A 52,969-nucleotide genomic window follows, 5' to 3' on the forward strand; every position below is an offset into this window, starting at 1 on the left:
GGGTAGTCGTCTTTAGCTTCAATTAGCATACGGACGGCGCGCTCTTTCATTTCGGGGGTATAGTTTCGTGTTTTCATTGTCGTATTCTCTCAGATAAATGAGTCTCTGACAATCCCGGGGCGGTTCATTATCTTGAACATGTACAAATGCTATGTCAGAAATATAGAATCAACTCAAATCTATTGTTTGAGACGATTGCTCAATGTTACGCTTGTTTAGATGATGTGCTCTGTGAGTACTGCACAAGTGCTTGCCCGGTAGAGATGCCAGCAGATATCCTATATATGCGTGCTCAAGATAGTTGGTGTTGTATGGTTTGCAAAAACGCAGTATGGCAAAAGGCTTACGTTTGATTGCTGTCAAACCTATATAGTAGCTATTGCAAAATCTACAGTAGTGAATTAAATTTTATGATTTTTTATAAACAATCATATATGCCAATTATTCTGATTAAACTGGTTCACTATCTCTAGTAACCCATTTACCAAACTCAAAACTCTCGTTATATTTGATTTTGAAACTGTTGTTTACACGGTAAACACATTCTGTATTAAGAGTTGTATTCGAAGTATAGAATTTTTCTGTATTAAGACCTAAATGCTTTATAAAAAGCGGCTTAGTGAAAATTTTTTTTAAATAGGTACTATATTGACCATCTCTATCTATGACAAAACCACATTCAACACAAGTATTGACTATAAAAACTTTGTTGAGTATTTCACTACGCACCTTTTTTATGGGTGAAAAAACATAATGCTTAGAAAAATGTGTATTAATAATTCTAAGCTCTTTATCGCTACAATCTTTTATTTTCTTAGAACGTACTTTATAGTCTTCTTTATATCTCACCTCAGAAATTATCGGATTGGAGTAACCACATTTAGCGCAAGAGTCTTTACTCACCCCTAAAGTCATCTCAGTGATACCGTTGGATTTAAATCTAAACTTTGTAGAGGTGAATCGCTCATAAGGTATAAAAACTAGGCCTTGTGAAACCAATCTTTGTATAAAATTCTCTAATGGTAGCGTAATAGGCTTAAATGAACAGTGGTTGTATTGACTACTGTTGCTGTCTAGCTTATTCACGTTATAAATCATATAAGCTTGATTGTCCTGCGTCTTATTTTTATAAATAGAGAATACAGGTATGTCTTTCGTACTATAAGCATAATCGCCTGTAATTGCGTTGGTATCTTTAATTGAGCCACTTCTAAGCAACCACGCACACCTTACACCTGATTGAGCATATTTTTCTTGTCTGCGTTTTGTTTCTATAAAAGTTTGAGGGCTCCATTGCACTTCAATGGCAATCTTCGCTTTACCTTTTTCTGCGTAGATATCTGCTATCCATTCCTCACCACTAGGGGTAACCCCTCTTTTTTCGACTTCTACATTCCAACCATTTCTATCTAATTCTTTCATAACAAGATATTTGATATGCATGTGTTCGGCAGTTTCACCACCAGTCGAGCAGTCAGAGTCTTTAGGTTTTGCCTTATGAGCGAAGAACTGCGTACCTAGCTTACTTGTCTTTAGTATTGCCTGATTACCACAGCAAGCCATATTGAAACTGGACGCTTTATCTTCTTTTAAAGCTATCCAATCTTTTAAACTATATATAAAACTATAGATTTTTTCATCATTTTTTATGCAAATAAAAGCCATATTGATCCTTAATTATTTTGACTTTTAAGCTAGCATTACCTTTTTGTGTATTTTCATACTTTCTTAGTTAATCAAGCATAATTTAAAGCTTATCTTTATTAAGCACTCAATTTGTTATCCAATAAGAACCGCGTAAACTGCGCTAAGCGATTAGAATCAGACAACAACTGCTTAGTGATCTCCTGATACGCTTCTTGGCTATCAAAGATAGCGTCTAGCGTGGCATCTGGATAATCACCTAACATAATCTTATCCGCTGGATTATTAGCAATCTGCTGCATGACGATATCGTTCTCTTTAATCTTATCCCATATCGTTTGCGAATAGTTGAGCATATCGCTATCGGTTAGATTTTCCGTATCAAACATCTCATTAAGCCGCGCCACAATTTGCGATAACAAATCCTCTTCCTTGTCCCTCGCTCTACCGCCGCCGCCGCTGCCTGATTTTAGATCAATACTCTCTTCTTGCAGCTTTAAATCTTGTTGAAGAAGTTTAGATAAGCGGTAGTGACTCATAACAATATTACTAAGATCAACGTCGTCGTCATCATCTAGCTTTTCGCGTAGCATAGGTTGCAGGTGACGAGCATACAAACTCAGCTTCTCCAACGCTTTATCATCATAATCGACAATTTGCGACATGAACTCATACTGGCGCGTGAAAGTGGTCAGATCCTTCTTAAATAGCTCAAGTGCGTCTTGCTCCACCTTATAGCCTTTATAATCGGTCTCAGCGTTAGCAATCAGCACCTCATCTCCCGTAGCCTTGCTGCGTTCTAGTAGCATCTTGGCGTTGGCGGCCTGCTCGCGTGCATTCTTATAGCGCTTTTGCCAACGCTCAACGGCAGGCTTGCAGATATTGCTAACAGCGGCACCTGATTTATTTTTGGCATAAAAGGCGATAGCAAACTGCTCTACCTTCGACCACTCAAATATACCGCCAGCACATAGCTTCTCGTACAGATCAAACACACTGTCAGGATCAGACACGTCGTCTAAGGTAGCGTTTTTATAATATGGCTGAAATGCTTCCAATATATCTTCTGGATCGTTAAAGAAGTCGAGCACAAACGTACCACTCACTGACTTGCCAGCATATGTACGGTTTAAACGTGAGAGCGTCTGCACACAGTCTACGCCGCCAAGCTTTTTATCCACGTACATGGCGCATAATTTGGGCTGATCAAACCCTGTTTGAAATTTATTAGCCACTAGCATCACTTGATAATCATCACTATCAAAGGCTTTGCGCATGTCACGCCCTTTAAGATTAGGGTTCATATTATGCTCATTGAACTTTTGATCAATTAAGTCGCTACTATCAGGATCGTCAGTGTTAAAGCTAACCTCACCCGAAAACGCTACCATAGCGTTAATACCTTTATAGCCGTGATCAGCAATATAGCGATCAAAGGCAAGCTTGTACCGTACTGCCTCTTTACGTGAACCAGTCACGACCATTGCTTTGGCCTGTCCGCCGAGCAATCCTTTGACGTTTTCATTAAAATGCTCAATGATGACTTTGACCTTTTGCGCGATGTTATGATCATGCAAGCGTACCCAGTTATTAAGCTTGATAGTCGCGCGGCGGGTATCAACTTCTTTGTCTTCAGCAACAATCTTTTGGGTTAACTGATAGACCACTTTATAGTTGGTGTAGTTCTTCAATACGTCTAAGATAAAGCCTTCTTCTATCGCTTGACGCATCGAGTAGACATGATAAGACTCAGGTACATTCTGTTTTGACGGTGGTAACTCAGGATTAGGCACCCTTCCAAACAATTCTATCGTTTTTGGCTTAGGTGTAGCGGTAAAAGCGTAATAACTTAGATTAGGACTGTTACGACGCGCGGCAATGACGTTATCTAGCATATCTTCACTAGAGAGCATCTGATCGCTATCTGCATCATTACTGTCACTGTCATCCCCAGACACTAACACTTCTTTGAGCTTACGCGCAGTAGTACCTGTCTGTGAGGAATGCGCCTCATCAGCGATGATGGCATAACGGCGTGACTTTAAGACAGCGGAGTCTTCAATAGCTTTGAGCACAAACGGAAAGGTTTGGATAGTGACGATGATAATCGGTTGTGAGTTTACCAAGGCGCTGGCTAGCTTCTCAGACTTTGACCCTTCACCCTCTTTATTATTAATACGTCCAACCACGCCATCGGCATGTTCAAACTGATAGATCGTATCTTGTAGTTGTTGATCCAGTATCGTACGGTCAGTAATGACAATGACAGAATGAAACTGCTTATCGCCGTCGCTGTTGTATAAGGTGGAGAGCTGATGCGCTGTCCATGCGATAGAATTAGACTTACCCGAACCCGCACTATGCTGAATGAGATACTTTTGACCTGCGCCCTCAGTAATGGCGGCATCGACCAGCTTGGTCACCACGTCCCACTGATGATAGCGCGGAAACATCATGGTCTCTTTTTTGGACTTGCGCCCGATCGCGTCCTCTTCTTCCTCTATCTGCAAGTGCATAAAGTGCCCAAGGATAGCCAGCAAGTTATCAGGCGTCAGCACTTCATTCCATAGGTAATCGGTGGCATAACGACTGCTATCCGCTGGCACGTCATTACCCGCACCGCCATCACTAGTGCCTTTGTTAAAGGGTAAGAAGTAGGTACGGTTACCTGCCAGCCTTGTCGTCATATAGACTTCATACTGACTGACCGCGAAGTGAACCAATGCGCCACGTTTAAACGTTAGCAGAGGCTCAGGTTTCTTAGTATCAAGGTCTTTTGGCAGGCGGGTCTTCTTATACTGAGTAATGGCATTTTGTACCGCTTGCTTAAACTCTGACTTTAGCTCCATTGTAGTGACAGGCAAGCCATTGACGAATAGCACGATATCGATACGGTTGCGCTTAGCGACTTTGCCATCAGTGCTATCTTGAAGACTGCTTTTATTAGCAACAATGTGCGGGCTATACACTACCTCAGGGACGACACGGCAGATATTGGCTTCATAGCGCGCCATGGTCTCAGGATTGAGGTTGTGCTCAGGCTTGAACTGGCAAAGTGAGAAGCGCGCGTTACGAATCTTGAGTCCATGACGCAATACGCCTAATGTGCCATAAGTGCGCGAGGCTCTATCGGTAGCTTGCGCGTCCGCTTTGTTGAGCTGCTTGACTAAGGCGGCGATAAAGTGGCGCTCAGAGTCGATAGGAAAGGTGCGGCAAAACTTCTCCCATTCCTGCGGCTGGGTGGTCTGCACAAAGTCCAGCACGTCTTGCTCATACAGTGCGGTCTCTGCCTGATAGCCGCTAGGATTGCCCAGCTGCCAGCCGTGCGCTTGCATCTGAGTGACGATATCGGCTTGAAAGACAGATTCGTAGGTAGTGTCGGTCATAGTTTTTTCTTATTATAATCAGGAGAATTAAGTTATTACTCGATAATCAGCTTTATTCCAATTACTCATTCTGATACTTTATTTTCCAAGAAAATCCGAAATAATAGTATAGTTAATACCTTTACGTTCAAACTCTGACTGCATCCAACTAAGTAAGTTAAGAACTAGAACCATAAAAACTATAATTATCTTTTTATTTAAATCAGCATCTTCATATTTATAATTTCTTTCTATGTTTCTACCACTTGTTGTGTCAGTTCCTCCAATGTAAATAGAGAAGTCTTTACAAGGTAACAGCTTCTCAGATATATGTAAGTCATCTACCAATAAAATCAATGCATCTAGACGACTTTGTTCTAAAGTATATTTTCTATTATGCGAATAACTATTTCTGATCTTATTAAACCTATCTAATACTTCAAAAATCTTACTATCTAACCCTAGGTTCTGAGCTATAGACAACTTAGATCTAAAACCAATAAAAGGGCCTTTAAATAGATCTTCACTTCCTGATGTTTTGGAACACCAAATATTAAGAAAATCTTCTAAAATTAAATGTGCTCTTAAAACGACTCCAGCTGTGTCTGTTGAATTAATCAAAGCCAAATAGTCGTTATGATCTAATACATTAGCAAAATCACCACCGACGCCTATATATCTTGAGTCACTGCCATCTTCAAAACTAGTCATTTGAAAAACCTGTAATTTAATAAAAACATCCTAATAGAAGTATATCTTAAACTTTTCTTTACTTTATATTGGTATTAGATATTGTCAGGCACAACCCACCCCCTCACATCAATCTCACCCGTAACAGCAGCAGATATTAGAGCGGTGCGGCATACTTGCACGAGTTGGGCGGTTTATTCGGCTTCATTAAAAAACGTAATCCAAGTTTTACGGCTCATCGCACATCTGCTTAAAGCTTTTACCAAACAAGGTTTTATTGAGCTTTTGCTGATTACTAAACACTTCATCAGAGTCGGCATGATAGACCTGATCATTGACGCAATTACCAAAGCCAAAAGTCACTAAGTTTATCTTGGCGTACTTAGTAGGGTTGCTGGCTTTTTCTTCCTGATAGCGCTTGGTAGCCAAACTGCGGTAATACTTACCACCATCGTCTGTGATATCTGCTTGTTTTTGAATTTGCTCTTCAACAAACTGCTTCCATCTATTTTGCACAGCCGTTTCATTCTTTAATAACGGCTCAATATAAGTTTTACACATTTGCGGGCTTTGCTTGAGTGCCTCACTGGGATTCAGATATCCCAAAATCGTCAATTTATTTTGTTTATATTCGCCGTCAATAGATTTGACCAACTCTTGCTTATAACCTTTTGCTTCAGGCACCACATCAAGTCGTTCAATATTATTCTTAACTTTTATATATTCTTCAGTAAGCTTATCTAAGTCTTTCATCGATAACTTGTCTAGTGCATCAATATCCATCGGTGGAAAAAAGCTTTCTAGATTTGATCTGGTTAAGCTCTCTAGCACAAAATATGAGTTTTCGATTTGCTTAGCGGTATATTTTTTACTATCAAAGTCACCTTTCATACTGCAAAAATCATCTTCCCATTTATAGGTCTGTGCTTGGGCGATGGTGGTCACGGCCATTGATGCCAATAGAGCTGCTACGGTAACTGCTTTCATCATATAACTCCTTTTATTGATTTTCTTGTTTATCAAACGCAATATGCGCTTAATCTCTATTTACAGCTACTCAGGCGCTTGCCAGCCCCTCACATCAATCTTGCCTGTGACGGCGGCGGATATTAAGGCGGTGCGGCGTTCTTGCATGAGTTGGATGGCTTGCTGTGCACTTCTAGTTAACTCATCAAACTTACTCTTCATACCCTCGATATACTCAACTATTTTTTGCTGTTCATCAATAGTAGGCGTTGGTACTTTTACGTACCTAACTTCTCCACAATTTAAATGAGGATGCATACCACCTGTTCTTATCGAGTATAAAGCTGAATAGCCATAAGAGGATTGAAGAATTAAAGATAAATAACTACCTAAAATTAAATCAGTTTTTGGTTGCAAAATAATTAGTGCATGACAGTTATAATCTTCTTCCTTTTCTGTTACTAAACCTATATCCCCAGTACCTGCACCAGTTTGCACAACAAGAACATCCCCTTTTTTTAGTATTGATTTCGAATGTTTCTTACTCCAACTATCTGTCACAAAATATGCATCATCAAAATTTATATTGCCACGCTTTATATGAGTAGCTTGAACATAAGGAACACCTTGTTTTACAAGTATGTCCCTTGTAGGTCCTACATAACCATTAGTAATTTTTTGCGTTAATTTTGAAATAGCTAACACGTTCCAATGCTCAGGCACTTCCCCAAGCCATTCGACGCCTGAATCTTTCATCGGGGCATCAGAGTTTAAGCCTTTGGTCACGGCATGACTGATCACGGCTTGGCGCTTTTCTTTTAACAGTTGGATAAGGGTTTGCTGTTTTTCGATTAGGGTATCGATTTGGGCGGTCTCAAAGTCGAGGAAGTTGGCGATTTGAGTTTGTTCATTAATATCAGGAACAGCTATCGGATATGTATTAATGGTTTCAGCAGGAACACGCCGCAATCCTCCTGCACCTGTCATAGCAGCTGTAGCTACACTAATAAACATGGTTTCTAGTAAACGATAGAATAGGTAACGGTTATTAACCTTGTCATTAACTCGTAAAACGAATATTTCAGACGATCCAAAACCAACCCCATTGATAAGGTCTTGAGCTATAGTAGTATTATTATTTTCAAAGCACGGAGTCACTTTTGCAACTAGAATATCTTCATTTTCAAAATAGGTATAACCGTCATAAACGTCTTTGATGACTTTTTTTTCATCTAAAACAAGACTATTGAATTTAAGCTTTTCCATTGGTACAAAACTACATTCATCAGACATTAAATCTTGAGATAGTGCAGATTTTTTTGGATTAAGAATTGCTAGATGTTTTATAGGTACAACTTCCCAATGACTAGGAATCTCTCCCAACCACTCAACCCCAGAATCCTTATATTCTGCATACTGCTGATACTTCATTACCAATTCAGCCATTATGAATGTACCTCACCCAATAACTGCATAATCTCGCTACTGACTGCATCCAAATCCGCGTCTATATCGGCAAGCGGACGTGGCGGCTCATACACATAAAAATGACGGTTAAATGGTATCTCAAAGCCCACAATGCCAATCTCTTTATCGATTGCATCTGTCTTATCAGGATTGATCCACGCATCAGGCACATGCGGCTGTACTTCACGGGCGAAGTAACTTTCGATCAGCTCCGTGGTGGTCACCTCAGGATTAAGCGGTACGTTTTCATAATCACGTAGATCGCTATCTGTTTGGAACTCTACTATTTTGGTCTTGCTGGCATGGTCGGTGCTATGTTTGGAACGATAAGTAAACGCACCATAGAGCGGATTGGCAACCTTGACTGCTTTTTTGATGACGGGTTCTGCTTCAGGGTTTTTCCAAGTGATAGCATCCATCAGCTGCTTTTTCTCTTTGGTGTCTAAGCTAATCTCAGCGTCTTTTAACGCTTGCTTAAACACTTTTTCAAACTCATTAAAGTCATCGAATTGGTTTTCACCGATAGCCGCTTGCAAGGCTTTAGCTTTATTCATGATCTTAAGCTGATCTCGCCATACTTTAGAGTCAAGCACGTCTTTGATTTGCTTTTCTTTTAGCTCGCTAAAGTCCGCCTTAATCATTGCACGCGCCTCAGTCGTAACCGCTGATAAGTCACCGTAGCTGTTACTGTTGCTATCAGTTGTCCAGTTACCACCAAATGCTTCATACAGCGCTGGCATGACCATATCAAATGGTTTGGGCGCATAGCGTAGCGTTTCTATGGCGGCGTCAGAAAGCTGAGCCGATAGACGTAGCGGGCGCTCAATGGTAATACGGCGATAGCCAAACTCATGAGTGGCAAATATCTTACTGGCGAAGGTCTTGGCAGGTTCCGCTTTAGGATTGGCAGACTGACGGCCACGGTTAGACTTCACCTCTTCAGGCTTATCAAGCACGCGCGCATCGACTACCTCAAAGTCACCAAAGCTACGGATAATGGTCTTGATATCCTCATCGCTCATCTCATTACGCTTTGAGCCAAGTGATTTACGCATCTTGCTGTATAGGTTACTGCCGTCGATCAGTTGCACCTTGCCACGGCGCGCGGCTGCTTTTTTATTGCTTAATACCCAGACATAGGTCGCGATACCCGTGTTATAGAACATATCGGTTGGCAAGGCGATGATAGCTTCTAATAGATCGGCCTCAAGGATATAACGCCGAATCTCACTTTCGCCGCTCCCTGCGCCGCCCGTAAATAACGGTGAACCATTTAAGATGATACCAATGCGACTACCTTGGTGCTCATTGGCACGGCTCTGCTCACTGTTGGCAGTCGTGTTCTGCATCTTGCTCAGTAAGTGCATTAAGAATAATAGCGATCCATCAGACACGCGTGGCAAGCCCGCCCCAAAGCGACCATCAAAGCCTTTTTGCTCATGCTCATCATTGATCTCGCCAGCTATCTTTTTCCAGTCCACACCGAACGGTGGATTAGATAACATATAGTCGAACTGCTCAGTTGCTAGCTGATCATTGGATAAGGTATTGCCCAGCTTGATACGGCTAACGTCTTGTCCTTTAATGAGCATATCAGCTTTACAGATAGCATAGGATTCAGGATTTAGCTCTTGACCAAAGGCGCTCATACGCGCATCAGGGTTTAGCTCTAGCACGTATTCCATACCAGAAGACAGAAAGCCGCCCGTACCCGCTGTCGGATCGTAAATAGTACGAATAATACCGTCTTCGGTCAGCGCCGCGTCATCTTCCATAAAAACTAAAGAAGTCGTTAAGCGCACGATGTCACGAGGGGTAAAATGCTCCCCTGCGGTCTCGTTTGAGCTTTCGGCAAAGCGGCGGATCAGCTCTTCAAACACAAAGCCCATATCGTGGTTAGAAATCGCCTCAGGGCTTAGATCTGTATTGGCAAATTTTTGGACGACTTTATAAAGTAAGTTGGCGTCTGCTAGCTGACCGATAAACTCTTCAAACTTAAAATGCTCGAATATCTCACGCGCGTCTTTTGAGAATGACTGAATATAAGTGTTTAAATTATCCTTGATATCGCTTTGACCTAGCTTACTTAAATCCATAGGAGATATATTATAAAAAGCATGCTTACTGATACGGGTAAGCTGCTTTTCTATCATGTCCTCCTGCATACCTTGGTCTTTGATAGTGGCATACTTCTCGACGACCGCTTCTTTATGGTCAGCTAATACACACTCTAAGCGGCGCAGTAGCGTAAATGGCAAGATGATGCGGCCGTATTGCGATTGCTTAAAGTCACCTCTCAATAGATCAGCGACAGACCAGATGAAAGCGGCGGTTTGAGAGAAGTTTTGTGTTGTCATAGGAGGGTCTTATTATTGAATAGGGCTTACAGAATAAGTCTAAGATAAATAGAGGTTTACCAGAATTCTTGAGATTATAACGCACCCGACCCTCCATAGTAAAAATAGTTTATTAGGTGCTAACTCCTACACTAACTGGGTGCTGAGAATATTATTAAACATATCTGTATTAAACTGTGACTATATTTCATGAACAATAAAAAAGGAAGCTGACCCTATATAAAATATAGGGCTATCTTCCTTTTTCTATTTAGTATTTTACTTAGGTGACACACTAAATATCAGGGTTTGTCAAAACTACGGGAGTTTCTAAAGGAAGTATTTTGAAATGGTTGGCCGGTAAAGCCAAACCAAGTGGCGAATATCTACTCCGCCTTTCAGAAGTTCCAGGTGAATCAGAATATTGGTTATTGAATGGTGAATATCCTTATAGTTCTTATGAAGATATTGACGACGCTATGGACTATATGAACGCTTACGAAGAAAGTATGAGGGATCATTACATTACAGAGCTGGGTTTAGAACCTAGACTTCCATATAGTATTAGATTTTTAAAAGAAGAGTTTGAGAATAAGATTTTTAGTGAGCATGAAGAGTTTGAAAAACGATATGAGCCTTCTGCTGAACAAGAGCGTGAAATTGAAGAGTATGAAGAGTGGCTAGAATGGGAGAAAAGAGCGGATGATTTTATTCAAAATAGGTCGACCTTAGAACAGATAAAGAAATATCCCAATTTAAGTATTTTTATAGAAAATTTTAAATATGTAGAACAATCATTAAGGTCACAGTCTGAAACTGCTGAACAGACGAACACCAACTTAGGAAAGACTCTATTCTATAATCAAGAAGACGATAGTATGCATCCGATAATCACTATTGGTGCACAGTGTTCGATAGATTTAACTAAACGGACTATAAAAAATGGCAAATTTTATTTAATAAGAAGGGATAGCTTTTACGGGGTAAGAGCATTATTTAGTCAATCTGATGGTGGCCTGCTACTACAATGTAAGAACAAAGAATATCCAGATGAAAAAATATCAAGAACGAAAATAGATAGCTTAGAGGTCCTTGGTTATGTTTATGCGTGGAATAATATGGATCCATGGTAAAGGCGAACCTTCCTAGAGCTTGAACTGTCATGGGGTTGGCTCTTATATCATGATAAACTTTACCCCATGCCCTGAAGATAAAAGTATTCACAATATATGGATAAGCGAACTGTGCCGAAGAAACCGTAGACATTAACTTAGAAGATCATAATTTTAGAGAATTTTTATGAAGGGTTATTTTGAAATTAATATCGATAGCGAAGCATTATTCAATGCTAAAGTAGACCAAATATTAATCTAAACTATAACTTATTGGATGGTAAACACCCTAATATTGTGGTATCCGAAATATCATTAACCTCTCTATTACCATGTATTTATTTTAATTTGATGACTCGAAAAGACCCTAAATGCTATTGTTTATATAGTATAGAAGACTTAGGTATGAAACTTGCTTTTCTTAGGTGACGTTATTAATATCGGGGTTTGATAGCTATCGTGTATTGTTGTTGTAAAAACAAGGACTCATGAACGTTAAAGTCCATCCCGATATGATAAAGGGTTCGGTATTCACGCCAATAGGTCAGTGCTAGTAAAATCTGCGCCTTTAAGCTAAGATCACTTGGACGACCTGATTTGGTCTTGGAAGCTTCATGCTCTTGCATGGCTTCTAGTATTTGCTCAAAAGTGGCTTTGTGAATGCCGGTATAACGTTTAAAACCTGCATCATTCTGTTCAAGTAGTTTGGCTATGTTTGGCATATCTTTTAAGTATTTAGGGTTCAGTTGTATACTTTGAGATTTGAAGCTACTTTTGCAAGAGGTCTACTCTTTATCATATGACTATCCTAGATTATTTTACTTATCTAGGACAGCCCCTAAAATATGAATGGTTAATAGGGTCGTCGATTACAACTACGCAAGAATAGAAAATTGTAAAAGTTAAATAATTGTGTAAATGGTGATAATATAATGAAGAAAAAAAGCTCTCAAGACCGCCTACTTATACTTCTAGGCCTATTTGCTCATGAGGAAAAAAGTGCTTGGTCTGTCGAAGAAGCCGCAGAATATATGCAGCTATCAACTAGCCACACTTATCGATATTTTCGCTCGCTTTCTTCCGAAGGTTTCATAGTTGCTATTTCGTCAGGCAGGTATGTTTTAGGTCCAGCAATTATTGAGCTAGATCGCAGAATGCGAATGGATGATCCCATGATAGGCACCGCAAAGCAGGTTATGCAAACAATGCTCAAAAGTGCCCCATCTAAAAGTATGGCGATTCTCTGCCGCTATTTTCGTGGCCAAGTGATGTGTGTACACGAGGAGTTTATCACCCGCGCTGAGTATGAAATCAGCTATGAAAGAGGGCTTCCAAGACCGTTATATCAAGGTTCAGCTTCAAAAGTGGTACTTGCCCATCTTCCAATACGCCAAGTGAAAAGGTATTACAATAAATATTCTGAGCAATTCAAACAATTTGGTTTAGGCTCTGAATGGAATGAAGTAAAAAAACAACTACGCATTCTACGTAATAGTCGAGTGGTTTCAACCCAAGGCGAGTTAGGTGAATCAGCCTGTGGTATTTCTGCACCCATTTTCGATGACAAGCAAGTTATAGGTAGTATTAGCCTAGTCGTTCCCGTTAATCTAGCCTCTGCTGATGTTAAATCTAACTTGTTTCCAATTGTTCAAGCAGCAGGAGAACATCTAACCTTATCTATGCAATCCGAAGAAGTAAATTGATGAATGAAATTGGAACGATTTATACCTTATAATAAACAAGTTTAATGGAAGAAAGAAAATAACCCATGCTAAAATATCAGGTTATCATTCACTGGCAAATAGGATTAATACCACTTATTCAAACTGCCAAGGAATATTTACATAAATATAAGCTTTACAAGCAGATCTGTTTGTAGTGGCATAATAAAATTGGACAGCCTATAAGAGATACCATCTTAAAAAAGCCAAATCAAGCACTAATTAGCTCAACTTTTGCTTGGTAAGACTGCTGATGTTTAATCACACCGAAACAGATATGCACAAGCTTGCGCATCGCTGCACAGACAGCCTGCATTTTGCACTTACCATTAGCAAGCAGTCGCTCATACTGCGCCTTAATATCAGGATTATGCTTAATGGCGACTAGCGCTGGCATATACAGTTTGGCTCTGATATCACTTGAGCCATTCTTTGCTAAGCGAGACTTGCCTTTAAATAGCCCTGATTCACTATGTTTGGGAACTAAGCCTAAAAAGGCGGCCATTTGTGACGCTTGACTAAACTGCTTATTATGCATCAGCGACACCATCTGCTTTGAGACAACAGGGCCGACGCCTTTAATAGTTTGTAGTAGAGTCTGATCTTGCTTTAAATTGTGATGATGATCGATATGGTCATCAATATCACCATTGAGCTTAACAATAGCGGCTTGCAAAGAGGCTATCATATGCTCAATAGAAGCTTTAACGATAGGAGCGGTGTCTGTGGCCTGCGCTTTTTCCAATCGATTCAGCTCACGTTGTAAGTCTTCTTGTAGTGCGTCTAAGCGCGACAATAATGACTTGAGGTGACGCGCCTCTGCTGGCGGCGGTGTCCATAATTTAGGCTTAGCACTATAGGTGTAGCGGGCTAATAACATACTGTCTTTTTTATCCGTCTTGTTGCGACTTCCTAAACTAGCAGCATAGCTTTTGATATAAGCAGGATTGATAATACTGACGTTAAGACCTTTATCAAATAGGTAGTAGGCGATGTTCTCGTGATAGACTCCTGTGGCCTCGACCGTGATGTGAATATTACTTAAGTCGTCAGTGATGTTAGCAATGAGCCAGTTGATAAGAGCAGCGTAGTCACTGTAATCATTTTTAAAGACTTTGGTTTTAAATTTGAGATTATCAGTGGCTTTGAGCCAGGCGATATCTAGCTTGTTTTTACTGACGTCTATGCCGATATAGTGTGTCATCTTATTGTCTTCCCTTGTCTATGCAGTGTCACTCATGACACCTTGGTAGATGGCGAGGCACTTGGATACCATTCAGAATATGAAGATGATGGGATGAGCATTGGGCATAATCTCTTACACAGTGTCTAGGCACTAAGGTTATACTCATACTCTCAATGCTCATGAATAATTACTTTATTTTATCAACTTTCGTTGGCAGTATTAAGCGGTTATTCAAGATACAAGGTTATACTACCGCCGCGATGAGTCCTATAATATAAAATGGCAAGAGTATGCCATTTAGTTTGTCTAACCAATTTTGCACACCTCCCATAATCATAGGCACACTATAAGCCACGACTATTAAAGCTGCGATCCAGTAAGGGACAGATGGATACGTTTGACTAAAGGTAACAGCAATGACAGAGCCTTCAAATACTGCGTAATACATAGCCGTGGCAAAAAATATGAGTGTAGCTAAAGCGGCTCCTTTATGACCGAATAATACTCGAGAAAACAAGGCTACAGACATGCCTGTGCGAATGGCGTAGCGAGTAATAATTCCATTTATGATTCCGTAAGCAACGCAGCTTATTAGTAAGCCAATAATAGCGTTTTTGGTCCCATAATTTTCTGCCATCGCAATACCAATGACTAAATAGAACATGGCGCTACAAACGCCCCACCATGCCATGGTTAAAGAACCTTTAGTGGCTCGATCTTCGTTTGCCACCAACTCTTGGTTAGGATCAGAGGAAAGAGCAGAAATATCGTGCTCTTTATTTTTTGGTTGTATTACACCCGCCATATCACACTCCTTGAGATAATCTATTGGTTGTACCGTCGTCATAATTGTTTATCGGCTAAACACAATTAGTAGCCAAGACTTTTAATTCGATGACAGTAGCCACGCTATGTCTTTTACGTCCTGTAAAAGAGTATCATTCCGACAACATTTCTATAGCTAAATAGATAAGTGTCGTCATTCAACTATAGACAATACTCTAGGAGATAAAATGACTGCAGCTGCAGTATTTTTGACTAAGTGTGCAATGTTTTTGATTGAAGCTAAGTCTTTGATATATGCTGTATGAACCGCTCACAGATTGTAGAAGACTTGATATTCTGAGAGAATACGAAAACACAGAACTACGCCCTTGAGACTGTATAGCACAATGTTCGCATGTTAATTGGAGCAGTGAAGCAGCGAGAGTATATTGCTTGGAATTAGAGCCGCTTTAAGTGAACCTAACAATAAAGAAAGTTTATTTTGTAGACTAGGGCGTGTCTTCAATTCACTCGATAGTCATCTAAATGGGCAAAAAATGGCTAAATTTTGCCAAACATCGTCAAATAGCTTGTTAATATCCCGATATTATCTACGCTATTTTTCTTGTTTGACGGCAATTTATCTCATTTTTATCGCCATTTCTGAAATGAAGACAAGTCCTAGCTTGAAATTTGCCAGATGCAAACTACTTCACTATTGCGGTCATAGGAATATCAGGAATATAAAGTATGACTGATTTTTACTCCCCTAGATTAACACACCAAGTCCAACGCTAATTAATGGAATAAAACACCTGGTTTGGCGTTTTAAACCCCAAACGTTTTCTTGGCCTGTTGTTTAACCTGTCTTCGATGTTTTGAACCTCATCATCAGATACTTGTCTAAAGTCACATCCTTTAGGCAAGTACTCTCTAATCAAGCCATTGGTATTTTCGTTTGTTCCTCGTTGCCATGAGGAATAAGCATCAGCAAAGTAGAACCCACTATAGAGTCTTTGCTTGATGGCTTTATGATCCGCAAATTCCTTGCCATTGTCGGACGTAATCGTCTTAACGTGTAGTCTCACTGGCGTCAGCATAATTACCATCGCATCCGCGACCAGATGAGCACTTTTTTTAGTCACTCGTTTCATCTTAACCAAGCCTGTTTTTCGCTCTACTACTGTCACGATAGCTTGCTTGTGGTTTTGACCAATGATGGTGTCGGCTTCCCAATCACCGATCCGGGATCGCTCTTTTACCACATGAGAGCGCTCATGAATTGATACCCTGTCATTAATACGCCCACGAGTCTCAGTGGTAAGACTTTGACGATAGGGTTTGGCTTTGCGTCTTAAATATTGCCATAGCGTGCCGCCTTGCCTCTTATCAGTCCATAAGTAACGATAGATACTCATGTGACTGACTCCACTATGAACGCCTGCTATTTGCTCAGGACTCCACTGCAACTTAAGCTTAGTCACCACCTAGTCCCAGACGTTTAAAATGATGGTGAAGGCATTATTTGCTCACCTCGCTTTAGCTGTGTTGTCTGCATGCTTTGCTCTGTACCCTCGTAGGCTTTTATTGCGTCTAAGCTCTCTTGATATGGCGCCCCTGCTATAAATTTAATACTATGTTGTGCCCTTTAAGAGCAGAAATCTGATATCGATCCCCTAGGCTTAGATGTGTATAGCTCATGGTTGCAATCTCACTTTGGTCGGTGGATAAAGACTTTGATGCTAGCGCATCTAGGCCTCCTTTTCACCTACTCTTTGATATTGCACTTCACGTGTTAATCTAAGAAGTAAAAAAAGCTGCAAACACTATATTATGCATAGTCTTAGCGACCTTTTTCATTGAGTACTTTACTTAGGTGATGTGCTTAATATCAGAGTTTAACTATAATTAAGAGTCTTGAGATTTGAGATATTTTCAAATCTTCTCACGCTTATATATGAAGCATTCTTCGTCATAAATTTGATAAGTAACATCTAATAACGTTTCCAGTAATTCAGACTTATCGAAATGCCTGACACTCATCACGATTGGCGAAGTCAATATCCCCTCTTCAAATGGTATATAGGTTATCTCTTGATGACGTAAATGCTCAAGTGTCTTTGGTACGATAGTGAACCCTTCTCCTGCTGCTACTAACCCTAGGGCAATATGCAATTCACGCACTTCCATAAAATAATTCGCCTTCAAATTACGATTTTCAAATAGTTCTAATACGTAATCAATGAAACTCGGCCTCGGTGCTGTTGGATAAAGTAAGAGGTTTTCATTTGTTAAATCGATCAAGCTTAAACTGTCGCGTTTTTCTTTTGATAATGGATGCTCGATAGGAACAGCAACTACTAAATCTTCCTCTCTAAGCACCATTCGCCTAATAGAAGCATCTTCAAATAACAACCTGCCAAAACCTACATCTATCTTACCTTCTGTCAATGCTTGCGTTTGTTGCCAAGAGTTTAGCTCATACAATTTAACTTCGATATTCGGATGAACTTCTCTGAAACGGGATATTACTCTCGGCAATATGCCATACAATATAGATGATACAAAGCCTATTGAGAGCGAATTATCAAAATTTCCCTTACGAATAGTCATAGTACGCAGATCGTCTGATTTTTTTAAAATTTGAATAGCATGATCATAAAAAAACTCGCCAGCCTCAGTGAGTTTCAAGGGACGGTTCTCCCTATCGATAAGCGTAACGCCAATCTCTTCTTCCAACTGTTTTATCTGCCGGCTAAGTGGTGGCTGCGAGATGTATAAACGAGCAGCTGCTTTATTGAAGCTTTTTTCTTCTGCCACAGCTATGAAATAGCGTAAATGCCTGAGTTCCATTATTCTTCCTTGATTGACTTCCTATTGTTTCTATCCTAAGTCGTTCTAATTTCTTCCCTTTTATCTATCACCTACTTCATATACAAAATATCCATACCTAAAGAACATAACATACCACCTACCTTCCGACAAAATACCTAAAAAGTATTAAAAAAAGACTAAATAGGTCTTAGACATGTCGATATTTAACACCTATAGTTCTTATTAAGCATAAGGAAGCCAAAATTTTATACTAAGGATAGATATGATTCGTTCAATTAATACTTTACTAGTACCAATACCTACTATTCGAGCGCATAAACTGGCTTGTACCGTGATGAATGAACAAGTATTGGTTCTGGTGCATATCCAAACCGAAGATGGCTACGAAGGTTGGGGCGAAGCAACGACGATTGGCGGCTTAAGTTATGCTGAAGAAAGTCCTCATAGTATCAAAATTAATATCGATACTTACTTTACCCCTCTCTTGATGAAAGAAAAGCCTACAAGCACAGCAAAAGCAATGCAGCTATTGAATACCCACATCAGCGGCAATCGTTTTGCAAAATGCGCGATTGAAACTGCTCTACTCGACATCGAAGGCAAAAGACTCAATCTACCTATCAGCGAGCTCATCGGTGGTCGCGTCCGTGATCGTATCGAAGTGGCATGGACGCTTGCTAGCGGAAATACTGATACCGATATCGCTGAAGCTCATCAGATGATTGAACAGAGAAAGCATCGGATTTTTAAATTAAAAATAGGCAGCAACCCTATCCTTGATGATGTCGCCCATGTGTTAGCTATTAAACAAGCTTTACCTGATTGCCGCATCACCGTTGATGTCAATCAAGCATGGACAGAGCTTGAAGCTATTAAAGGTATAAATTTATTACAGAGTGGCGGTGTTGACTTAATCGAGCAGCCAGTATCGATGCGTAATACATCAGCGCTGAAGCGTTTAACTGAGCACTTTGACGTGGCTATTATGGCTGACGAAGTCGTGCAAGATCCACATAATGCGTTTCAATTGGCAGCGGATCATTGTGCTGATGTCTTTGCTGTAAAAATCAATCAAGCTGGTGGATTAAAAGCCGCCTGCCTTATCGGACAAATGGCACATCTAGCAGGTATCGAGCTTTATGGCGGGACGATGCTAGAAGGACCCATTGGTACTGCTGCATCAGCGCATGTGTTCTCTACTTATTCTAGTCTGAACTTTGACACGGAGCTTTTTGGCCCGTTGCTACTAACAGAGGATATTTTAGCTCAACCGCTTGATTATCAAAATTTTGGTTTAATTATTCCAACCGGTGCTGGCCTAGGTATCGAGGTAGATAGCGACAAAGTATATCACTATGCCAGACAAGCAGATTTATCATCCTCAAATCCTATATCGTTAGGAACTTACGTAAGCGACTCTCACGCTGGGGCTTGATAGTGCTCTGCCAAAAGCTCCGTAAAATAAATGCTGATGTAGACCAAATATCAGCCATATGACTAACCATAAATATAAGGACATAATTATGTTATATCACGTCAAAATGGATGTATTGTTACCGACAGATATGAATGCTGATAAGGTCAGTGAACTTAAACAAGCTGAGAAAGCACTGTCACAGAAGCTGCAAGAGCAAGGTAAATGGCGTCATATTTGGCGTATAGCAGGTCAGTATTCTAACTTCAGTATCTTTGATGTTGAGAGTAATGAAGAGCTACACGATATTATGATGTCATTACCACTTTATCCGTACATGAAGGTTGAAGTGACACCGTTATTGCGTCACCCATCATCTGTTCGTAGTGATGACAGCTAAATCAAGGCATTAAATCTGTAATCAGAATCTATAAAAGGTGAGTAAGAATACTCACTGTAGTTACCCCTTAATAAAACAGTCCTCAACAAGGAGAGAGACATGGAACGCAAGCAAATTGAAGCATTAGCCACTCAGTTTATCAAAGGCAAAATCGACTTCCCTGAACAAGTAAATCCACGTGTACAAGAGATTGTATTACGTATTGTGACCGACCTTATGCAAACCATTAATGACTTAAAAATAACCGCCGATGAGTATTGGTCTGGGGTTGAGTTCATTAGTGATTTAGGCAAAGAAGCCGGTTTGTTATCACCAGGTCTTGGTTTTGATCACTTCATGGATTTAATGATTGAAGAAGATTTAAAAGAAGCAGGATTGGATGGCGGGACTGTACGTACTATTGAAGGCCCTCTCTATGTCGCTGGCGCACCAGAAGAAAAAGGGTTTGCACGTCTTGATGACGGTACAGATATTGATAATGGCACGGTGCTATTTATGCAAGGAACTGTTTATGGTGAAAATGGAAAACCTCTTCCAAACGCAAAGGTAGAAGTATGGCATGCCAACAGCTTAGGTAACTACTCTTTCTTTGATGAATCACAGTCTCACTTCAACTTGCGTCGTAGCATCATTACAGATGAGAACGGCAATTATGCATTCCGCAGCATCGTTCCGCTAGGTTACTCGGTACCACCAGAAGGAATGACGCAAAAAGTATTGGGCGCGCTAGGACGTCATGGTCATCGCCCAGCTCACATTCATTTCTTCGCCAGTGCTGACGGTCATCGCAAACTGACCACGCAGATTAACATCGATGGCGATGAGTACCTATGGGATGACTTTGCTTTTGCAAGCCGCGAAGGTTTGGTACCAGAGGTAACGATGGTCGAAGATGCGGACAAGCTAAAAGAAAAAGCGCTGGATAAGCCTTACGCAAGTATCGACTTTGACTTTCATTTAGTAAAAGACATTGACCAAGCTGTACAAGGCAGCGAAGTAGAACGCCGCCGTGCTCAAGGTTAATGAGCACTCATATTAAATAGCATTAATTAATTGATCACTACTAGCGACTTACGTTTGATATGCCCTCAGTTGCCGTATCAAACGTAAAATTCTAATCTCATTTTATACCGTCATTATACAAGGAGTGCAGCCATGAGCGAGCTTATCAATCTAGTACCTGAAGGATCAGACATCACTATTGATGATTTTTTAGAAGAGAACAGTGAAAAAGGGATTTATCGTCTGCATCGTAGCGCCTTCACTAACGAAGAGCTGTTCGAGCTTGAGATGAAGTACATCTTTGAGAGCAACTGGGTCTATTTGGCTCATGAGTCTCAAGTTCCTGATAACAATGACTACTACACCTCATACATCGGTCGTCAGCCCGTGATTCTTGCCCGCAATAAAGAAGGCGAGCTGCATTGCATGATTAACTCATGCTCACATCGTGGTGCACAGCTCTGCCGTCATAAGAAAGGCAATAAAGCCACTTACACTTGCCCGTTTCACGGTTGGACTTTTAACAACTCAGGTAAGCTGCTTAAAGTTAAAGACCCAAGACACGCCGGCTACCCAGAATGTTTCAATAAAGAAGGTTCACACGACCTAAAACAAGTGAAAATGGCCAATTATAAAGGCTTTATCTTTGCTAGCTTAAATGATGATGTTCAGTCAATTGAAGACTGGCTTGGTGGTTCTACCAAGATTCTTGACATGATTGTCAATCAGTCGCCAGAAGGTCTAGAAGTTCTACGCGGCACATCAACCTATACTTTTGATGGTAACTGGAAACTGCAAGCTGAAAACGGTGCTGATGGCTATCACGTATCAGCTGTGCATTGGAATTATGCGGCTACCACTGCACGTCGTAAAGAACAAGAAGCAGTCAAAGAAGACAACATCAAAGCCATGAACGCTGGAAAATGGGGACGTCAAGGTGGCGGTTTCTACTCTTTTGAAAACGGACACATGCTGTTATGGACACAGTGGGAAAACCCACAGGACCGTCCAAACTATGCCTATCGCGATGATTATGTCGCTAAATACGGTGAAGCAATGGCGGACTGGATGATTGGACGCTCACGTAACTTATGCCTATATCCAAACGTCTACATTATGGATCAGTTCAGCTCACAAATTCGTATGCTCCGCCCTATCGCGGTTGACAAAACTGAAGTCAGCATATGGTGTATCGCACCAAAAGGCGAAAGCGATGAGTCACGTGCACGCCGTATCCGTCAGTATGAAGATTTCTTTAACGTTACTGGTATGGCAACACCTGATGACTTAGAAGAGTTCCGCTCATGCCAAGAAGGTTATAACGGTATCAAACTTGAATGGAATGATATGTGCCGAGGCTCCGAGCACTGGATTCAAGGAGCAGATGAAGGCGCTGCCGCTATTGACTTAAAACCTTTAATGAGCGGTGTTAAGACTGAAGATGAAGGGCTATATACCGTCCAACATCGCTACTGGCATGAAGAGATGAAAAAAGCTCTAGAGCAAGAGCAGCAGCTACACGGTGCTAATAGCGACTAATACATTTTTATTATTACTCTGCTATTTATTGTAGAACTGACAAAAAATAAGGATATCAATCATGAAAAACACAACTGTTAACATTGAAGACATTAGACAGTTTCTATACCGTGAAGCGCGTTTATTGGATGAGAAAAAATGGGAAGAATGGCTCACTTATTACGATGAAGACTGCCCTTTCTGGATGCCAAGTTGGGATGATGATGGTCAGCTCATCAGCGACCCACAACGAGAAATTTCGCTGATTTATTATCCGGACCGCCGTGGTCTTGAAGATCGTATCTTCCGCATCGAGACTGAGCGCTCATCAGCGACCATACCTGATACACGTACCACGCACAATTTATCAAATATTGAATTACTCGAAAACAATGACGGTATTGTGACGGTGCGTTTCAACTGGATCAACAAGTCCTTTCGCTATCACGAGACCAACACGTATTGGGGTTACTCTCAGTACAAAATAGACATGACTCAAGACCAACCAAAGATTCTAGATAAGTATGTGGTCTTAAAAGACGATTATGTCCATCAGATTATGGATGTTTATCACGTTTAATCCTTATTTATTCGTTATTTAGTCACTAGCTTTTAATTAATACGTGTTGAAAAGGGATATTTCTCATGGAATATAATATTGCTCTACAGTTCGAAGACGGCGTCACGGGCTTCATCAAATGTGAAGCCGACGAAACAGTTGCCGAAGCAGCGTATCGTCAAAAATTTAATATCCCTGTGGACTGCCTAGATGGTGCTTGCGGTACTTGCCGTTGCCATTGTGAATCTGGCAGCTATGACATGCACCCTGATATGTATATCGAAGATGCACTCACAGAAGCTGAAGCTGAAGAAGGTTATGTACTCACCTGTCAGATGATTCCTGAAAGCGACTGCGTGATCAAAGTACCAACCTCCTCTGAAGCTTGCAAAGTTGGCAAGTCTGTATTCAAAGGCAAACTACAGCAGCTGAATGTACTGTCTGAGTCTACCATTCACTTTGGCGTCGAAGTCGATAATCCAGATGCGCTAGTATTTTTGCCAGGACAGTATGTCAATATCAGCATTCCTGATTCTAACGAGACACGCTCCTACTCGTTTAGTTCTATGCCTAGCACTAAAGAGGCAGAGTTTGTCGTACGTAATATCCCTAACGGTAAGATGAGCACATTCTTGTCAGACATTGCCCACATTGGTCAAGAGATTGACTTTGAAGGTCCATTCGGCAGCTTTTATTTGCGACCAGTCGTTCGTCCTACTTTGTTTTTGGCAGGCGGTACCGGTATCGCACCTTTCCTATCCATGCTAAAAAGCTTAGAAGTATCGGGCGCTCATCATCCTGTCAGGATGGTCTACGGCGTCACCAACGATTTTGATCTGATAGAAGTCGAGAAACTAGAAGAAGTAAAACAAAACCACCCTTGGTTTGACTACCGCACCTGTGTCGCCACAGAAGACAGTAGTCATGAGCGTAAAGGTTATGTTACCGGTCATGTTGATAATGAGTGGCTGAACGATGGTGACGTCGATGTGTACTTGTGTGGTCCGTTAGGGATGGTGGATGCGGTGAGTAATTGGTTAGACAGCAGTAATCTAAAACCGTGCAATTTTTACTATGAAAAATTCACGCCCAGTGAACAATAACATAGCTTAGCCGTATTACTCTACTAGCAAAGCATGAGCAAGATTTTTAGGAGACTGTCATGAGTAAAAGATTTGATAATAAAGTATGTATCGTTACTGGTGCCGCCCAAGGCATCGGGCGCGGAGTCGCATTACGCTTAGCAAGTGAGGGCGGAAAAATCGTCATGGCAGACTTTTCTCCATTAGTAGAAGAGGTGCTGGCTGAAATCATTGCTAATGGTGGACAAGCCGTTACCATTCAAGCTGACCTTGAAACCCGTCAAGGTGCTAAAGAGGCTATTGATAAGGCACTTGATAGCTATGGGCGTATCGATATATTAGTCAACAATGTCGGCGGCGCAATATGGATGAAACCTTTTACCAGCTTCTCTGAAGCAGAAATCCAAAAGGAAATTAGTCGCTCATTATTTCCAACATTATGGTGTTGTCATGCGGTATTACCAACCATGGTCAAACAGCAGTCAGGCATTATTGTTAATGTGTCCTCTATCGCTACTCGCGGTATCAACCGCATACCCTATTCGACAGCGAAAGGCGGCGTGAACGCCATGACCGCATCGCTCGCTTTTGAGTATGCAAACGATGGCATCCGTGTGAATGCCGTGGCAACTGGCGGTACTGAAGCGCCGCCCAGAAAGATTCCACGTAACGCCAAACCATTAACTGATGATGAAAAATCATGGATGAATGCGGTGGTTGATCAGACCATTAATCGCACCTTTATGAAACGCTACGGCACGATTGATGAGCAAGTCAATGCCATCTTGTTTTTAGCATCCGATGAGTCTTCTTATATTACTGGTAGTACCATTCCTGTGGGCGGTGGCGACGAAGGCTAATAATAAATCTGTCAATCAGTAGCATGCATCTTAATTTGCAACCCCGTAACGAATGCTAATTTGCAAGGAAGCAATATGGCCTCTGTAATCCAAACCTTAAAAAACGACTGGTCGCTCTCCGCATCGGTTGCAGGGTTCTTAGCGGTTCTTATTTCTTATGCGGGTCCTTTGATTATTTTTTTTCAGGCCGCACAAGCCGCACAAGTATCGGATGCCATGATGGCGTCTTGGATTTGGGGTGTCTCCATTGGTGCTGCCATTCCTGGTATCTATTTATCTATTAAATATAAAACACCGGTTATTACAGCATGGTCCGCCCCTGGTACCGCTTTACTGGTTACCCTATTTCCACAGATGAGTATTAATGAAGCTGTTGCCGGCTATATCATCTCAGCGATTGTCATATTTATTGTTGGGGCAACAGGTTACTTCGACAAAATATTAAAATGGATTCCTAACGGTATTGCCGCTGGCATGATGGCAGGGATTCTATTTCAATTCGGCTTAGAATTATTTAAAGCCACTGATAGCATGCCATTTATCGTCTTTAGCATGCTCGGTTGCTATTTATTAGCCAAACGCTTTTCGCCGCGCTATACGATGATCTGGGTGTTGATATGCGGTGTTATCTTAAGCGTCTTACTTGGCAAAATGAACCCTGTCCATTTCGATTTAGCCGTTACCATACCTACTTTTATTGCACCTGAATGGTCGTGGAACTCAACGTTTAACCTCGCTATACCACTCATCCTTGTGAGCTTAACTGGTCAATTCTTACCCGGCATGGCTATTTTAAATCTAAGTGGCTATGACACGCCAGCCAAGCCTATTGTGAGTGTTACAAGCCTCGCCTCTTTAGCAGTTGCATGTGTCGGCGGTATTACTATCGTACTTGCCGCGATCACAGCCGCGCTTTGCACTGGTAAAGATGCGCATGAACTTAAGGAAAAGCGCTATATCGCAGGTGTTGCTAATGGCATCTTCTATTTATTTGGCGGTTTATTTGCTGGCAGTATCGTGATGGTATTTAGCTTGCTTCCAAAAGAGCTTGTCGCGGCACTGGCCGGTCTTGCATTAATCGGTGCCATTTCTGCCAATATCACCATTGCTATGAAAAATGATGAGCAAAGAGATGCAGCGTTAATTACCTTTTTGGCGACAGCATCGGGTATGAGCTTTTTGGGATTAAGCTCTGTGTTTTGGGGCATTCTTATCGGCATGATTGCTCACTATATTCTGACCAAAAAACGCTTACTACCAACATCATCTATCTCATTAACGACCTCTAATAATGAAGCCAATTAAGAGCAAGTCTCTTACGAAAAAAATTAAGTAGTGTCAGAGCAATGAGTCTAACCCATGTACCACTTATTAATTTTAAAGACACTACCTCATATGACTTTTTATAGGATATAAACATGATTAATAAAGCTGATAAAAATATAACTGACGTTCTTAGTCAAATCAAAGATGGCGCCACCATCATGATTGGTGGCTTTGGCACAGCGGGTCAACCTGCTGAACTGATTGATGGGCTTATTAATTTGGGCGTAAAGGATTTGGTCATCATTAATAATAATGCCGGTAACGGCGACCATGGCCTTGCCAAGCTCTTAAAAACAGGTGCTGTGCGTAAAATCATTTGCTCTTTCCCGCGTCAATCGGACTCTTGGGTATTTGATGAGCTTTATCATGCTGGCAAGATTGAGCTGGAGCTCGTACCACAGGGTAATCTGGCTTGCCGTATTCAAGCAGCAGGTATGGGACTCGGTGCAGTATATACGCCAACAGGCTTTGGCACTTTACTCGCAGAAGGTAAAGAGACTCGAGAAATCGATGGTAAAGACTATGTTCTTGAATATCCGATCAAGGCTGATTTTGCTTTAATTAAAGCTTCTAGAGGCGATCGTTGGGGCAACTTGGTGTACCGCAAGTCTGCACGTAACTTCGGCCCAATCATGGCAATGGCGGCTGATATTACTATCGCCCAAGTCTCTGAAACGGTTGAGCTTGGCGCGCTTGATCCTGAGCACGTTATTACGCCGGGTATCTTTGTGCAGCATGTGGTGCAGATTCAGCCTGCTAACACTGAATCTGCTAGCGCTTAACTTTCTAGCACAGCTACTACAGCCACCGCTTAATACTGCCAATTATAAGGATCGTCATCATGAGCCATACTTCCTACACCGTTTTGACCCGCGATCAAATCGCTGAGCGCGCTGCACAAGATATTCCAGATGGTGCCTATGTCAATTTAGGCATCGGACTACCGACCAAAATTGCAAAATACCTACCGGATGATAAAGATGTATTTTTGCATTCAGAAAACGGCTTATTAGCTTTTGGACCACCACCTGCTAAAGGTGAAGAGGATCCCGAGCTGATTAATGCCGGAAAAGAGTACGTTACCATGCTCGATGGCGGCAGCTTCTTTCATCATGGCGACTCTTTTGCAATGATGCGTGGTGGTCATCTTGATATCTGCGTACTAGGTGCATTCCAAGTGGCTGCCAATGGCGACTTAGCCAATTGGAACACGGGTGCGCCAGATGCAATACCTGCAGTTGGCGGCGCTATGGACTTAGCCGTCGGTGCCAAAAAAGTCTTTGTGATGACCAATCACACCACCAAAACTGGCGACCCTAAAATCGTCAGCGAGCTTACTTATCCTGTGACTGGCAAAAACTGCGTTGATCGCATTTATACTGATTTATGTGTCATTGATGTCACCGATAAAGGCTTAGCAGTCACCGAAATGGTCGATGGCATTAGCTTCGAAGACTTACAGGCCTTGACGGGTGCCACACTGACTGACGCTACTACAGTAAAATAATAAAAAGGATAATATCTACAATGGATAACTTAACAAACGCTTATATCATTGACGCCATTCGCATCCCTTTTGGACGCTACGGCGGCGGTCTAGCACCCGTACGTGCAGACGACCTAGGCGCTATCCCTATCAAGGCGTTAATAGAACGTAATGCTAATGTCGACTGGGTACAAGTAGATGACGTCATCTATGGCTGTGCCAACCAAAGCGGCGAAGACAATCGCAACGTCGGACGTATGTCGTCATTGCTAGCCGGCCTACCTTATCAAGTGCCTGCGACAACTGTTAACCGCTTGTGCGGCTCGTCGATGGATGCGTTAGCGATAGCGGCACGTGCGATTAAAGCTGGTGAAGCCAATTTAATTATCGCAGGTGGTGTTGAGAGCATGAGCCGTGCGCCATTTGTGATGGGCAAATCAGGTCAGGCATTTGGTCGTAGTCAAAAGCTGGAAGATACTACTATGGGCTGGCGCTTTATCAATCCAAAGCTTGATGAGCTATATGGCACAGAGACTATGCCGCAAACCGCTGAAAATGTCGCAGAGCAATTCAATGTCAATCGAGCTGACCAAGATGCATTTGCGCTACGTAGCCAACAACGTACCGCAGCGGCGCAAAAGTCAGGATTTTTTAAAGATGAGATGACCCCTGTCGTCATTCCGCAGCGTAAAGGCGAGCCTGTCACCGTCGATACTGATGAGCATCCTCGTGCTGACACTACCCTTGAGAAGTTGACTAAACTGCGTCCTATCGTCACCGCAGATGGTACGGTGACTGCTGGTAATGCCTCTGGAATTAATGATGGTGCAGCAGCCTTCCTAGTAGCGTCAGAGCAAGCGGTTAGAGAATTTAATCTAAAGCCACGGGCACGTATTGTGGCCTCAACTACGGTAGGCGTTGAGCCACGTATTATGGGTTTCGCCCCAGCACCCGCAATGAAAAAGCTGCTTAAGCAAACCGGACTGTCTCTCGATGAGATGGATGTCATTGAATTAAACGAAGCCTTTGCTGCCCAAGCTCTAGCTTGCACACGTGACTTAGGGTTAGCTGATGATAGCGAGCGCGTCAATCCTAACGGCGGTGCGATTGCCCTTGGTCATCCACTCGGCGCCTCAGGTGCACGTTTGATCTTAACCGCCCTTAATCAACTGGAAAAAACAGGCAAGCGTTATGCTATCTGCTCAATGTGTATCGGAGTTGGACAAGGTATCGCGATGATTATTGAGCGTGTTGAGAGTTAAGCGTGTTGAGAATATATAGATAGCTCAAAAAATAGATGCACTCATTGATAGGCAAAAACCAATACCTTACTCACATGACAATCACAAACAAGGACGTTCATCATGCCTGAATTTGACAATAAAGATATAACGCTAAACTATGCCACTTTTGGTGATAGCAGTAACCCTGCTCTGATATTCTCCAACTCTTTAGGTACCAGCTATCATATGTGGCAGCCACAAATCGATGCTTTGCAAAACGATTATTTTATCATCTGCTATGACACTCGTGGCCATGGTAACTCTTCTGCACCAAGAGGTCCTTATAGTTTCGATCAGCTTGGACAAGACGTCATTGATTTGCTTGATTATCTGAACATAGATAAAGCATTTTTTTGTGGCATTTCTATGGGTGGTATGACTGGTCAATGGTTAGCTATTCATCATCCTGAGCGCTTTGATCATTTAATGCTATGCAATACCGCCGCGAAGATTGGCAATGAGGCAGCATGGGTAGATCGCGCGCACTTGGTACGTGAGCAAGGTCTAGATCCTATTGCCGCTACAGCCGCTCCGCGTTGGTTCACAGCAAGTTTTATCGATAATCATCCTGATGTAGTTAAAGCACTATCTGACGCTCTCGCAGCTGGCAGTAGCGAGGGTTATGCCAGCTGCTGCGAGGCACTATCTGTCGCTGATACTCGCGAGCAGTTACAAAATATTCGTGTACCCGTCACAGTAGTTGCAGGTATCGAGGATCCAGTGACAACGGTTGCCGATGGTCAATATATAGTCGATCATATTCCTAGTGCTAAGCTCGCTACTATCGATGCCTCACACATCTCAAATATTGAACAACCTGAAGCATTTAATCAGCTCGTGCGACAGGATTTTAAACAATAATATTGCTATATAACTTATCTAAATATCATCACTACCGTTTACAGCATTGACGGGGATTTTGTGATGTCTATCAATAATGCATAGATAAGCTCATATATCTTTTAAATATATGAGCTATTTTCTTGCATATCTTTCAAGAAATACCACTTGTTACAAAAAATCGTGCAGCTTTCTTTAGATTACCTCTAAACAGCTAATATACATACATTTATTAGCCTCTTAGAGGTCGCCTAAGATAAGTTCTAACTGATTAAATGTAAGTTATTTACACGTACCTATACTTTCTCATGCTCTGTAAAACCAAAAACCATACCTTATAGGTATATATTTATACTTAGATAGTTTTTGACTTGATCATCAGAAAACAATAACTTGTTAGACACTTATAAGGATATTACTCATGGAGATATACGAATGGAATCACCAACCTTAAACATCAATAAAGTTATTGATGAAGCCAAATTTGCGCCCTTTCATTGGAAGGTCCTGTTTTGGTGTCTACTGATTATTATCTTTGATGGTTATGATCTCATCATTTATGGCGTAGCATTACCCTTACTCATGGAAGAATGGTCATTGACCGCAGTACAAGCAGGGTTTCTTGCCAGCGCAGCACTCTTTGGCATGATGTTTGGTGCAATGATTTTTGGTACTCTGTCTGATAAAATCGGCCGTAAAAAAACCATCATGATTTGCGTCGCTTTATTTAGTACCTTTACTTTTGCTGGCGCATTCGCTAATGGTCCAATGCAGTTTGCCGCCTTACGCTTTATTGCTGGTCTTGGTATCGGCGGTATAATGCCCATTTGTGTAGCGCTGACTTCTGAATATGCCCCAAAACGTATCCGTAGTACTCTAGTCGCTATTATGTTTAGTGGTTACGCGATAGGCGGAATGGCATCTGCATTGCTTGGATCATTTCTGGTGGTAGATTATGGCTGGGAGATTATGTTTTATATCGCAGGCATCCCTACCTTACTATTGCCAATTATTTGGAAAATGCTGCCTGAATCTTTAATGTATCTCGTCAAAGAAAAAAGACATGACGACGCCAAAAAAATCGTCCGCAGACTTGCACCACAAGAAACTTTCACCGCCTCCACCACCTTAATATTAGATGAACTAACCAAAGGTGATGACGCTCCTATCAAAGCGCTATTTCTAAAGAATCGTGGCTTTACTACCATTATGTTTTGGGTGGCCTTCTTTATGTGCTTATTAATGGTATATGCTCTTGCCAGCTGGTTGCCGAAGCTGATGATTCAAGCAGGTTACTCGCTAGGTGCTAGTATGCTGTTCTTATTTGCGCTTAATATTGGTGGGATGATCGGTGCTATTGGTGGCGGTGTGCTGGCTGATAGATTTCATCTAAAGCCAGTATTAACCATTATGTTTGTCGCTGGTGCTGCAGCATTAATACTACTTGGATACAACAGCCCGCAAGTGGTGCTATATAGTCTTATAGCGATTGCAGGCGCCACTACTATTGGCTCACAAATATTACTCTACACCTTTGTCGCTCAATATTATCCTACTGCTGTACGTACCACTGCTATGGGTTGGGCATCGGGTATCGGTCGCATTGGCGCTATCGTAGGTCCTATCTTAACTGGGGCGCTACTTACACTAGAGCTAAGTCACCAAACTAACTTTTTGTTTATCGCCATACCAGGAATAATTGCAGCCACTGCTATTTTCCTTGTAAACTTAAATGCAGCAGTAGGTAGTAAAAAAATTCAAGAGAAACCAGTCAATTTAGATACACCTATAGCGACTTAAATCTGATTTAGACTTTATTTTCATTCAGATATTCTTGTTTTATACTTGTTAGTTTTTAGCGTACTCACGATGTGGGTACGCTTTTTCAATATCTCCTACATATTTATGAGTAAGATCTGCTGACCAATACGAGGTGTAAAAACAAGAGTAACCAGCTCTTAGCTTTTTTTATACTTTGAATGAAAGATATATCCTTTATTGCCAATCATTTAAAAGTTTCATTTGTAGACCCTTACTTTTAAAAGATCTGCTAAAACCATCCATTTTGATACTCCGAATTTATTGATAAGCATATCTACTTGTTGATAGGTATATTTGGATTTTAACCTAGACCTTTAATACAAAAGGCTTTAAGTCAATAATTGCAGCTACTTATCGCCATCCATTGTGTATTGTTGTTGTAAAAACAAGGACTCATAATCCTTTGGTCGTAGGTTCAAGTCCTACTGGGCCCACCATATTTTAAATCAGGCTTGTTCGCAGCGATGCAGCAAGCCTTTTTTTATGGGGTTTTGCGAGATTTACGAATATCTTGGTATGTGGCGAACCATATAGAATATTGGTATATTTGTTGGTATAGATTATACCAACGCGGAGATATACCAACATGCCACTAACTCATACTATCATCAACAAGTTAACCGCGAGCGAAAAATGTACACCTAGCCGCCCTGACAAACATAGTGATGGTGACGGTCTACAACTGTGGGTAAGACATACAGGGAACAAGGTCTGGGTAAGCGCCTATCGCTGGCAGGGTAAACAGCAATCGCTCACTTTAGGTAAATACCCAGTTATTACATTACAACAGGCCCGCCAGCGTAATTTAGAAATAAAACAGCTTATTAACGAAGGTATTAACCCAAAAGATAAAAAGAAAGAAAAAATCGCAGAGCAAGACGGTTCGAGGCTTTTTGATACTATTGGTCAGGCTTGGTATGCAGACCGCAAGACCTTCTTAGCAGCTAGTACATTTAGCCGAAATTATTCAGCCTATATTCGTGATGTAAAACCAATTATTGGTCATAAACTGATTGATGATATTACCCCACCCGACATTTTGACAATCGGCAAGAATATTGAAGCACGAGGCGCTAACGAGATGGCACGACGCATCATGGCAGAAGTAGGACAAATATTCAAACATGCTATTCGCACCGGCATGGCAACGTCAAATCCTGCAGCAGATTTATCAGCGGCCATTAAACCGCATAAGACTAAAAACCATAGTCGAGTTACTTCGAAAGAGTTGCCAAAGCTTTTGCAAGATATCAATGACTACACTGGGCATATTACAGTCAAATTAGGCCTACAGTTTTTATGCTATACGTTCGTGCGCACAAATGAGCTCAGATTTATGGAATGGTCAGAGATTGACTGGAACAATAAAGTTTGGCGCATCCCGGCAAGCAAAATGAAAATGGACAGACCTCATATTGTGCCGCTTGCGCCACAAGTTATAGATATATTAGAGCAAATCAAAGAGCTAAATTTCTCAGAGCAGTATGTGTTCTACAACCCTTCTACTCGCAAACCTTACAGCCAAAATGCCTTTATTAATGCGCTTTATCAAATGGGCTATAAATACAAGATGACTGGTCATGGGTTTAGAGGTCTGGCAAGTACTACTCTTCATGAACAGGGCTATATGCACGAAGCTATTGAATTACAGCTAGCTCATGAACAAGAAAACAAAATTAGCAAGGCTTACAACGGTGCTCAGCATTTAGACTATCGTCGAGAAATGATGAATGATTGGGCAGACTTTGTCGAAAGTCAAATAGAACAAGTTAATAACTAGATGTTTTAATATAACCAAAGGTAGCACAATGTTTGATAGCTCAAGAGAATATTATGATTTAGAAGAAGTTGCAGCAGGTCTATCAGAAATCTTAAATAAGCCTGTCACTCCTTCAATGCTTTATGATTATATTAATATAGATAAGCTAATTCCTTATGTTATGTATTCAGGAGTAGTTTATGCAGCTCAATACAGAACTGAATTTTATGATGACAAACCCACTGAAGTTGCTTTGATTAATGTGCCAGCTTCTTGTAAAGCTTATTTTAAAGCCACAATTAATAATATTGAGCTATTGCCTCATGATATTGCACCTAGAATAGGCTATAGTAGCCCTCTATATACATTGGAAGATCTTTTAACATATAAAGATGAGGACATGCAAGCACTCATAAGCTTAAAGCCTGTTGGTTATCGCTTGTTTAGTTTAGATAGTGAGGTAAACGAAAAAAGTAGATATGAATTACAGTATGTTCTTAAATTTAAATCACATGATTTAATTCAATTCGCCAACCAAATACGTGAAAAACTAGAGTTCAATAATGTAATGGTAGAACTGAACGAAAAAAAAGAAAGTTTAAAAAGGCTAGAATCTGAAAATAAATCGCTTAGGTTAGACTTAAACAAATATAATTCAGATCAAACTACTAAACAACTACATTCAATTGAGAAGAAAAATCTGATAAATAGTTTGTTTAAAGGTGCAGGGATTGCCATAGCCGATTATCTGTGGGAAATGGATAGGGATAAACAGATTAAAAAAAATCAAATGGTTCAACAGATTAAGTCAATATTATTCAAGATACATAGCCCTATGGTCTCTGAAGATTTGAAAGTATCTAAAGATGACACTATTAATGAGTGGCTTACAGATGTAGCTCCTGATTACGCTAAAAAAGGCGGTAGACCTAAAAAAGACAGTAATAGAGACATTATTTTACATATGAAAAAATAACCCCCTATCTCATAGGAATCCTTTCGATAACCCCCCTATTCATAGTGATTTGGGGGTTTTTTACCATCTAGAAACATATCATTCTATTCATACCGCGATATAACGTAGCGGACTAACGGAGATATAGAATGAATAATCAGCTTAACAGTAATTTAAAGGATTCAACTAAGTCTGCCCTTTACCTTCGACCGCAAGGCGTAAGTAGAGCTAAAGACATCTTACCTTTCCTCCCCTTTGGACGCACTACTCTACATGAATGGTCTAAAGATGGTAGATTCCCAGCAAGCATTAAACTATCACCCACAATAGTTGTATGGCGGAATGGTGAAGTGCTTGATTGGCTTAATAAATTGAATGGATCTGGTCCGACCCCCGATTTAAATGGAGGTCAAAATGATGACGATTAAAAAAGAAAAGCCCCATGCGGACAACACGGGACTAAGTAGTTTGTTAGCTGGCGCAAATCAATCTACAATTCTAAGTATATCAGATGATCCGATATTAAAGAAACTATTAGAGCTTAAACAAGACAATAAGCTTCTACATCTAGAAGGTGGTTTTAGCGTTATTAATGGTGATAAAAAAGGTGAGATAATAAATACGGATGGCAAGGTGTTACTAGTAATGCATGATAATAGTTACCAGCCTGCTAACCTAGCTATTTATGACAATGAACGCATAGAAGTAACAGACCCAAGCCAGCCCAGTGCTTTTATTATCGGTAATTTAAGCTTAGATAGTGAATGGCATGCCGTTAGTAGTTTAGATGAAGCGGTACAGCTTTATGATGCAATGGCAGTTAAGCAAGGGCTTAATATCAACATCTTAGTTAGCCTTAATCCATACGGCTTTAATAGCATGGTCAAGCACTTTGCTGAGGTTAAGCAAGTTATTGTTACTACTACCATTGATAAAAAAGATGAAGTAACTAAGCCACTGCTAGGGGTAAACGTCAAAGCTATTATTACTACTTTTGACTTATTGCTATCGTTCGATAATTACCAGACGCTTGATGATGTTTTAAATGACCCTGAAACGATCATCAAAGACTTGCTAGCTGAAGCATGGGGAGAGCTGGGCAATATAGGCGACCCTGACAGCAAAGCCACACCCTACCCGATAGAAGCCTGGGGCAAGAACGGCGATATACTTTACGATGCAATAAAAGCCATTATCTATCATGCCCAAGTTGCCTCAGCGATGGCTGGAAATGGCATGTTAGGCGCTTTAGCTACCATTACTCAGCAGTATATCAACGCGCCTTATGTGTTAGGTGATAAGTTTATGCCAGTGTCCCTATTTTTACTTACTGAAGGCGATAGTGGTAGTGGTAAAAGTCGAACTGTGGGCTTTAGCCACAAGGCGCTTGTGAGCTATCAAGAAGACAAACGCAAGGAAGACAGGCAGTTGCTAGATGAATGGCTTGCACAAAAAGCCAGCATGCCAAAAAAAGATTTAGAGCTATGGTTACTTGAAAACCCCAAGCCTAAGCAAACGATACTTTTGGTTAAGTCTGGCACGATCCAAGGTTTTTTAGACCATATGCTGATCGGAAATACTAGAGATATAGCATGGTCAACAGCTGAAGCTGCCTTGTTTTTAGGTGGTTATAGCTTAACCAGTGACACGGCAAAAAGTAACATAAGCCAGCTGTGCGATATATGGAGTGATGGTTCATTTGATAGGCTTCTATCACCGCGCTACGACAGCATAGAGCAAAACAGTATGAACGGGGTTCGGTTTACGCTCGACTTACAAGGGCAGCCGTCTGTCATAGCTGAAGCACTCAATGATAACGCTATGAATGAACAAGGATTGTTACCACGCTTTTTGTTCGCCTTTCCTGACAATATGAATGGTAAGCTCGTTTATAACACTGATGAAAGGCTAGACGCTAAGCCTAACCTTGATACTCGATTACAAGCCTACTGGCAGCGGTGCCGTGAGTTACTAGACCCTAGCCAAGGCATTATCAGAACTGACGACGAGGGTAGGATCATCCGATTTGATATGCCTTTTGAGAACAGACAAGCTAGAAAAGCATTAGCAGACTACCAAACCGCTAAAGAGCGCCAATTATGCAAAGGCGGTCAGCTTGAGAAATACGCAAGCTATGCCAGACGCTTACATGAAAATGCCAGTCGTATCGCCTCAATACTGGCTTACTTCAATGGCCAGCGCTTCATATCTGCTGATGACATACATAGAGCCACATTATTGACTGACTACTCAATGAGTGAGCGCATAAGATACACCGACAAGCCCCAAGCTGGAGATAATGACGCGCAAAAGCTCATAGGCTGGCTAGTCAAGTATTGTAATAGACAGTCAGTCAATCAACTGGCTTACTCAACGGCTCAAAGTAAGGTTAATCCTAAGCACTTACGGAAAAAGCATAACTTTGAGTTGATAGCCGAGGTATTAGAAAGCGAGAGTTATATCAAAATCATAACTAGTGGCAGGGCTAGAACCATACAAGTAAGACCTGAATTGTTAAATGCTGGATAAGGGAGGGGGGGGAGAATGGGAAAGCATTAGCTAGACAGCTTGTTACTTCTACCCTAGCCAGCTTTCCTATATTCAAACCCATTAGGCAAGTCAGGAAAATCAACGGCTATCATGAAGCTAACTTTCCTTATTTGCCTTTTTGCTTTTGAAAAGGGAAAGCGATATAAGTCATATATAGCATGACTTGCATAACTTACTTTCCTATTTTCCCTATTTTCCTAAATGATTAGATTTGGGTTGTATAAATGCTAAACAGAAAGCATTACTGCACTTCAGGTTCCTCACGATTAAACCATAAATCATTCCATTCGATACCATTCTTAGTCAACGTATAAAACCCACTAAAAACTAGGGCGTGTTGAACATTCACAAATGCGCACTGCTGATCGCTAAAATAGTTCTAGTCTAAGTGAAAATTGCAGATAATGCTTATTGCATTGGCTAGATTTTCACAACGACTAGGGCGATTTTAGCATCAGCCCTCACGACAACAATAGGGACAGGACTATTTTTTGCCGCTTTATTGATAAAAATAGACGCTTAGAACGACTAAACTTACCATTTTTATCTGCAAATCACCTAAAAAATAGTCTCTGTCAGTGCCAAGGTCGAATGTTCAACACGCCCTAACCGTTCGCTATTTTTTTTGCCATTAATTTGTCGCCAATGTTCAACACGCCCTAATAGTTTCAAATAAAAAAACATACGCGAGATTTTGAAAGCGATCTAAGCGATTTATAAAACACAAAAAAACAAACCGCCCTATTCTTACAATTAGAACGGTCAGATTAATCTAGGCTTATCTTGCCCCAATCTTAGTATTAATCCACTCTGCAATCTCGCTTGCTACCCATACTACCCTTACCTGTGTCAGCTGTACCTTCTTAGGGAATGTCGGATCATAACGATCGGATTTCTCATTGACCATCTCGTAGATCGTAGAACGACTAAGACCGGTATAATGACCAACATCTTTGATACTCAGTAGTTGCGGTATATGATTGCATGGCTCGGTTGCTGGTTGTGTTACATTCAAATTTTCCATGATGTGCTCCTTATAAGTGAATGAGAGCATCTCCTCTCATATACTTACCGAGTCCTATAATTTTTTACTGCATCCCATGCCGTCCGACGGTTAGCCTGGGTTTAGGCAATAAAAAAAGAGCTGCATGACACAGCTCCTTTTATGCCTAGTTCGCTAGACTAACTAACCGCCGTCACGCTTTGCCGTAATCCCTGCTCAATACTGGTTACGTCATGATCGGCTAAGCCATGATTTAAGTGCCTATGCGCATCTTGATGTTGACCAGAATCGCCTGTCTCGACTGGATAAAACTCTTCCACCACTGCAAATGCCTTATCGTTATCACTCTCAAAGGCTGAGTTCACATAGCCAAGCTTCGCCGCCGCCTCTAATGCTGCTTGATCAAAGCCGTGTTCGCTAAGCTCCGCATCAATAGCTTGCGCGTTAGATACCGCATCTTTAAGCGTTATCCCATCACGCAAGGTCAAATCGACAAAGTAAATCGGCGTGCGATAGCTTTGCGTGGTGCTTTTACCCCTTAAGGTTAATTGCAGCGGTAAACATGACAGCTTATTGCCTGAGACCGCGGCAAAGTAGCTGAGCCTTGCTGCAAGTGTTCGAATACTATTAAAGCCTGTGGTGCGAAAGATAAACGTACCCAGCTCATCGTCCTCACTAAGATTCACGTACAGACGACCATAAGGTTTACAAGCACCGCCTTGCGCCAATGGACAGCGATCAGGCGATGGACATGGTAGCTGTTCAACGCCATTGCTTGTGCGGCGCTGACACTGCTCACCGTCACCCACGCATAGCGGTCTGCCAGTTTGCCTATCGAACAGCGTGTACTCCGCTCTTAGATTTAGTGTCGGATCGTTAAACAGCATGCGCACGGGTATTTGTCGAAGCTTCCCATCATTGTTTTCGCGTAGCTTTGCATCAAGCGGATGGTTGATCCAGCCATCCTTGTTTTGGATTTGGCTGGTAATGGTAAATTGATCGTCTTTTGCAGGAAGACGTTTGCCGTCTTTTACAATGACACGCCCGATGCTGATACGACCTAAAACGGGCGGGGTTATAGTGAGACCTTTAATCATGGTGATATTCCTTATGTATTTAATAGATTATGTTTAGCCATAAAAAAGCCCACCTGTGATAGGTGGGTGATTATGCGCTAGACTTGGTTTGTTGGTGTGTTGAGAATAGATAGCGGCTTAATCGTTTAAGACAACAAAGCGTCTGCTGCCTTGACGGGTTTTACTGAATTTAGCTAATAGCTCAGGATGGGCTTTAATAACGGCTTTGCTATCAAGACCGACACTATCTTTCGAGCGCTTCCAAGAAATCACGCCTTTTTCAAACACTGCTACTTCATTATCAGCAATCAGCGTTTGCAGCTGATGCTTCACTTGATCATAACGCTGCTCTAGCTCTTGCATATAGTCACGGTAGCTCAGTAATTGCTCAAACAATTTGTTCGCACCGTCATCGTCACGCAGATCAACCTTGCTTGAGGGCTTTGGTGTTGGATACAGCTGCTTTAATGCCCGAGCTGCGGACTCAGAATGGTCAGGGGTTGGCGGCGTGTCGGTTTCTACATACTGCCAGAATAGCCGCTCATGCTCCATGATGGATGCAATCAAGCGCTCGTCACGTTCAACCTTATAAATCTTCGCTTCATGACCACAAAGCAGCACACAGATGTGAGCTGCCTGTTTACCTGTGACCGCTAGTTGATGCTGTACTTGGCAGGTGACGTAGAGCGGCACGCCATGCTTCCACAGCTTGGCACCATGTTCCCCAGCCGTTTTACACTCGAGTATTTGTACTTCGTCACTACCAGTAATGGCATAGTCTAAATTGGCGAGCATAAAGGCTTTGTCAGGATCAGGGTGCTGCAAGATGGCGTTTACGCGGCGCACCTTATTGCCGGTATGTTCTTGATAATATCTAGCCACCATCGGCTCCAAGGTATTGCCCCAGTACAAAGGCGAATAGCCCTCTAAGCTTTCATCAATGCTTGATTCCATGCGTCCGGTCTTAATCATCCACAGCTCAAGCATGGATAAATACGGATGGATACCACAGCTAGCCGCGGCATCACTACTGCCAATGCCTTGCTTGCGAAACTGTAGCCAATCCTCACGGCTTAAGTCTTTGGTATTAACCAAACGTTTAGCAGTGGCTGCTTGACTAGCGGAAGGTTTAACGGTTTTATTCTGAACCTTAAGCGTTGGCATATCTTCGATGCTGTGCTTAGCTTTTACCTTAGCGGTGGCACGCTTAGCCTGTCTTGGCTGAGTATGGGTATTTAATGCGATCATGTTCATGGTAAATTCCTTCGTTAAATTGGTTATTAGTTTTGGTTGATTACTGATTAATGAGAAACAAATGGCATAAAAAAACCACGCGCTTAGGCGTGGTTTAATTGATTAAGTGTACTAAGCGTCTTTAAGCAATCAGTGCAAAGGCTGCCTCTAAGCTTTTGTCTTTCAGCTTAGCCCCTGCACCGAACCATGCGGAATCGAGCCTATGATCGTTAGACATCGCTCGGCGCTCATGGTCCACATACTCTGTCATTGCTGACAGCAAGCCATAAGCGGTATCACGCGCTGAATCCAAATCAGCGCCCCGACCTTGACCATTAAACATGTTCATCACCTGATTCATGGCACGGGCATTGGGCACCGCATCCTTTTCTTTCTTAGCACTGTTAAACAGAATGATGTCATTGTCCTGATCGTTGAAGACACGGTTGAGATAATTAGCCGCTTCTGCCTGAGTCACACGGCGCTGGGTTAACTGCTTCATCTCATACATATGCTCATTCCACTGCTTAACGGAGACGCCTAGTTGCTGCTTGACCTTGTCCGCATCAAAGGAAGTGCTATGCGGTACTTTCACCACGCCGCCGCTGCCGTCAGCGAGGCTAATCGCTAAGGTGTTATTACACACCACACGGATATTAGTGAACTGTGCAGTGGTGGCAAGCGTGCCATCGCAAGCAGTTGCTAGTAGCAGATAGCCGTTACTGACGTCACCGCCTTTGAGAGTCATAGACTGACCTGTACGAGCGAGTGCCCACATCTTACGACCACCCTTTAAGACACCTGCGGTTTCAAGCTCGAAGTGCGATTGCTCAGTGAGATCACGATAAAACTCGAGAATCTCACGTGGCTGCACTTCTTGGTAGCGTTGACTGACCACCGATAACGGCTCTAGGTTATCTGAGCGGTACAGCACCTTATTGCTATCAAAGGGCATGATCAGGCTTTGACCTTTTTCATTGCTTGCCATGTAGCTGACATCAGAGGATTCAATACGCCAATCCATACCAGCTTCCTTTGCCCAGACTTCGATAGGCTGATTCTTTGGTAGCTGACTGCCGAGACCGTGCCACGGGGTATCACCGACAAAAGCCATATTTTCGATTAAATGTGCCATGATTCATTTCCTTTTAGGTTTGATTGTTTATAAGCATTAAGTAATGCGATGATTCATTAGTTGATGGTTGAGAAAACGTGCGTACAGTCATCACAGCGATACTGCTTATTGATGAGCATGGGTAAAGTGCTATGAGGCTCTGCAAGCTCGATGACGGCTGCAATGGCAGTACCTGCAACCACACCGATCATAGGATGGACTTTGAATGATTTGCATAGACTGACACCAAGACCAATCAATGCAGCAGGTGATAACAGCTCATCCACAAGCTGCTGGTTATTGCTATCAGTCATCACATAAACAGCGGACGACTGACAGCGTGGACATAGGGGTTTCATAAGGGCTCCTTATTGTGCGCATAAAAAAGGCCTGCACGTGGCAGGCCTTTGATGGGTGAAGAAGGATGAGCATTAAGACGCTAATGCTCGATCTCATGAATGTAGTATGTATTTGAAATTAGTTTGTTATGGGCGGTAAACCTCGACGCTTCTTTGTACGGTAGGTGCCATGACCGAAGGTACGCATATTAGGGAGCCATACTTTTAATTGCTGATCTTTCTTGTCAAGCTTGGTTAAATACAACGCTGAGTAAACCGTATTTTCAATCTGACGTAGGTTATTACGATGGATCATACCGACGCCTAATCGATCATTACCGAACTCGTCTTTCACTTGGTGCTTTTTCTTATGTTTATTACTATTACAGTTGTAATAAGTACCAAGCCCTTCTGTTATAGCCTTCCACTTCTTACTAATCTCTATAGCTAAAGCGCAGTCGCCCTCACGTCTTGCCCCGTCATATATGAGCAGTAAGTGACAATGAAAACCACCCCATTTCCCCCCTTGTTCTAACGCCCATGCATAGCCCTGCAAATGTTTAAAGCAGGACTTCCCATTACTGATAAGCTCTCTGAGCTTTTTCATGTGATTATTGAACATATGGATAGTCACGAGCTCCCGATGTTCTTGCGTGTACATCAAATCGACACGGACAACCAATAATTTTGAATAATGATTTAGCAGGCATCTGAAATAAGACTCAAGAGCATTTCTATTCTGTTTTTCCTGATACTGCCAAGCATTGTCTTCGTCAATCACATCTTGCCTATAGCACGAAATAGAATCGATCAGTCTTTGAATATTATCTTGACTCCAAATGACATTGCATGGGTAGGAGTCTCCGACAATACCTTTGGTACCAGAGACAAAAGCTTGGATAGGCTTTGAGTAACACAAGTAATCATCGCAGCTTTCTATGAATGGCAAATACAGCTCATTCAGTCGACTTCCGATGTCATCGAAGGTTACAGAGGAAGACAAGATATCTCTGACTAGTTTGTCGATGTGATTGGTAAGGGATGATTGACTGATAATTGATTTTGACATGATTATGCTCCATTGGGTTTGGTGTACATAACCATCTGTGATGAGTGTAATTTCTAACTAATGAGTCTCTAGTATTATCTCATAATATATATACCCTACTAAGCATGCTGCGCTACAGCGCAGTCTGCTTTTCTAGTGTGTAGCGTTTGGATGCGAGTGAGGCGAAGATTTTGAGAAGCCTGGAAAGGATAGAGTTACTAAACGTATCGTAGATTGTCTATGCTTATTAGTAGGATTACCTGATTCAGCTAACGTAGATAACACCTAAATGAAGCGATGATATTAGAACTAAACTATCTAAATTTATTGCTAGAATGAAGTTTGTATTCGATGTATAGTTTAACCACGAAGATAGAAGTCTAAATACATTCTATTATAAGTCAAAAGAAGGGCATAAGACTGCTCACACCCCTATATTAGGGAGTTTGTAAGTAGTTAAAACATAGTTTTTTTCTACTAATATGGACTTTTATACCACTTTTTATGAGCTTTTTTATAGGGGTTTTTATATGCAAGATGACTTTGATGATGACGACTTTGACGATGACGACTTTGACGATGACGACTTCGACGATGACGACTTCGACGATGACGACTTCGACGATGACGATGACACATATACTAATAGTGAGATTTACGAATCATCTATTTATGAAGAAGATATTTCACTTATACAAAATGAAAATTCAGATGCAAAATTGGTTACTGCGAACTCCAATAACGCAGATTTCATCAAGAGTGATGACCAGTCAAATTTTGAACCCATTTATGAGGTGGTAAATGAGGCTAATATATACTACTTAGCCAATCAACTTAAGTTTAATGCTGACTCTAATATTCATTACCAAAAACGTAATAGAGAAGCATTAGACAATTTTTTCAAAGTGATTGAACGCTTGAATCATGATGAGTGCAAGAGCTTGGTATTTGCGCATAATATGTATGAGCAGAATTCATCAGCTAATATTGAGATTAGTGAGCTGGCTTTTAAATCAAAATTAGTAAATATATTCAAATCTAAGCAATACCCAATTCAGTACTTAACAGAGTTAATGTGTTTTAAAAATAATAATCAACTACCAGATAGTTTGCTAGGATGGATAAGAGAAGATCTCCGTAGTGCTCTGCACATCGCTTATCTAGTCCGTGATACTCTACATAATAAAGCTTTGGTTGGAGATAAGGAGCTAGTTCCTTACATTTCAAATTACTTGAAATATGAGGTCAATCATTTCAACAACACCCATATCAACTTTCCAAATTATGCAAACGATGTATATCTAAACAAACATCAGTTGATAGGCAAAATTGAAACAGTTAAGTCTCACTATTTTAAAAATCGTACTGACAGGGAAATAAAGTGGCTTAAGGGTGATGACAGCGATCAAATTGAATGGGCTTATAACTATCTAAGCTCAGACAAGAGAGACTATCTTGTGCTTCAGAAGATATTCATACCCGTCTCTTTGCAAGACAAATACAATTTAATTTTGGCTAGTCTAGATGTTCTATCAAACGTAGATTACACGTATGAAATCTTTACTAAAAATATAGATACAAGTGACCCTAACTTTGATTTCAAGCCGATACCAGTAATATCATATAGAGCTAAAGTCATAGAGAACATGAAAGACGCTTGGGTTAAACTTTCAGCGAGCAACAAGAATGAAGATCTAAGTCACATAAAGCTTTATAAAAAAGACCAAGATCTACTGGACTCTATTAAGAAAGCAGAAGGAATCACTTCTGCCTCAAAAGTTGTAGGTCAGTTGATTAAAGATGAACATGACAGAATCTTTAATAAGAAATAGATAGCTCTAGTGTTTAAAGCTACTTGATTTGATATAATATTTTTAATAACTAACGTTGTAAGAATGAATTATTGTAATAACTTCTGCAACTCTATCTTCGTCATACCCTTATTAATGAGCGCTTGAATAAGGTCTCGTTTATCGATTGCTTCAAGGCCATCAGATTGATAGTTATTTAACGAACTCTCAATCTGCTGCCGCGCTGTCTGAAAGTCCACAACCTCACCAGTATCTCCAAGTAGCTCTAAGGCATCAGCTCATGGCTGTATCCACATAATTCGCTCTTCTAAATATTAAGCAACAGTATAGCGCCAACACTTAAGTGTGTGTGCTAAAATATATTTAAGGGCTATTGGTTAAAAACATCGAAATTGACATATTAAGTATACTACCAAGTATATCAAACCTCCTTCTTGACAAAGAAAAACAACAATATCAATAACTTACCAATAACAATTGGCACCGACCACCGGTACCAACACTAAAAACCCTTACAGAACATTCTGTGAGGGTTTTTTATTGCCTGCTATTTTATTCCCCCACCTGATTTACCCCCATCTCCCTATCCGAAACTTATATACTAGGGCTTAATACCAGCTAAAGACGGCTACCTAAGTAACCAAAAACAGTATAAAGGTAATCACATGGTAAACGTGGTTGACTGGGTATCATTTTAAAGCCTAATCTAGCTAGATAAAAAAACCATTAAAGTAAGGACATTCAGTATGAAAACCAAAGCACCTAAACCTAAAAAAATCAATGAAACTTCAGGTGCTGATACAGTCAACAATACTGATATTGAAGTTTCTGTTAAACCCATTAACCCAAAAGCGGCGACCAAAACCAACAAAAAGCTGCTCAAGAATTTAGAAAAATTCACCCCCAAGCACACCACAGAGTCTGGCAAAAGTGTCTATCATCCAGAAGACCGACAGCGCATCGTTGATCAATTAAATAAATTACTGTCAAAAGGTCACAACCTAACGATGACTAAAAAGGCGTTGGCAATATATCACAACGTCAACACCGGCACGCTTGATAGTTGGCGAAAGGCCAATCAGATTAAAAATGAAGATACGGAGAGTATCACCACTCATAAGACACTAAAAACATCGACGACGCCTAAAACAAAAGCGACCAGACTTGAGACCAATCCTCTAGCCGCTGACGATGACCGAGGCGTGACAACAGCAGGTATGAATCATGCGACTGCTGATCAAGTGACCGACGATGAATATTTTGCAATTATTAAGAAGAAACTGGATTCGATTGAAGAGGAAATTCGCGTATTTGAGAAAAGAGTGCAGGAAGCAAAAGAGTTGTTAGCAAACGAAGATAAACTAAGAAAAGAGCTTGAAACCAAACGAGAGGATTATTTACCCCCTGCTTTTAAGCGCAGTTTGGGTGAGTGATTTAGCTCATTGAACTCACGCCCCCTCGTTTTTCAAGACATTGGTTTGGTATCGCTGTCTGTGTCGCTACGTCACGATAGGACAGCGTGTTATCAGACCAAACGTGGTTTATATTCCAACGAAAGTCAGGATGATTTTTCGCAGTAACTTTTCACAGTAACTTTTCACAGTAACTTTTCACAGTAACTTTTCACAGTAACATGGATGCTAATATTCAAAATAAATCATTGATTTTTAAAGGGATTTAAAGACTGATTTTTGATGGTATTTTTTATTTAAAAAATTACTTGACACGGTCTAATATAAGGATTATAAAAGCAACATTAAGTAGCGACCCGTTCGTTATGACCACTGCTTTATAGTTATTTATACTACGTTTTACACTTACTTATATCTATCTTCCCGCTTTATATTCAGCCCCTGCGCTGTGTTTTTGTCTATTAATACATTGCTTATTAGTAGATATGACAATCAAATAAAGAGGGACACCTCTCTACTTCGATAACGTCCCGTTATCTACTGAGCGCCTTATGCTCAGCTTATAAGTAACGATCAGTATTAACTAACAGCTTATTACTACTATTCTATATACATAAACTCGCACAGCGTTTTGATGTGCTGTGCTCATACCAAAGGTCTTTACGGCATGACTCGTTTATCGTTCGCTCCCCCATCTACAGGGGAGGTTGTCGACTATGGGCATCGTTTTGATGCTGGTCGTCATTGGCCAGCCTCTTTAACTTTAGGGTTTGCCGCCTATCCTGAAGCGGATACCAGCATCACCCGCATGAATGTGGCTCGCCATTATGGCCCGCTTCGCGTACAGCGCGCCTTTTATCCTGAAGGACGCGATGGCTGCTGCCACGTCTATCTATTGCACCCGCCAGGTGGCATTGCCAGTGGTGACTCACTCACCATTGACGTGACGGTTTCTGAAAACGCCCATGCGCTACTCACCACGCCAGCGGCAAACAAGCTATACCGCGCCGACAGCAATGGGGTGGCTTGGGCGCAGCACACACATCTCAAAGTCGAAGATGGCGCAACGCTTGAATGGCTTCCTCAAGAAACCTTGGCTTTCGATGGCTCACGCGGTGTACAAACGGTTGAGATTGATTTGGCCGAAACCGCAAAGTGCTTGGGCTGGGAAATCATTGGTCTAGGTCGTCCTGCCAGCAACCTGCCTTATGTCAGCGGCATCATTGAGCAACAATTTAAACTCACCCGAAATGGACTACCGCTTTGGCTAGAACGTCAATCCATCGACCCTGAGCATCCTCGCTTCATGGGTAAATGGGGGCAAGGCGGCTCAACCGTTCACGCTACCCTATGGACGGTGGGACTTGAGAACCCAACCGATACCATTACCGAGCTACGCGACAAAATTGCTGCCAGCCACAACTGGGCAGTGACCCATCGCCGCGGTGTGCTATTACTGCGCTATTTGGGCATGGAGCGTAATGAAGCGTGGGCATTATTCCAACAGGCGCGTGACATTTTGCGTCCAAGATTAAGTGGTGTTGAGTCAGTGACACCTCGTATCTGGCTGACCTAGTTTTACCCAATAATTCGACTGCCAATTTATAAAGACTCTGTATAAAAAACGGTCTAATAAGACCACACTCTCCCTTTGCTTATGCCCTGCTCGGCATAAGACCTAAAGAACAATAGCAATAAAAATGGAGCACATCATGGAACTTACGCCAAGAGACAAAGATAAATTAATGTTATTCACCGCAGGATTACTGGCCGAACGCCGCAAGGCAAAAGGGCTTAAGCTAAATTACCCAGAAGCCATTGCACTGATTAGCTGCGCCATCATGGAAGGTGCGCGTGAGGGTCGTACTGTCGCGGAAATGATGAGCGCAGGACGCGAAATCCTAACTCGTGATGATGTGATGGAGGGGGTCCCTGAAATGATTGAAAGCATTCAGGTCGAGGCCACCTTCCCCGACGGCACCAAATTGGTGACGGTTCACACCCCAATTATCTAACACGAGCTAAGGCTTGAGGAGAGCAACATGATTCCTGGTGAATATCAATTAAGAAAAGAAGACATTGAGCTGTGTGCAGATCGCGACAGCTTCGTCATTGAAGTGGCAAATACGGGAGACCGCCCAATTCAAGTGGGTTCTCACTATCACTTTGCAGAAACCAATAACGCACTGAGCTTTGATCGTGAAAAAGCTTATGGCCACCGCCTAGCTATCCCAGCTGGCACCGCCATTCGCTTTGAGCCCGGCCAAAAACGTGAGGTTTCCCTGCTGCCTTATGCCGGACTGCGCCGTATCTTTGGCTTTAGAGGTGAGGTTATGGGTGATTTGGATGCCAAATCAGATTCAGGAGAAACACGATGAAAATATCTCGCGACGCCTATGCCAATATGTATGGCCCAACCACCGGTGACCGCATCCGTTTAGGAGACACCGAGCTTTGGGTAGAGATTGAAAAAGACCACACCCATTATGGTGAAGAGGTGGTATTCGGTGGCGGTAAAGTGATTCGTGATGGTATGGGGCAAAGTCAGTTGTGCTCAGACCAAGTGATGGATACGGTCATCACTAATGCCATTATCATCGACTGGTGGGGCATTGTAAAAGCCGATGTGGGCCTAAAAGATGGTCGTATCGCTGCCATCGGTAAAGCGGGTAACCCAGACACACAGCCAGATGTGGATATCATCATTGGTGCAGGCACTGAAATTATTGCTGGTGAAAACCAAATTCTAACCGCAGGCGCCGTTGATACTCACGTGCACTATATCTGCCCACAGCAAGTTGATGAAGCGTTGATGAGTGGTTTGACCACTATGATTGGGGGTGGCACGGGTCCTGCGACAGGTTCGGTGGCAACGACCAACACCCCTGGCCCTTGGCACATTGGCAAAATGATGCAAGCCGTCGACGACTTACCCATAAATATCGGCTTCTTAGGCAAAGGCAGCGCCAGTACGCCAGAGGCGCTTGAAGAACAAGTCAAAGCTGGCGTGATGAGCTTAAAAGTTCACGAAGACTGGGCCGCAACACCAGCCACCATCAGTAATGCGCTTGATGTGGCAGACCGCTATGACATTCAGGTCGCACTACACGCGGACAGCTTGAATGAATCGGGCTTTGTTAAAGACACGTTGGACGCCTTTAAAGACCGCTGTATCCACTCATATCACACCGAAGGCGCTGGTGGTGGGCACGCCCCTGACATCATCGTAGCCTGTGGCGAGCCCAACGTATTGCCATCGTCTACCAACCCGACACGTCCCTACACTATCAATACGGTTGATGAGCATTTAGACATGCTGATGGAGTGTCACCACTTGGACCCAAATATTCCAGAAGACGTGGCCTTTGCTGATTCACGTATTCGCCGTGAGACCATTGCTGCCGAAGATATCTTGCATGATATGGGCGCCATTTCGATGATTTCATCGGATTCACAAGCCATGGGCCGTATTGGTGAAGTGGTGTGCCGTACGTGGCAAACCGCACATAAGATGCGTATTCAGCGCGGCTTATTGCCAGAAGACCAAGAGCGTGGCACCGACAACTTCCGTGTCAAACGCTACATCGCTAAATACACCATCAACCCTGCCATCACTCATGGCGTGGCACATGAAGTGGGCTCGATTGAGATTGGCAAGCTGGCTGACCTTGTGTTATGGCGTCCAAAATTCTTTGGCGTTAAGCCCTCTATCGTCTTAAAAGGTGGCATGATTGCTGGCGCGGCGATGGGTGATCCAAACGCTGCCATCTCTACGCCGCAGCCTGTCCATTATCGCCGTATGTTTGGGGCTCTAGGCCGTGCAGTATCTGCAACCCGTGTCACTTTCGTTAGCCAAGCTGCGATGAATACCGGTCTTGAAGAGAAACTGGGTCTAAAAAGCCGTTTGGTCGCCTGTAAAAACGTGCGTCAAATGCGTAAAAAAGACATGAAATTAAACGATGTCTGCCCGAATTTAACGGTAGATCCAGAAACTTATGAAGTGCGCTCAGATGGTGAATTATTAACTTGTGAGCCTTTAGCCGAAGTGCCTCTGGCTCAGCGCTATCACTTGTTTTAAACCACTTAAAGGAAAACACCATGATTCAATTTACTGAAAGACTCGACAGCACTGCGCATGACAGCGCCAATGTCGAAATATTTGACACCCTCACCTTGCCATATGAGCTGCGTATTCGTGGCCGCCTAAAAGCAGAAACAGATCAAGGGCACGAGGTTGGGTTGTTTTTAGACCGTGGCCCAGTATTGCGTAGTGGTGACTTATTAAAGGCCACAACTGGTGAGATTATAAAGGTGCTTGCTGCTGATGAGCCGGTGGCCACCGCTTATATCGAAAATGGCCTGCCACTAGCCCGCCTTTGCTATCACTTGGGCAACCGTCACGTATCACTGGCCATTGGCTTTGATGAAGACGGCCGCCACTGGGTACGTTTCCCGCCCGATCATGTGCTAGAAGAATTGGCTGAGCTATTGGGTGCAGAGCTGACTCATCATGACGCCCCATTTGACCCAGAATCAGGGGCCTATGCCCATGCTGGCCGCGAACATGCTCACAGCCATTCACATGGTCATAGTCATAGCGATGATCATGGACACGGTCATCATTCACACGACAACAATCATAATCACGGCCACACACACAAACCGGAAGATGGGCATCACCATGCACACTAAAGAGCCCACCAGTCCTATTAGTGACTTGGCTTTATTGGGGCTGATTCAATTAATCAGCCCTGCCCTGCCTATCGGTGCTTTTGCTTGGTCACAAGGGTTAGAAAGCTCGTTTGAGCTGGGCTGGGTAACCAACGAGCAAGAGCTGTATGAGTGGTTGGAGGGCGTGCTCAATGACGGCTTAACCCGCTGTGAGCTACCGGTATTGGCCAGACTACAACACTGCTGGCAAAACCATGACAGCGATGGTTTGGCCTACTGGAACAACTGGATTCATGCCAACCGCGAAACGGCTGAGCTTAGCGATGAAGACATTCGACTTGGCCTTGCTTTAACTCGGCTTCTGGCCAGTTTAGACCTTGAGCCCAAAGCTGAAGATGGCGATGCGCTCATGCCAGCCGAACCTGGTTATGTCACCATGTTTGCGTGGACAGCACACACCCGTCATGTTCCAGTACGCCAAACGTTACTTGGCTTTGCTTGGGCTTGGCTTGAAAACCAACTGGCCGCTGCTTGTAAAGCCATGCCGCTTGGACATACAGCCGCTCAGCGTTTGAATGAACAATTACGACCCAAATTGGTTTTTGCTGTTGATACCGCACTTAGCCTATCCGATGAAGAGCTTGGCCCTATTATGCCAGGCTTGGCACTGGGCAGTGCACAGCACGAAACGCAATACTCACGACTGTTTAGAAGCTAATCTTTATTAAAGCCAATTATTTATCCCATCATTTGGCTTTGGCAGTCTGATTTTATTTTTTGATTTTAATTTTACACATCGGTGTATCCATCATAAGGAAGAATAAGTTATGAAACATTGTTTACGAGTTGGCGTTGGTGGCCCAGTTGGATCTGGCAAAACAGCACTTTTACGCCAATTATGTAGTGCGCTAAAAGACCATTACAACATTGCTGTCGTGACCAACGACATCTATACCCGCGAAGATGCTGACTTCTTGCTAAAGCATGATGCCCTGCCAGCAGACCGCATCCTTGGCGTTGAAACTGGCGGCTGCCCACACACCGCTATCCGTGAAGATGCCTCTATGAACTTAGCGGCCATTGATGAGCTACAACAGCGTCATCCCGGCTTAGAGTTGGTCTTGGTAGAGTCTGGTGGCGACAACTTAGCCGCGACGTTTAGCCCTGAGTTATCAGACTTAACGCTGTATGTCATTGACGTATCTGCTGGCGATAAAATCCCTCGTAAAGGCGGCCCTGGTATCACCAAATCTGACCTATTAATCATCAACAAGATTGATATCGCTGAATATGTTCATGCGTCACTAGACATCATGGAACGTGACTCAAAAAAAATGCGTGGCGAGCGCCCATTCATCTTTGCAAACTTATATGACGGTGTCGGCGTAGAAGAAATCATCAGCTTTATCTTAGACAAAGGCATGCTGCCTGAGCGTCGTCCTGGCAAACAAAAAGCAGATGCCTAAGACGCCTAAATCATCATTTGATGGTTTTAATGACCGTTCTGACACACTAAAAAACAATCCCCTTAATCGTTTATAACCAGACGTTTTAACCAAGAACAATCAAATAATTAGAGGAATAAAATCATGAAAAACTTGTCTAAATTCATGCTGACTGCTGGTCTTATGCTAACCGCTACTTTTGCTTTAGCACATCCAGGTCATGACGAAGTGCTGCATACTCACAACGCATTTTTGAGCGGTTTAATGCACCCATTTATGGGACTTGATCACTTATTAGCCATGGCGGCCATCGGTTTTTGGAGTATGCGTCAAAACAACACCATGAAACGCGGCACGCCTCTATTCGTTGCGGGCGGCATGATTTTAGGTGCGGCAATCGCTTGGGCAGGTGTGAACCTAGCGGGCATCGAGACTGGTATCGCGATGTCAGTACTTCTAGCCGGTGTGTTAATTGCGACTTTGGCCAAATTACCAACTGCGATTGGCGGTACATTAGTGGCGCTATTCATGGTTGCTCACGGTTATGCTCATGGCACAGAAATGGCAGCAGGTGCCAACATCGCCACTTACATGGTTGGCTTTGTGGCAGCGACGCTAACCATTACTTATGGTGGCCGTGCGTTAGGTGCTGCTATGCAAAAATCAGACAACCGCATCACTCGTGCGTTAGGTGGCGTGGTTGCTATCATCGGCGGTGTTATGGCGGCAGGCTAATTAGCCCACTTTGATTAACCCCAGTTCGGGATAAGGGCTCAAAAAAAAGATAAAAAAAGAAGTCCAAAGTTGCTAAAGTAAGTTTACCAAGACCACTTAAGCAAAAAGGACTTCTTACATGGACAACCTAACCGAACTATA

General features: G+C 42.2%; 46 protein-coding genes and 1 pseudogene. 29 read left to right on the forward strand and 18 right to left on the reverse strand.

What is annotated here, in order from left to right; translation table 11 throughout:
* Positions 1-450: 450 nt before the first annotated feature.
* The 7 genes and pseudogenes from JMX92_RS06775 to JMX92_RS06800 all read right to left on the reverse strand — a co-directional run bounded on the left by JMX92_RS06775 (position 451) and on the right by JMX92_RS06800 (position 10,489).
* Complete coding sequence (locus JMX92_RS06775; protein WP_201544668.1) at positions 451-1,665, reverse strand: competence protein CoiA; 1,215 nt, start codon at positions 1,663-1,665, stop codon at positions 451-453.
* A gap of 98 nt (positions 1,666-1,763) precedes the next feature.
* Positions 1,764-5,030 (reverse strand): type I restriction endonuclease subunit R, encoded by a 3,267-nt coding sequence (locus tag JMX92_RS06780; protein ID WP_201544669.1) that lies wholly within the window; start codon positions 5,028-5,030, stop codon positions 1,764-1,766.
* Positions 5,031-5,108: 78 nt separating this feature from the next.
* On the reverse strand, positions 5,109-5,720 hold the full coding sequence (locus JMX92_RS06785; protein ID WP_201544670.1) for a hypothetical protein: 612 nt from the start codon (positions 5,718-5,720) through the stop codon (positions 5,109-5,111).
* 74 nt (positions 5,721-5,794) lie between these two features.
* Positions 5,795-5,887: pseudogene (locus JMX92_RS13765) on the reverse strand (type I restriction endonuclease subunit S); the annotation flags it as partial.
* A 40-nt stretch (positions 5,888-5,927) separates the two neighbouring features.
* Positions 5,928-6,686 carry a hypothetical protein gene (locus JMX92_RS06790; RefSeq protein ID WP_201544671.1) on the reverse strand — a complete coding sequence of 253 codons (759 nt, stop codon included), beginning with the start codon at positions 6,684-6,686 and terminating at the stop codon, positions 5,928-5,930.
* Positions 6,687-6,752: 66 nt separating this feature from the next.
* A complete protein-coding gene (locus tag JMX92_RS06795) occupies positions 6,753-8,111 on the reverse strand; it encodes a restriction endonuclease subunit S (RefSeq protein ID WP_227675298.1) in 1,359 nt (452 codons plus the stop codon).
* Positions 8,111-10,489, reverse strand: a complete 2,379-nt coding sequence (locus JMX92_RS06800) for a type I restriction-modification system subunit M (RefSeq protein ID WP_201544672.1) — start codon at positions 10,487-10,489, stop codon at positions 8,111-8,113. Before JMX92_RS06800 ends, JMX92_RS06795 begins: the two co-directional genes overlap by 1 nt.
* Before the next feature lie 323 nt (positions 10,490-10,812).
* On the opposite strand from JMX92_RS06800, the gene JMX92_RS06805 reads away from it, so the two are divergent.
* A complete protein-coding gene (locus JMX92_RS06805; RefSeq protein ID WP_201544674.1) occupies positions 10,813-11,601 on the forward strand; it encodes a helix-turn-helix transcriptional regulator in 789 nt (262 codons plus the stop codon).
* A 413-nt stretch (positions 11,602-12,014) separates the two neighbouring features.
* Here the strand turns inward: JMX92_RS06805 and JMX92_RS06810 are convergent, their stop codons facing one another.
* Positions 12,015-12,302, reverse strand: a complete 288-nt coding sequence (locus tag JMX92_RS06810; RefSeq protein WP_201544676.1) for a helix-turn-helix domain-containing protein — start codon at positions 12,300-12,302, stop codon at positions 12,015-12,017.
* Between the two features lie 210 nt (positions 12,303-12,512).
* Between JMX92_RS06810 and JMX92_RS06815 the strand changes: the two genes are divergently transcribed.
* On the forward strand, positions 12,513-13,283 hold the full coding sequence (locus tag JMX92_RS06815) for an IclR family transcriptional regulator (RefSeq protein ID WP_201544678.1): 771 nt from the start codon (positions 12,513-12,515) through the stop codon (positions 13,281-13,283).
* Positions 13,284-13,512: 229 nt separating this feature from the next.
* On the opposite strand, the gene JMX92_RS06820 is transcribed toward JMX92_RS06815, so the two are convergent.
* The 4 genes from JMX92_RS06820 to JMX92_RS06835 form a co-directional block, all read right to left on the reverse strand.
* Complete coding sequence (locus tag JMX92_RS06820) at positions 13,513-14,505, reverse strand: IS110 family transposase (protein ID WP_105244335.1); 993 nt, start codon at positions 14,503-14,505, stop codon at positions 13,513-13,515.
* A 226-nt stretch (positions 14,506-14,731) separates the two neighbouring features.
* Positions 14,732-15,292, reverse strand: a complete 561-nt coding sequence (locus JMX92_RS06825; protein WP_201544680.1) for a hypothetical protein — start codon at positions 15,290-15,292, stop codon at positions 14,732-14,734.
* 754 nt (positions 15,293-16,046) lie between these two features.
* Positions 16,047-16,736 (reverse strand): IS30 family transposase, encoded by a 690-nt coding sequence (locus JMX92_RS06830; protein WP_201544681.1) that lies wholly within the window; start codon positions 16,734-16,736, stop codon positions 16,047-16,049.
* A 451-nt stretch (positions 16,737-17,187) separates the two neighbouring features.
* A complete protein-coding gene (locus tag JMX92_RS06835; RefSeq protein WP_201544682.1) occupies positions 17,188-18,105 on the reverse strand; it encodes a LysR family transcriptional regulator in 918 nt (305 codons plus the stop codon).
* Between the two features lie 244 nt (positions 18,106-18,349).
* On the opposite strand from JMX92_RS06835, the gene JMX92_RS06840 reads away from it, so the two are divergent.
* The 17 genes from JMX92_RS06840 to JMX92_RS06920 all read left to right on the forward strand — a co-directional run bounded on the left by JMX92_RS06840 (position 18,350) and on the right by JMX92_RS06920 (position 36,921).
* Complete coding sequence (locus JMX92_RS06840; RefSeq protein ID WP_227675299.1) at positions 18,350-19,522, forward strand: muconate/chloromuconate family cycloisomerase; 1,173 nt, start codon at positions 18,350-18,352, stop codon at positions 19,520-19,522.
* An 88-nt stretch (positions 19,523-19,610) separates the two neighbouring features.
* The gene (gene catC / locus JMX92_RS06845; RefSeq protein WP_201544683.1) at positions 19,611-19,901 is read left to right on the forward strand and encodes a muconolactone Delta-isomerase; all 291 of its coding nucleotides are present in this window, start codon (positions 19,611-19,613) and stop codon (positions 19,899-19,901) included.
* A gap of 99 nt (positions 19,902-20,000) precedes the next feature.
* A complete protein-coding gene (gene catA / locus JMX92_RS06850) occupies positions 20,001-20,924 on the forward strand; it encodes a catechol 1,2-dioxygenase (protein WP_201544684.1) in 924 nt (307 codons plus the stop codon).
* 132 nt (positions 20,925-21,056) lie between these two features.
* Positions 21,057-22,442, forward strand: coding sequence for a benzoate 1,2-dioxygenase large subunit (gene benA, locus JMX92_RS06855; protein ID WP_201544685.1), 1,386 nt, complete (start codon positions 21,057-21,059; stop codon positions 22,440-22,442).
* 61 nt (positions 22,443-22,503) lie between these two features.
* Entirely contained in the window at positions 22,504-23,001 is a 498-nt protein-coding gene (gene benB, locus JMX92_RS06860; protein WP_025643600.1) for a benzoate 1,2-dioxygenase small subunit, read from the forward strand.
* Between the two features lie 65 nt (positions 23,002-23,066).
* On the forward strand, positions 23,067-24,083 hold the full coding sequence (gene benC / locus JMX92_RS06865) for a benzoate 1,2-dioxygenase electron transfer component BenC (protein ID WP_201544686.1): 1,017 nt from the start codon (positions 23,067-23,069) through the stop codon (positions 24,081-24,083).
* Positions 24,084-24,142: 59 nt separating this feature from the next.
* Positions 24,143-24,922: a 1,6-dihydroxycyclohexa-2,4-diene-1-carboxylate dehydrogenase gene (locus JMX92_RS06870; protein WP_201544687.1), complete on the forward strand. Its 780-nt coding sequence runs from the start codon at positions 24,143-24,145 to the stop codon at positions 24,920-24,922.
* Positions 24,923-24,997: 75 nt separating this feature from the next.
* Complete coding sequence (gene benE / locus JMX92_RS06875; protein ID WP_201544689.1) at positions 24,998-26,227, forward strand: benzoate/H(+) symporter BenE; 1,230 nt, start codon at positions 24,998-25,000, stop codon at positions 26,225-26,227.
* A gap of 113 nt (positions 26,228-26,340) precedes the next feature.
* Positions 26,341-27,030 (forward strand): 3-oxoacid CoA-transferase subunit A, encoded by a 690-nt coding sequence (locus JMX92_RS06880; protein ID WP_201544691.1) that lies wholly within the window; start codon positions 26,341-26,343, stop codon positions 27,028-27,030.
* A gap of 59 nt (positions 27,031-27,089) precedes the next feature.
* On the forward strand, positions 27,090-27,755 hold the full coding sequence (locus tag JMX92_RS06885; RefSeq protein ID WP_201544693.1) for a 3-oxoacid CoA-transferase subunit B: 666 nt from the start codon (positions 27,090-27,092) through the stop codon (positions 27,753-27,755).
* Between the two features lie 20 nt (positions 27,756-27,775).
* Entirely contained in the window at positions 27,776-28,996 is a 1,221-nt protein-coding gene (gene pcaF / locus JMX92_RS06890) for a 3-oxoadipyl-CoA thiolase (protein ID WP_201544695.1), read from the forward strand.
* A 102-nt stretch (positions 28,997-29,098) separates the two neighbouring features.
* Entirely contained in the window at positions 29,099-29,878 is a 780-nt protein-coding gene (gene pcaD / locus JMX92_RS06895; RefSeq protein WP_201544697.1) for a 3-oxoadipate enol-lactonase, read from the forward strand.
* Between the two features lie 414 nt (positions 29,879-30,292).
* Positions 30,293-31,657, forward strand: a complete 1,365-nt coding sequence (locus tag JMX92_RS06900; protein ID WP_201544699.1) for an aromatic acid/H+ symport family MFS transporter — start codon at positions 30,293-30,295, stop codon at positions 31,655-31,657.
* A gap of 607 nt (positions 31,658-32,264) precedes the next feature.
* Positions 32,265-33,458 (forward strand): tyrosine-type recombinase/integrase, encoded by a 1,194-nt coding sequence (locus JMX92_RS06905; protein WP_201544701.1) that lies wholly within the window; start codon positions 32,265-32,267, stop codon positions 33,456-33,458.
* Between the two features lie 28 nt (positions 33,459-33,486).
* Positions 33,487-34,413 (forward strand): hypothetical protein, encoded by a 927-nt coding sequence (locus JMX92_RS06910; RefSeq protein ID WP_201544703.1) that lies wholly within the window; start codon positions 33,487-33,489, stop codon positions 34,411-34,413.
* A 128-nt stretch (positions 34,414-34,541) separates the two neighbouring features.
* Positions 34,542-34,820 carry a helix-turn-helix transcriptional regulator gene (locus tag JMX92_RS06915; RefSeq protein ID WP_201544705.1) on the forward strand — a complete coding sequence of 93 codons (279 nt, stop codon included), beginning with the start codon at positions 34,542-34,544 and terminating at the stop codon, positions 34,818-34,820.
* Positions 34,807-36,921, forward strand: coding sequence for a DUF3987 domain-containing protein (locus JMX92_RS06920; protein WP_201544707.1), 2,115 nt, complete (start codon positions 34,807-34,809; stop codon positions 36,919-36,921). Before JMX92_RS06915 ends, JMX92_RS06920 begins: the two co-directional genes overlap by 14 nt.
* A gap of 799 nt (positions 36,922-37,720) precedes the next feature.
* Here the strand turns inward: JMX92_RS06920 and JMX92_RS06925 are convergent.
* The 6 genes from JMX92_RS06925 to JMX92_RS06950 form a co-directional block, all read right to left on the reverse strand.
* A complete protein-coding gene (locus JMX92_RS06925) occupies positions 37,721-37,966 on the reverse strand; it encodes a helix-turn-helix transcriptional regulator (protein ID WP_227675300.1) in 246 nt (81 codons plus the stop codon).
* 158 nt (positions 37,967-38,124) lie between these two features.
* Positions 38,125-39,042 carry a hydrolase or metal-binding protein gene (locus JMX92_RS06930; protein WP_201544716.1) on the reverse strand — a complete coding sequence of 306 codons (918 nt, stop codon included), beginning with the start codon at positions 39,040-39,042 and terminating at the stop codon, positions 38,125-38,127.
* 117 nt (positions 39,043-39,159) lie between these two features.
* Complete coding sequence (locus JMX92_RS06935) at positions 39,160-40,275, reverse strand: lambda-exonuclease family protein (protein ID WP_201544718.1); 1,116 nt, start codon at positions 40,273-40,275, stop codon at positions 39,160-39,162.
* A 121-nt stretch (positions 40,276-40,396) separates the two neighbouring features.
* On the reverse strand, positions 40,397-41,389 hold the full coding sequence (locus tag JMX92_RS06940) for a DUF932 domain-containing protein (protein ID WP_201544720.1): 993 nt from the start codon (positions 41,387-41,389) through the stop codon (positions 40,397-40,399).
* Positions 41,390-41,445: 56 nt separating this feature from the next.
* Positions 41,446-41,727: a hypothetical protein gene (locus JMX92_RS06945; protein WP_201544722.1), complete on the reverse strand. Its 282-nt coding sequence runs from the start codon at positions 41,725-41,727 to the stop codon at positions 41,446-41,448.
* A 118-nt stretch (positions 41,728-41,845) separates the two neighbouring features.
* Positions 41,846-42,775: an inovirus-type Gp2 protein gene (locus tag JMX92_RS06950; protein ID WP_201544723.1), complete on the reverse strand. Its 930-nt coding sequence runs from the start codon at positions 42,773-42,775 to the stop codon at positions 41,846-41,848.
* A 509-nt stretch (positions 42,776-43,284) separates the two neighbouring features.
* On the opposite strand from JMX92_RS06950, the gene JMX92_RS06955 reads away from it, so the two are divergent.
* The 10 genes from JMX92_RS06955 to JMX92_RS07000 all read left to right on the forward strand — a co-directional run bounded on the left by JMX92_RS06955 (position 43,285) and on the right by JMX92_RS07000 (position 52,828).
* Positions 43,285-44,586 (forward strand): hypothetical protein, encoded by a 1,302-nt coding sequence (locus JMX92_RS06955; RefSeq protein WP_201544726.1) that lies wholly within the window; start codon positions 43,285-43,287, stop codon positions 44,584-44,586.
* A gap of 725 nt (positions 44,587-45,311) precedes the next feature.
* Positions 45,312-45,998: a hypothetical protein gene (locus JMX92_RS06960; RefSeq protein WP_201544728.1), complete on the forward strand. Its 687-nt coding sequence runs from the start codon at positions 45,312-45,314 to the stop codon at positions 45,996-45,998.
* Positions 45,999-46,644: 646 nt separating this feature from the next.
* Positions 46,645-47,553 carry an urease accessory protein UreD gene (locus JMX92_RS06965; RefSeq protein ID WP_201544733.1) on the forward strand — a complete coding sequence of 303 codons (909 nt, stop codon included), beginning with the start codon at positions 46,645-46,647 and terminating at the stop codon, positions 47,551-47,553.
* 136 nt (positions 47,554-47,689) lie between these two features.
* Positions 47,690-47,992 (forward strand): urease subunit gamma, encoded by a 303-nt coding sequence (ureA, locus tag JMX92_RS06970; RefSeq protein WP_077448018.1) that lies wholly within the window; start codon positions 47,690-47,692, stop codon positions 47,990-47,992.
* 27 nt (positions 47,993-48,019) lie between these two features.
* Positions 48,020-48,355 (forward strand): urease subunit beta, encoded by a 336-nt coding sequence (locus JMX92_RS06975; RefSeq protein WP_155587512.1) that lies wholly within the window; start codon positions 48,020-48,022, stop codon positions 48,353-48,355.
* Complete coding sequence (ureC, locus tag JMX92_RS06980; RefSeq protein ID WP_155587511.1) at positions 48,352-50,055, forward strand: urease subunit alpha; 1,704 nt, start codon at positions 48,352-48,354, stop codon at positions 50,053-50,055. Before JMX92_RS06975 ends, ureC begins: the two co-directional genes overlap by 4 nt.
* 20 nt (positions 50,056-50,075) lie before the next feature.
* Positions 50,076-50,669 (forward strand): urease accessory protein UreE, encoded by a 594-nt coding sequence (gene ureE / locus JMX92_RS06985; protein ID WP_201544734.1) that lies wholly within the window; start codon positions 50,076-50,078, stop codon positions 50,667-50,669.
* Positions 50,659-51,366 carry an urease accessory protein UreF gene (locus JMX92_RS06990; protein ID WP_201544735.1) on the forward strand — a complete coding sequence of 236 codons (708 nt, stop codon included), beginning with the start codon at positions 50,659-50,661 and terminating at the stop codon, positions 51,364-51,366. Before ureE ends, JMX92_RS06990 begins: the two co-directional genes overlap by 11 nt.
* 109 nt (positions 51,367-51,475) lie before the next feature.
* On the forward strand, positions 51,476-52,114 hold the full coding sequence (ureG, locus tag JMX92_RS06995) for an urease accessory protein UreG (RefSeq protein ID WP_155587508.1): 639 nt from the start codon (positions 51,476-51,478) through the stop codon (positions 52,112-52,114).
* A gap of 123 nt (positions 52,115-52,237) precedes the next feature.
* On the forward strand, positions 52,238-52,828 hold the full coding sequence (locus JMX92_RS07000) for a HupE/UreJ family protein (RefSeq protein WP_155587507.1): 591 nt from the start codon (positions 52,238-52,240) through the stop codon (positions 52,826-52,828).
* Positions 52,829-52,969: the final 141 nt, after the last annotated feature.

The organism is Psychrobacter sp. H7-1 (genome assembly GCF_904846585.1).
GTDB classification, from domain to species: Bacteria; Pseudomonadota; Gammaproteobacteria; order Pseudomonadales; family Moraxellaceae; genus Psychrobacter; species Psychrobacter raelei.

Excerpts from the sequence above, each read along its gene's own strand:
- pcaD (WP_201544697.1), top strand. The coding sequence starts at position 29,099 with ATGCCTGAATTTGACAATAAAGATATAACGCTAAACTATGCCACTTTT.
- JMX92_RS06990 (WP_201544735.1), top strand. The coding sequence starts at position 50,659 with ATGCACACTAAAGAGCCCACCAGTCCTATTAGTGACTTGGCTTTATTG.
- catC (WP_201544683.1), top strand. The coding sequence starts at position 19,611 with ATGTTATATCACGTCAAAATGGATGTATTGTTACCGACAGATATGAAT.
- JMX92_RS06900 (WP_201544699.1), top strand. The coding sequence starts at position 30,293 with ATGGAATCACCAACCTTAAACATCAATAAAGTTATTGATGAAGCCAAA.
- JMX92_RS06940 (WP_201544720.1), bottom strand. The coding sequence starts at position 41,389 with ATGGCACATTTAATCGAAAATATGGCTTTTGTCGGTGATACCCCGTGG.
- JMX92_RS06920 (WP_201544707.1), top strand. The coding sequence starts at position 34,807 with ATGATGACGATTAAAAAAGAAAAGCCCCATGCGGACAACACGGGACTA.
- JMX92_RS06825 (WP_201544680.1), bottom strand. The coding sequence starts at position 15,292 with ATGGCGGGTGTAATACAACCAAAAAATAAAGAGCACGATATTTCTGCT.
- JMX92_RS06925 (WP_227675300.1), bottom strand. The coding sequence starts at position 37,966 with ATGGAAAATTTGAATGTAACACAACCAGCAACCGAGCCATGCAATCAT.
- benE (WP_201544689.1), top strand. The coding sequence starts at position 24,998 with ATGGCCTCTGTAATCCAAACCTTAAAAAACGACTGGTCGCTCTCCGCA.
- JMX92_RS06915 (WP_201544705.1), top strand. The coding sequence starts at position 34,542 with ATGAATAATCAGCTTAACAGTAATTTAAAGGATTCAACTAAGTCTGCC.
- JMX92_RS06790 (WP_201544671.1), bottom strand. The coding sequence starts at position 6,686 with ATGAAAGCAGTTACCGTAGCAGCTCTATTGGCATCAATGGCCGTGACC.
- ureE (WP_201544734.1), top strand. The coding sequence starts at position 50,076 with ATGATTCAATTTACTGAAAGACTCGACAGCACTGCGCATGACAGCGCC.
- JMX92_RS06955 (WP_201544726.1), top strand. The coding sequence starts at position 43,285 with ATGCAAGATGACTTTGATGATGACGACTTTGACGATGACGACTTTGAC.
- JMX92_RS06930 (WP_201544716.1), bottom strand. The coding sequence starts at position 39,042 with ATGATTAAAGGTCTCACTATAACCCCGCCCGTTTTAGGTCGTATCAGC.
- JMX92_RS07000 (WP_155587507.1), top strand. The coding sequence starts at position 52,238 with ATGAAAAACTTGTCTAAATTCATGCTGACTGCTGGTCTTATGCTAACC.
- ureA (WP_077448018.1), top strand. The coding sequence starts at position 47,690 with ATGGAACTTACGCCAAGAGACAAAGATAAATTAATGTTATTCACCGCA.
- JMX92_RS06885 (WP_201544693.1), top strand. The coding sequence starts at position 27,090 with ATGAGCCATACTTCCTACACCGTTTTGACCCGCGATCAAATCGCTGAG.
- JMX92_RS06835 (WP_201544682.1), bottom strand. The coding sequence starts at position 18,105 with ATGGAACTCAGGCATTTACGCTATTTCATAGCTGTGGCAGAAGAAAAA.
- benA (WP_201544685.1), top strand. The coding sequence starts at position 21,057 with ATGAGCGAGCTTATCAATCTAGTACCTGAAGGATCAGACATCACTATT.
- JMX92_RS06870 (WP_201544687.1), top strand. The coding sequence starts at position 24,143 with ATGAGTAAAAGATTTGATAATAAAGTATGTATCGTTACTGGTGCCGCC.
- JMX92_RS06775 (WP_201544668.1), bottom strand. The coding sequence starts at position 1,665 with ATGGCTTTTATTTGCATAAAAAATGATGAAAAAATCTATAGTTTTATA.
- JMX92_RS06965 (WP_201544733.1), top strand. The coding sequence starts at position 46,645 with ATGACTCGTTTATCGTTCGCTCCCCCATCTACAGGGGAGGTTGTCGAC.
- ureG (WP_155587508.1), top strand. The coding sequence starts at position 51,476 with ATGAAACATTGTTTACGAGTTGGCGTTGGTGGCCCAGTTGGATCTGGC.
- pcaF (WP_201544695.1), top strand. The coding sequence starts at position 27,776 with ATGGATAACTTAACAAACGCTTATATCATTGACGCCATTCGCATCCCT.
- JMX92_RS06975 (WP_155587512.1), top strand. The coding sequence starts at position 48,020 with ATGATTCCTGGTGAATATCAATTAAGAAAAGAAGACATTGAGCTGTGT.
- JMX92_RS06780 (WP_201544669.1), bottom strand. The coding sequence starts at position 5,030 with ATGACCGACACTACCTACGAATCTGTCTTTCAAGCCGATATCGTCACT.
- JMX92_RS06795 (WP_227675298.1), bottom strand. The coding sequence starts at position 8,111 with ATGGCTGAATTGGTAATGAAGTATCAGCAGTATGCAGAATATAAGGAT.
- JMX92_RS06935 (WP_201544718.1), bottom strand. The coding sequence starts at position 40,275 with ATGAACATGATCGCATTAAATACCCATACTCAGCCAAGACAGGCTAAG.
- JMX92_RS06815 (WP_201544678.1), top strand. The coding sequence starts at position 12,513 with ATGAAGAAAAAAAGCTCTCAAGACCGCCTACTTATACTTCTAGGCCTA.
- JMX92_RS06800 (WP_201544672.1), bottom strand. The coding sequence starts at position 10,489 with ATGACAACACAAAACTTCTCTCAAACCGCCGCTTTCATCTGGTCTGTC.
- JMX92_RS06840 (WP_227675299.1), top strand. The coding sequence starts at position 18,350 with ATGATTCGTTCAATTAATACTTTACTAGTACCAATACCTACTATTCGA.
- JMX92_RS06785 (WP_201544670.1), bottom strand. The coding sequence starts at position 5,720 with ATGACTAGTTTTGAAGATGGCAGTGACTCAAGATATATAGGCGTCGGT.
- ureC (WP_155587511.1), top strand. The coding sequence starts at position 48,352 with ATGAAAATATCTCGCGACGCCTATGCCAATATGTATGGCCCAACCACC.
- catA (WP_201544684.1), top strand. The coding sequence starts at position 20,001 with ATGGAACGCAAGCAAATTGAAGCATTAGCCACTCAGTTTATCAAAGGC.
- JMX92_RS06820 (WP_105244335.1), bottom strand. The coding sequence starts at position 14,505 with ATGACACACTATATCGGCATAGACGTCAGTAAAAACAAGCTAGATATC.
- JMX92_RS06950 (WP_201544723.1), bottom strand. The coding sequence starts at position 42,775 with ATGTCAAAATCAATTATCAGTCAATCATCCCTTACCAATCACATCGAC.
- JMX92_RS06810 (WP_201544676.1), bottom strand. The coding sequence starts at position 12,302 with ATGCCAAACATAGCCAAACTACTTGAACAGAATGATGCAGGTTTTAAA.
- benC (WP_201544686.1), top strand. The coding sequence starts at position 23,067 with ATGGAATATAATATTGCTCTACAGTTCGAAGACGGCGTCACGGGCTTC.
- JMX92_RS06945 (WP_201544722.1), bottom strand. The coding sequence starts at position 41,727 with ATGAAACCCCTATGTCCACGCTGTCAGTCGTCCGCTGTTTATGTGATG.
- benB (WP_025643600.1), top strand. The coding sequence starts at position 22,504 with ATGAAAAACACAACTGTTAACATTGAAGACATTAGACAGTTTCTATAC.
- JMX92_RS06880 (WP_201544691.1), top strand. The coding sequence starts at position 26,341 with ATGATTAATAAAGCTGATAAAAATATAACTGACGTTCTTAGTCAAATC.
- JMX92_RS06910 (WP_201544703.1), top strand. The coding sequence starts at position 33,487 with ATGTTTGATAGCTCAAGAGAATATTATGATTTAGAAGAAGTTGCAGCA.
- JMX92_RS06905 (WP_201544701.1), top strand. The coding sequence starts at position 32,265 with ATGCCACTAACTCATACTATCATCAACAAGTTAACCGCGAGCGAAAAA.
- JMX92_RS06960 (WP_201544728.1), top strand. The coding sequence starts at position 45,312 with ATGAAAACCAAAGCACCTAAACCTAAAAAAATCAATGAAACTTCAGGT.